At 63.1% G+C, this 57,671-nt stretch carries 43 protein-coding genes and 1 riboswitch; of the genes, 25 read left to right on the forward strand and 18 right to left on the reverse strand.

The genetic code is table 11. The features are described from left to right. Window positions 1–61 precede the first annotated feature (61 nt). Window positions 62–451 (forward strand): hypothetical protein, encoded by a 390-nt coding sequence (locus H7007_RS00875; RefSeq protein ID WP_287152598.1) that lies wholly within the window; start codon window positions 62–64, stop codon window positions 449–451. A gap of 119 nt (window positions 452–570) precedes the next feature. Here the strand turns inward: H7007_RS00875 and H7007_RS00880 are convergent, their stop codons facing one another. The 7 genes from H7007_RS00880 to H7007_RS00910 form a co-directional block, all read right to left on the reverse strand. Beyond that, window positions 571–1,377: a 2Fe-2S iron-sulfur cluster-binding protein gene (locus H7007_RS00880; RefSeq protein ID WP_287152599.1), complete on the reverse strand. Its 807-nt coding sequence runs from the start codon at window positions 1,375–1,377 to the stop codon at window positions 571–573. Next, a complete protein-coding gene (locus tag H7007_RS00885; protein WP_287152600.1) occupies window positions 1,374–4,553 on the reverse strand; it encodes an FAD-dependent oxidoreductase in 3,180 nt (1,059 codons plus the stop codon). Before H7007_RS00885 ends, H7007_RS00880 begins: the two co-directional genes overlap by 4 nt. 2 nt (window positions 4,554–4,555) lie before the next feature. Further along, a complete protein-coding gene (locus H7007_RS00890) occupies window positions 4,556–5,047 on the reverse strand; it encodes an NADH-quinone oxidoreductase subunit NuoE family protein (protein ID WP_287152601.1) in 492 nt (163 codons plus the stop codon). Window positions 5,048–5,137: 90 nt separating this feature from the next. Then, on the reverse strand, window positions 5,138–7,030 hold the full coding sequence (cooS, locus tag H7007_RS00895; protein WP_287152602.1) for an anaerobic carbon-monoxide dehydrogenase catalytic subunit: 1,893 nt from the start codon (window positions 7,028–7,030) through the stop codon (window positions 5,138–5,140). A gap of 194 nt (window positions 7,031–7,224) precedes the next feature. After that, window positions 7,225–7,833 (reverse strand): 4Fe-4S dicluster domain-containing protein, encoded by a 609-nt coding sequence (locus H7007_RS00900; RefSeq protein ID WP_287152644.1) that lies wholly within the window; start codon window positions 7,831–7,833, stop codon window positions 7,225–7,227. 757 nt (window positions 7,834–8,590) lie between these two features. Continuing rightward, a complete protein-coding gene (locus H7007_RS00905) occupies window positions 8,591–9,322 on the reverse strand; it encodes a hypothetical protein (RefSeq protein WP_287152603.1) in 732 nt (243 codons plus the stop codon). Between the two features lie 320 nt (window positions 9,323–9,642). Then, window positions 9,643–11,043, reverse strand: a complete 1,401-nt coding sequence (locus H7007_RS00910; RefSeq protein WP_287152604.1) for an alpha/beta fold hydrolase — start codon at window positions 11,041–11,043, stop codon at window positions 9,643–9,645. A 658-nt stretch (window positions 11,044–11,701) separates the two neighbouring features. Between H7007_RS00910 and H7007_RS00915 the strand changes: the two genes are divergently transcribed. The 8 genes from H7007_RS00915 to H7007_RS00950 all read left to right on the forward strand — a co-directional run bounded on the left by H7007_RS00915 (window position 11,702) and on the right by H7007_RS00950 (window position 22,382). After that, the gene (locus tag H7007_RS00915) at window positions 11,702–12,562 is read left to right on the forward strand and encodes an N-acyl homoserine lactonase family protein (RefSeq protein ID WP_287152605.1); all 861 of its coding nucleotides are present in this window, start codon (window positions 11,702–11,704) and stop codon (window positions 12,560–12,562) included. A 184-nt stretch (window positions 12,563–12,746) separates the two neighbouring features. Next, window positions 12,747–13,079, forward strand: coding sequence for a HEPN domain-containing protein (locus H7007_RS00920; protein WP_287152645.1), 333 nt, complete (start codon window positions 12,747–12,749; stop codon window positions 13,077–13,079). After that, window positions 13,037–13,468 (forward strand): nucleotidyltransferase domain-containing protein, encoded by a 432-nt coding sequence (locus tag H7007_RS00925; RefSeq protein ID WP_287152606.1) that lies wholly within the window; start codon window positions 13,037–13,039, stop codon window positions 13,466–13,468. The genes H7007_RS00920 and H7007_RS00925 overlap by 43 nt, the downstream gene beginning before the upstream one ends. A 246-nt stretch (window positions 13,469–13,714) precedes the next feature. After that, window positions 13,715–14,740, forward strand: a complete 1,026-nt coding sequence (locus H7007_RS00930) for a signal peptidase I (protein ID WP_287152607.1) — start codon at window positions 13,715–13,717, stop codon at window positions 14,738–14,740. A 169-nt stretch (window positions 14,741–14,909) separates the two neighbouring features. Continuing rightward, window positions 14,910–14,995, forward strand: a riboswitch (cyclic di-GMP riboswitch). Between the two features lie 747 nt (window positions 14,996–15,742). Further along, window positions 15,743–16,339 (forward strand): TasA family protein, encoded by a 597-nt coding sequence (locus H7007_RS00935; protein ID WP_287152608.1) that lies wholly within the window; start codon window positions 15,743–15,745, stop codon window positions 16,337–16,339. A gap of 193 nt (window positions 16,340–16,532) precedes the next feature. After that, window positions 16,533–17,210 carry a hypothetical protein gene (locus H7007_RS00940; protein ID WP_287152609.1) on the forward strand — a complete coding sequence of 226 codons (678 nt, stop codon included), beginning with the start codon at window positions 16,533–16,535 and terminating at the stop codon, window positions 17,208–17,210. 71 nt (window positions 17,211–17,281) lie between these two features. Further along, a complete protein-coding gene (locus H7007_RS00945; RefSeq protein WP_287152610.1) occupies window positions 17,282–18,316 on the forward strand; it encodes a hypothetical protein in 1,035 nt (344 codons plus the stop codon). 574 nt (window positions 18,317–18,890) lie between these two features. After that, window positions 18,891–22,382: a DUF5719 family protein gene (locus tag H7007_RS00950; RefSeq protein ID WP_287152611.1), complete on the forward strand. Its 3,492-nt coding sequence runs from the start codon at window positions 18,891–18,893 to the stop codon at window positions 22,380–22,382. On the opposite strand, the gene H7007_RS00955 is transcribed toward H7007_RS00950, so the two are convergent. Beyond that, window positions 22,364–22,582 carry a hypothetical protein gene (locus tag H7007_RS00955; protein ID WP_287152612.1) on the reverse strand — a complete coding sequence of 73 codons (219 nt, stop codon included), beginning with the start codon at window positions 22,580–22,582 and terminating at the stop codon, window positions 22,364–22,366. The genes H7007_RS00950 and H7007_RS00955 overlap by 19 nt on opposite strands. 959 nt (window positions 22,583–23,541) lie before the next feature. Between H7007_RS00955 and H7007_RS00960 the strand changes: the two genes are divergently transcribed. The 16 genes from H7007_RS00960 to H7007_RS01035 all read left to right on the forward strand — a co-directional run bounded on the left by H7007_RS00960 (window position 23,542) and on the right by H7007_RS01035 (window position 46,869). Beyond that, window positions 23,542–24,918, forward strand: coding sequence for an NAD(P)/FAD-dependent oxidoreductase (locus H7007_RS00960; RefSeq protein WP_287152613.1), 1,377 nt, complete (start codon window positions 23,542–23,544; stop codon window positions 24,916–24,918). Between the two features lie 602 nt (window positions 24,919–25,520). After that, window positions 25,521–26,852, forward strand: coding sequence for an adenylosuccinate synthase (locus tag H7007_RS00965; protein ID WP_287152614.1), 1,332 nt, complete (start codon window positions 25,521–25,523; stop codon window positions 26,850–26,852). A 633-nt stretch (window positions 26,853–27,485) separates the two neighbouring features. Further along, window positions 27,486–29,834, forward strand: coding sequence for a CocE/NonD family hydrolase (locus tag H7007_RS00970; protein WP_287152615.1), 2,349 nt, complete (start codon window positions 27,486–27,488; stop codon window positions 29,832–29,834). Window positions 29,835–30,253: 419 nt separating this feature from the next. Next, on the forward strand, window positions 30,254–31,531 hold the full coding sequence (gene purD, locus H7007_RS00975; RefSeq protein ID WP_287152616.1) for a phosphoribosylamine--glycine ligase: 1,278 nt from the start codon (window positions 30,254–30,256) through the stop codon (window positions 31,529–31,531). Between the two features lie 90 nt (window positions 31,532–31,621). Next, a complete protein-coding gene (gene purE / locus H7007_RS00980) occupies window positions 31,622–32,080 on the forward strand; it encodes a 5-(carboxyamino)imidazole ribonucleotide mutase (RefSeq protein WP_287152617.1) in 459 nt (152 codons plus the stop codon). Between the two features lie 155 nt (window positions 32,081–32,235). Next, entirely contained in the window at window positions 32,236–33,537 is a 1,302-nt protein-coding gene (gene purB / locus H7007_RS00985; RefSeq protein WP_287152618.1) for an adenylosuccinate lyase, read from the forward strand. Between the two features lie 13 nt (window positions 33,538–33,550). Then, window positions 33,551–34,510 (forward strand): phosphoribosylaminoimidazolesuccinocarboxamide synthase, encoded by a 960-nt coding sequence (purC, locus tag H7007_RS00990; RefSeq protein ID WP_287152619.1) that lies wholly within the window; start codon window positions 33,551–33,553, stop codon window positions 34,508–34,510. A gap of 129 nt (window positions 34,511–34,639) precedes the next feature. Further along, the gene (purQ, locus tag H7007_RS00995; RefSeq protein WP_287152620.1) at window positions 34,640–35,338 is read left to right on the forward strand and encodes a phosphoribosylformylglycinamidine synthase subunit PurQ; all 699 of its coding nucleotides are present in this window, start codon (window positions 34,640–34,642) and stop codon (window positions 35,336–35,338) included. A gap of 341 nt (window positions 35,339–35,679) precedes the next feature. Beyond that, window positions 35,680–37,869 (forward strand): phosphoribosylformylglycinamidine synthase subunit PurL, encoded by a 2,190-nt coding sequence (gene purL, locus H7007_RS01000; protein ID WP_287152621.1) that lies wholly within the window; start codon window positions 35,680–35,682, stop codon window positions 37,867–37,869. Window positions 37,870–38,223: 354 nt separating this feature from the next. Next, window positions 38,224–39,627 carry an amidophosphoribosyltransferase gene (gene purF / locus H7007_RS01005; protein ID WP_287152622.1) on the forward strand — a complete coding sequence of 468 codons (1,404 nt, stop codon included), beginning with the start codon at window positions 38,224–38,226 and terminating at the stop codon, window positions 39,625–39,627. A 460-nt stretch (window positions 39,628–40,087) separates the two neighbouring features. After that, window positions 40,088–41,167 carry a phosphoribosylformylglycinamidine cyclo-ligase gene (gene purM / locus H7007_RS01010; RefSeq protein ID WP_350340597.1) on the forward strand — a complete coding sequence of 360 codons (1,080 nt, stop codon included), beginning with the start codon at window positions 40,088–40,090 and terminating at the stop codon, window positions 41,165–41,167. 166 nt (window positions 41,168–41,333) lie between these two features. Continuing rightward, the gene (purN, locus tag H7007_RS01015; protein WP_287152624.1) at window positions 41,334–41,957 is read left to right on the forward strand and encodes a phosphoribosylglycinamide formyltransferase; all 624 of its coding nucleotides are present in this window, start codon (window positions 41,334–41,336) and stop codon (window positions 41,955–41,957) included. A gap of 277 nt (window positions 41,958–42,234) precedes the next feature. Further along, window positions 42,235–43,785, forward strand: coding sequence for a bifunctional phosphoribosylaminoimidazolecarboxamide formyltransferase/IMP cyclohydrolase (purH, locus tag H7007_RS01020; protein ID WP_287152625.1), 1,551 nt, complete (start codon window positions 42,235–42,237; stop codon window positions 43,783–43,785). A 146-nt stretch (window positions 43,786–43,931) separates the two neighbouring features. Further along, window positions 43,932–44,243 (forward strand): NADPH-dependent FMN reductase family protein, encoded by a 312-nt coding sequence (locus H7007_RS01025; RefSeq protein WP_287152626.1) that lies wholly within the window; start codon window positions 43,932–43,934, stop codon window positions 44,241–44,243. 223 nt (window positions 44,244–44,466) lie between these two features. Then, window positions 44,467–45,693: a lactate racemase domain-containing protein gene (locus H7007_RS01030; protein ID WP_287152627.1), complete on the forward strand. Its 1,227-nt coding sequence runs from the start codon at window positions 44,467–44,469 to the stop codon at window positions 45,691–45,693. Window positions 45,694–46,341: 648 nt separating this feature from the next. Continuing rightward, window positions 46,342–46,869: a hypothetical protein gene (locus tag H7007_RS01035; RefSeq protein WP_287152628.1), complete on the forward strand. Its 528-nt coding sequence runs from the start codon at window positions 46,342–46,344 to the stop codon at window positions 46,867–46,869. A 12-nt stretch (window positions 46,870–46,881) separates the two neighbouring features. Here H7007_RS01035 and H7007_RS01040 read toward each other — a convergent pair whose 3' ends face one another. The 10 genes from H7007_RS01040 to trpE form a co-directional block, all read right to left on the reverse strand. Beyond that, entirely contained in the window at window positions 46,882–47,325 is a 444-nt protein-coding gene (locus H7007_RS01040) for a DMT family transporter (protein ID WP_287152629.1), read from the reverse strand. Window positions 47,326–47,591: 266 nt separating this feature from the next. Next, window positions 47,592–48,677, reverse strand: coding sequence for a Gfo/Idh/MocA family protein (locus tag H7007_RS01045; protein WP_287152630.1), 1,086 nt, complete (start codon window positions 48,675–48,677; stop codon window positions 47,592–47,594). Between the two features lie 124 nt (window positions 48,678–48,801). After that, window positions 48,802–49,560, reverse strand: coding sequence for a slipin family protein (locus H7007_RS01050; RefSeq protein WP_287152631.1), 759 nt, complete (start codon window positions 49,558–49,560; stop codon window positions 48,802–48,804). 423 nt (window positions 49,561–49,983) lie between these two features. Beyond that, window positions 49,984–50,787, reverse strand: a complete 804-nt coding sequence (gene trpA, locus H7007_RS01055) for a tryptophan synthase subunit alpha (protein WP_287152632.1) — start codon at window positions 50,785–50,787, stop codon at window positions 49,984–49,986. Window positions 50,788–50,878: 91 nt separating this feature from the next. Then, window positions 50,879–52,096: a tryptophan synthase subunit beta gene (gene trpB / locus H7007_RS01060; RefSeq protein WP_287152633.1), complete on the reverse strand. Its 1,218-nt coding sequence runs from the start codon at window positions 52,094–52,096 to the stop codon at window positions 50,879–50,881. Between the two features lie 359 nt (window positions 52,097–52,455). Then, complete coding sequence (locus H7007_RS01065) at window positions 52,456–53,169, reverse strand: phosphoribosylanthranilate isomerase (protein ID WP_287152634.1); 714 nt, start codon at window positions 53,167–53,169, stop codon at window positions 52,456–52,458. A gap of 271 nt (window positions 53,170–53,440) precedes the next feature. Beyond that, entirely contained in the window at window positions 53,441–54,307 is an 867-nt protein-coding gene (gene trpC / locus H7007_RS01070; protein WP_287152635.1) for an indole-3-glycerol phosphate synthase TrpC, read from the reverse strand. Next, a complete protein-coding gene (trpD, locus tag H7007_RS01075; protein WP_287152636.1) occupies window positions 54,297–55,325 on the reverse strand; it encodes an anthranilate phosphoribosyltransferase in 1,029 nt (342 codons plus the stop codon). Before trpD ends, trpC begins: the two co-directional genes overlap by 11 nt. Then, window positions 55,322–55,942, reverse strand: a complete 621-nt coding sequence (locus H7007_RS01080) for an anthranilate synthase component II (protein WP_287152637.1) — start codon at window positions 55,940–55,942, stop codon at window positions 55,322–55,324. The genes trpD and H7007_RS01080 overlap by 4 nt, the downstream gene beginning before the upstream one ends. Before the next feature lie 71 nt (window positions 55,943–56,013). Further along, window positions 56,014–57,612: an anthranilate synthase component I gene (gene trpE, locus H7007_RS01085; RefSeq protein WP_287152638.1), complete on the reverse strand. Its 1,599-nt coding sequence runs from the start codon at window positions 57,610–57,612 to the stop codon at window positions 56,014–56,016. Between the last annotated feature and the right edge of the window lie 59 nt (window positions 57,613–57,671).

Consider the following 57,671-nt stretch of genomic DNA (forward strand, 5'->3'; position numbering starts at 1 on the left):
GATTTCGTTCAGCAAGAGAGATCACCCCTTTCTTCCTGTTAACTTAGCTTGTTTTGTCAGGATGATAGGGTGGTCTCTCGACTCTTTTCAACCCGGAAAGCGCCTACTGAAACGATACAGCACCTGTCATAACGGGCTGCGGCCGGGGGAGAAGCCGCACGAGACCCTCACCTTCCCGGAGGAGGAGCTGGCGCGCACCCCCCACCCCAAGATAGACAAGGCCATACACGAGCTGGAGCTGCCCGGGGACTTCCAGGCCCGGGTGGAGGAGCTCATCCTGGCCGCGCGCAGGGAGGACGAGGACCGCGTGCGGGTTCTTCTCTCGGAGCTGGTGCCCTCCTACAGGCCAAGCGTGCCCCGCGGAAGGTTCTTTATTGAGCGGGACGAGGTGGAGGAGGACGGGGAGGCCGGCCAGGTCTTGAAATTTGATACCCCCGGGCGCATGGCTTGAACCGCTGCGCGCACTGTGTTGCCCAGGGATGGGCGCATAGTAAACCAGTGATCTGGAAGCCGGGATCCCAGATGCGCGCGCATTACGTCTGCGCTCGCGGCCTTATTCCGCATCCACCTTTATTCCACGCTCTGCGGATTAGCGGCATAAAAGAGCGTACGCTGCGAGAAGTCCTTCCGCCTGCAGTCCGGGCACAGATCGCGGAGCGAGGCGTCGAGGTCGGGAACCCGGGCGTAGGCGTAGGCGGCAAGGGCGTCCGGGCCGAAACTCCTCCCGCAGCGTGCGCACTTCCGGAATGGTACCGCGGTGCCGCTCCAGGAATGCATGACGCGGGCCTCTTTGCCTTCCTCCCAGCGGACGGCGCCCGTGGGGCACACCTCCGCGCAAGCCCCGCAGCCGGTGCACACGGAGGAGGCCTCCAGATACGGTGTGTTCACGCGGGTCGCGTAACCCCTCCCTATGAAGTCGATGGCGCCCACCCCCAGCGCCTCCGAGCAGACCCTCACGCACAGGCCGCAGAGCACGCACCTGTTTCCCAGGGGGTCGGAGGGGTCCGGCTCCCGGACCAGACGGCCGGCCTTGACCCCGTACGTCTCCGCCAGACTCCTGACCACCTCCGCCTCCGGGGCCCTGGCCAGGTGCAGCTCCAGGACTATGCGGCGCAGGGACGCGACCTCCTCGCACTCGGTGAGCACCTCCAGGCCCTCGGAGGCGCGCAGGGTGCAGGAGGTGGTCACCCCGGCCGGGGCCGGCCCGCCCAAGACCTCAACGAGGCACAGGCGGCAGGCGGCGTAGGGCTCAAGGGCCTCGTGGTAGCAGAGGGAGGGGATGAAGAAGCCGTTCCTCCTGGCGGCCTGGAGCACCGGCTCGCCCTCTCTTGCCTGGCATTTTTTGCCATTTATGGAAATGCAGACCTCGCCTTTCACCGGGTTACCTCCTTGAGGTCGCAGCGCAGGCAGCGGCGCGCTTCCCGCACCGCCGCTTCCCTGTCCATGGCCATGGACACCTCCAGGAAGCCGCCGGTCCTCTCCTCCGGCGGCAGGGTGGGGGCTTCCTCTCGGCCCCGAGCGGCGACCTCCTCCAGTTCGCGGGAGGTCATCTCGTAAGGCGGTACCCTGGAGGAGGGAAAGGCTGCCATGCGCTTCCTCCGCATGGGCTTCCCGCTCAGGTAGAGGTCCACCGATTCCGCCGCCGCCCTTCCCGAGGCGGCGGCTTCCACCACCGTGGAGGGCCCGTGGAACACGTCGCCGGCGGCGAAGACGCCCGGCATCCCCGTCTGAAGTGTCTCCGGGTCGGCCGCGAGCCGGCTTCCTTTTATTTCCAGACCCGCGGCGCCCGCCAGGAAGGTCCCGTCCTCCCTCTGGCCCACGGCGGCGATGACGGTGTCCGCGGGGATGACGAAATCCGAGCCCTCGAGGGGCACGGGGAGGCGGCGCCCCATCTCGTCCCGGGGCCCAGGCGCCGCGCGCCTGCACAGCAGGCCGGCCACCCTGCCGTTCTCCGAGATCACCCGCACCGGGAGGGTGAGGAACTCCATCTCCACCCCCTCGCGGTAGGCCTCCTCCACCTCCGAGGGGATGGCGGGCATGTCGCGGCGTTCGCGCCGGTACACGATGCGCACGCGAGCTTCCGGGGCCAACCGGCGGGCGCAGCGGGCGGCGTCCACAGCGGTGTTGCCGCCGCCGACCACCAGGATCTCCCGTCCGAGGGCCACGGAGGCTCCGGAGTTCACCTCCCTCAAGAAGGTCAGACCGTCCAGCACGCCGGGGGCGTCGGCCCCGGGGATCCCCAGGCCCTCCCCGCGGGGCAGGCCCACGGCCAGCACCACGGCGCCGTACCCCCGGGAAAGGAGCTCCGGAAGGGTCACGTCGCTGCCCACGGTGACGCCGGTGCGGAACTCCACCCCCATCGCGCTTAGGGCCGCTATCTCCTCCTCCAGGACGTCCCTGGGAAGCCGGTAGGCGGGGATGCCCCACCTGAGCATGCCTCCGGGGGAGGGGGAGGACTCGAGGACGGTGACCCCGTATCCCATCCGGGCCAGGAAGAAGGCGGCGCTGAGCCCGGCCGGGCCGGAGCCCACCACGGCCACCTCCCCCTTCTCTCCTTTGCGCCCTTTGCGCCCGCCGGCTCCGGCGCTCGCGGGCCGCCGGGGGCGGAGGTCGGCTACCACCCGCTTCAGGGCGCAGATGGAGACCGGCTGGGAGGTCTCGCCCAGGCGGCACCTCCTCTCGCAGGGGTGATGGCAAACCCTGGAAAGCACCCTCGGGAAGGGGTTGTCCAGCGCGATGACCTCGGCGGCGGCGGCGAGGTCTCCCGCGGCGATGTGGGCCACGTAACCGGGCACGTCCTGTCCCAGGGGGCAGGCGCTCCAGCAGGGGGCATAGGTCAGGGCCTCGCATACCCCCGCGGGACACCTGCGGCGCTCCACGTGTTCCAGGTACTCCTCCCGGAAGTGGCGCAGGGTGGTGAGCACCGGGTTGGGCGCCGTGCGGCCCAATCCGCAGAGGGACGTCTTGCGGGTTCCCTCCGCCAGCTCCTCCAGCAGGCCCAGGTCCTCCGAACTCCCCTCCCCGGAGGAAATCTTTTCCAGCAGACGCTGCATGAAGAACAGCCCGTCGCGGCAGGGAGCGCACTTCCCGCAGGACTCGTCGCCGGTGAACTCCAGGAAGAACCTGGCGGTGTCCACCATGCAGGTGTTCTCGTCCATGACCACCATGCCGCCGGAGCCCATGATGGCCCCGTGCTCCTGGAGGCTCTCGTAGTCCAGCGGGGTGTCCAGGAGGCGCGCGGGCAGGCAGCCCCCGGATGGGCCGCCCACCTGCACCGCCTTCAGCCTCCGCCCCCCGGGTGGGCCCTCGCCTATGTCCTCGACGACCTCGCCGACGGGAGTGCCCATGGGCACCTCCACGAGGCCCACGTTGCTCGCCTTGCCCACCAGCGAGAAGACCTTGGTGCCCGCGTTGCCATCCTTTCCGAGGCGCGAGAACCACTCCCCGCCCTTCGCTATGATGACCGGCACGTTGCACCAGGTCTCCACGTTGTTGATGACCGTGGGAGCGCCGAGGAGCCCGCTCTCGGTGGGGTAGGGCGGGCGCGGCGCGGGACGGCCCGTCTTCCCCTCCAGGGAGGCGATGAGGGCGGTCTCCTCACCGCAGACGAAGGAACCGGCGCCGCGGGCCACGGTGACGCGGAAGGCGAATCCCGTGCCCAGGACGTCGTCGCCCAGAAGGCCGAGGCGCTCCGCCTGCTCCAGGGCGAGGCGCAGCCTCTCCACCGCCAGGGGGTATTCCGCCCGGACGTAGATTATCCCCTCGTTGGCCCCCAGGGCGTACGCGCCGATGAGCATCCCCTCCAGGAGGGAGTGGGGGTCGCTCTCTATGACGTTGCGGTTCATGTAGGCCCCGGGGTCGCCCTCGTCGGCGTTGCAGATGACGTACCTGGTGTCCGCGTCGGCGGCAAGAGCTGCCTTCCACTTTCTGGCAGTTGGGAAACCGGCCCCGCCCCTGCCGCGCAGCCCCGACCGTTCGACCTCGGCTATCACCTCCTCCGGGGTCATCTCCCCGAGGGCGCGGAGGGCGGCCCGGTACCCCCCCACGGCGATGTACTCCTCGATGTCCTCCGGGTTGATGAGCCCGCAGTTCCTCATGACCACCTTTTCCTGCCGGCGGAAGAAGGGCACCTCGTCGTAGGCGGGCACGCCGTCTGCTCCCTTTCCGTAGGAGAGGCGCTTTGTCAGGTGGTCCCAGTCCTCCACGCGGCAGAGGGCCTTCTCCGCCGGCAGGCGCCCGCGCTCAAGCGCCGCCGCGATCTCTTCCGCGTCCTCCTCGCGCACGCCGCGCAGGAGGAGCAGCGGCCCACCCGGGAGGCACACTCCCACTAAGGGCTCCACACGGCAGTAACCGATGCAGCCCACCTTGACCAGGAGGGCGTCGAGGCCTTTTTCGCTCAGGGCATTCGCCAGGGAGGCGTGGACCTCACCGCCTCCGGCCGCCAGGCCGCAGGTGGCCGTGCCCACGGTGACGCGGGGCCTTTCGGGCAGCAGCTTGCGGAGTCCGCGCTCGCCTGTCCTCTCCAGGTCCTCGAGTCCCCTTATCTTCGCCATCTTCATCTTCTCCATCCATATCTTTCCAGCAAGGCCGGGATCCTCTCGGGCGTCATCAGCCCGTAAGCCCTGCCGTCCACCCTGACGACGGGGGCCATGCTGCAGGCCCCGAAGCAGCGGGCCGCCTTCACGGAGAAGGAGAGGTCGTCGGTGGTCAGGGTGAACTTGCCGTCCGGGGTGGTCTCGCCGGGCTCCAGCCCCAGCAGATCCCGCAGGGCGGCCAGCAGGCGGTCAGCGCCCCTCACGTGGCAGGCCGTACCCCGGCACACGGTTATGACGTGCCTCCCCACCGGCTGCAGCTCGAAGAGGGAGTAGAAGGTGGCCAGGCTGTAGAGGCGGGAGAGGGGCACGCCGAGCCTCTCCGCCAGGAGCTCGAGGGTCTCCCGGCGCAGGTAGCCCTCCTCCTCCTGGACGGCCTCAAGGATTCCTAAAAGCCTCCCGTAGGGCCGGTCGTAACCGGAGATCACGGTTTCCAGCCTGTTTTCGCCTGTCATGCGCATCACCCCGGATCAGTGAAAGGCCTGCGAGCGATCGCCCGTTTCGTTTCGTGCCCGTGCCGCCTTTGGACGCGGCTCGGCGGCCGCTCAGATGTTCAGCCCCTTCCGCTTCTCCCGGATGAGGGACTCGATGAGGTCGGCGGCCTTGAGGGGATCCGGCTCCACGGCGAAGGAGGCCTGCACCAGATCCTTCAGCTTGGAGGCCAGGAGCTCCACCACGTTGGCGCTGCCGAATATCTTGGGCGGGATGCCCAGGACCACGTTCACCCCCGAGGCCACGAAGTAGGCGCCGATGGAGATGGCCTTCTGGGAGTACCACTCCGGCGCCGCCCCCACCACGGGGAGGTCCCCGATGCCCACCCCGATCTCTTTAGCCACGGCGGCCAGCAGGTTGAGGATGCGCGAGCAGTCCACGCAGGAGCCCATGTGGAGCACCGGCGGCACGCCCAGCGCCTTGCACACGGAGGCCAGGCCCTCGCCGGCCATGTCCGCCGCCTCCGGCCGGAGGAGCCCCGCCTTTCCGCAGGCGTAGGCGGCGCACCCCGTCTCCACCACCAGGATGTTCCTCTTGATGAGCTCGCTCACCAGGGTCACGTGGCCGTGGTCCATCTTTATCTTCGGGTTGTTGCAGCCCACGACCCCCGCCGCGCCCAGTATCTGCCCGGACACGATGGCGTCGATGAGGGGTTTGTAGCTCCCTCCCAGGGCTCCGCGGATGGACTCCTCGGAGAAGCCGACCGTGAAGCTCGCCGGCTCCCCGGGTATCTTCACCCGGTCCGGGTTGCGCAGGGGGAAGTTCTCCACCGCCGTCCTCACTATCTCCTTGGCGGTGTCCAGCGCGCTCTCGGGCGCGAAGCGGAGATAGACGGCTCCCGGCACCACCGCCTTTTCGCTGGTGCAGATGACCTTGGTATGGTAGCAGGAGGCCGTCTCCGCGAGGGAGGGGAAGACGCACTGGTAGTCGACCACCATGGCCTCCACCGCGCCGGTGGCGATGGCCAGCTCCTGGTCCAGGAGGCTGCCGCCGACCGGGACGCCGTGCCTCATGAGGAGCTCGTTGCCCGTGCAGCACATGCCGACCACGTTTATGCCTTTGGCTCCCTTCTGCGAGGCCAGCTCGAGGAGCTCGGGGTCCTGGGCGGCCAGCACGATCATCTCCGAGAGGATGGGGTTGTGGCCGTGGGTGATGACGTTGACCTTGTCCGCCTCCAGGACGCCCAGGTTGACCGTGGAGGTCTTGGGGGAGGGCGTGCCGAAGAGGATGTCCGAGGCGAAGGTGGCCATCATGGAGCCGCCCCATCCGTCGGCCAGCGAGGCGCGCAGCGCGTGCACCAGTACGTTGGTGTAGTCCGCTCCCACCCCCATCTGGATGCGGTGGTCGGCCCCCACTATCTCCCGGTCCACGCCCCGGGGCATGATTCCCAGTTCCTTCCATATAGCTGTCGTCTTCTCCGGGGCCCGCTCGGTGAACTGTATGCGGTTCTTCACCGTCCCGAACTCCTCGAGCATGGCCAGGGCCAGCTCCCTGGCTATCTCCTCGTCGGGCTTTCCCGCCGTGTCCAGGCCGTACTCCGCGGCGATGGACCTCAGTTTCTCGACGTCCGTCAGGCGGTAACCCTGCGCCCTCCCCTCCGCGGTCTCCAGGAGCACCTCGATGACCTCGCGGGCGTGGTCGGAGTGCGCGGCGGCCCCCACCGCCAGGTCGTCGAGGAGGTTACGGGACACGATGAGGTCGGCGTCGGCGCCGCACACGCCGCGGCGGGGCCCCTCGCCGAAGGGGTCGATGCGGCAGGGCCCCATGGCGCAGCGGTTGCAGCACAGGCCCAGCTGCCCGTAACCGCACTGCGGCTGCTGCTTTTCCAGCCTGTCCCAGGCGGTCTCCACTCCCTCCCGGAGCGCCTTCTCGACTATCTCCTGATCCGTGGGATGGGTGGCCCTCTTTTGGGCCTCCTCCTTCGCGGAGAACACGTCGTGTTGCATTTCTCGATCCTCCTCCTCGAGCTACAGACGCGCCTTCAGGCGCGATTTCCTCTCGGCCGTCGGCCCCTAAGGACCGGATTTTCCTCGGTATAACCTCCGATCACATCATGTCTCCGTGCGGCAAACGGGCCCATACCCGCCAGGGTTCCAAATCGCCGGTGTTTCCCAGATCACCCCTGCCGCTGTTCCTGCCGCTATTCGGCGGATGGGCCCAACCCCGCCAGCTCCGCCATGAGGTCCCGGAAGGCGCGGAGGTTGGCGGGCATGCCGGGCGCCTCCACCTCCGGCTCCCGACTGGTGAGCATCCTCAGGGTGAAGCTCTTCCGGTCCGAACGGATGAGCTCGTTCACCTCCCCGAAGACCAGGGCGCCGGTCTTGCAGGCCTCGGCGCAGGCCGGGACCTCGCCCCTTGCCCGCCTGTCCAGGCACCCGTCGCACTTGGCGTTGACCACCCGTTCCGGCCCCGTCTGGAGCACCGGCTTGAACTGGATGACCCCGAAGGGACAGGCCATGGCGCAGGCGGTGCACCTTATGCACCTGGCGTATTCCTGCGCCACCAGGCCTGTACGCTCGTCTCGGACTAGGGCGTTGGTGGGGCACACCTGCAGGCAGGGAGCGGGGTCGCAGTGCCGGCAGCGGTTGGGGAAAGTCAGGTAGCTCATGCCCACCTCCACCCTTATCCTGGGGACCGAGACGGGCGTCTCCCCCAGCGCCGCCGCCAGCTCCCGGGCGGCGGAGTGCTCCACGGCGCAGGCTACCTCGCAGTGCTTGCACCCTATGCACCTCTCCGGCCTTACCATCACCTCTTCCAAAGCACGACCTCCTTCGTCTCTTGAGACCCCATCCGGCGATGCTCGCGGTCGACGTCTAATCCTGTTCTCGCTGTTCCCTCTTAAGGAAAATACTTCCTTTGCCTCACGCTTCCAGGACAAGTCATCTTTTGTATCCCGACGTCTCTCACGGCGATATTGCATGCCATTCGCTTCTCCGGCCTTTCCGTCACCTCATTCGGAATACGACCTTACCGGACTTCGGAAAGCCTTGTTAAAAGCCTGTGCCCTTTTGCCTTTCTGTCCCGTCATCACCTCCTCAAATGTGCGATCTTATCGGCCCCCGGGGTCTTTGAGCGGATGCCATGTGGGAAGTAGTGGATGTTCGGTCGCCTCCACCCCACTTTTCAAGTATGCAAGTATGGAAAGGCTCGACAGCTCACGCATTCCTATGGTTCCTTTTTACCCAAACCGTAATGCACCACACGTATGCGAGTATATAGCCCAGAACTTGTTTTCCAACATGCCCTTACGCGCGTATGGACAAAAGGCCAAACGCGTTTAAGTAGAGCATCGAGGACGGTTGAGAAATGATGTTTGCCCTCCAAGCCCTCGACACGGATAAATTATTAGGGCATGGCTTGCATTGTTGTCAATAGGGTAGGCCGTATTGAGATCAGGGGTCTTTATTCCTGAGGAGGCTCCAAAAAAGCGTTATTTCCACGCGGGATGCCCGAACATGCCGCGCTTTAGAGTGACACGCGGCTCTTGATCTTCACCCGCATGCCCCTCACATCGGCAGGCCTTTACCCCCGCCGCCCCCGCCACCGCTCCTTTGGGCCTGAACCCGTCCCGACCAGAGCAGCCCGTATTTGAAGAAATAGCCGGGGTTGTTTATCTGCGCGGTCTCGGGAAGCGGTTGGAGGGGCGACCAAGCGCTGACGGGGTTGCCGCTTCTGTCGACCCATGCCCACGACCAGTCTGCAGCGCCGTTCTTGCGATAGGCGTATCTTTTTCCGTCGGGGGTGACCAGGTTGGGGCTGAAGTATATCCCCAGGGGGTAGATGTCCACGGTGTAGTACTGTCCGGGGGTCAGCCCCTGCAGGGTGATGCTCTGGGGAGATTGCAGCGTGTAGGAAGTAGTACCTGTGGGCGTGTATACGGCGGGCCAGTCCCCGAAGAAATTCCCGTTGACGTAAACGCGGTAGCCCCAGATGAGGTCGCAGACGATGTCCGGGACCCACTCCCTCCGCAGTTCCTCCTCCCAGGGGCTCGTCGTCGGGTAGGCGGGGAAGGTCACGACGGCCTCCCCGTTCCCGCCCGTCGCCTGGGCGCACTGCGGTGCCCCCTGCTGTGCCGTGGTATCCGCCTCCGCTGGCCCCTCGTTGCCGGCGACCTCGCGGCTCTCCGGCCCGGCCTCGTCTCCGGCTTTCCCGCAGCCCGCGAGCGCGGGGAGGAGAAGGAAGAAAATGGTTAGACAGGCTATCGCAGTAATTGTTATGACAGCTCTCCTCGCAGCCATGCTTTGGATTTTAGCATAGAAGCGGGCATAAGAGCGGGCTTTGCGAGGCCGCGTCCTCGGGATATGTACCCTCACGAGCGCAAGCGTTGCGTTGGATGGGGCCGCCCCCCAGCCTTTGGGCCCCGGCACCGGCGTTCCGGGAGTCGACCGGACAGCGCCGGCGGTAGGGCGGGCGAGGGCGCGGCCCCTGGCGCGTTTGCCTTCGCGCTTGAACCGTCTATGGGGAGGCCCGCCGTCTATTGGAAGGCCCGCCGTCTATGGGGAGGCCGCCGTATCAGTCCAAGCTGACTCGCTGACCCACGCGCTTTCGCTGGTCTGCCTCACTCCCGCAAGGCCCGCACGTACTCCACCCAGGTGTTCGCGTCCTGCCGGAAGTCGTTGAACATCACCGTGACGGCGTGCCCGGAGGAGGCCCAGGCGGGGACGTTCACCACCTGCGTCCTTCCCCCTCCGCCGCGCGGGAAGAGCACCAGGGATATGGTGCGGTCCGGCGGGTCGGCGGCGGGGACGAAGAGGTCCACGCCGGTGAGGAAGGGGAGGGAGTGCAGGAAGGGAATGGGCGCGGAGCGGTCGCTCGCCCCGTCGGCGTGCCAGTCGTAGACGAACATGCCTATGGTCCTTTTGGTGAGGGCGCATCCCGCGGGGGTGACCACGTTCACGCCGTCCACCAGGAGCACGTCGTTGTTCGTCCCCTGGTCGCCCCACAGCTCCTTGTTCCGGGTGATGACCAGGTTGGCGTGGCGGTCGCTCGTGTCCAGCAGGTCGCCGACGCCACCTGGAGGGGAGGTGTTCAGCCGCACCAGGTAGTCGCTCCTTATCAGGGGCTCGGTGTAGAAGTGGTGGGCACGGAAGCCCTCCCGCAGGATGACGAACTCGTAGGAGCTCCCGCCCTTGGCCTTGAAGGGGCCCCAGGCACCGTCGGCGCCCACCACGCAGGAGGCGTCCGGCTTCTTCCTCATCCTCCTGCCCGTGGCCGGGTCCACCTCCCACATCTGCACGGTGGCCCCCTCCACCCCCGCGTTCAGGGGGAAGAACACGGCGCGGCCGGCCACCCTCACCTGGCCCCGCGGCTGGGGGATGATCTCGGTGGTGGCCGGTTCCTCCCCGGTGAAGAACCGGTACATCTCGGCGAAGGACTCCGCCGAGGTGGCCACCTGCACGTGGGTCTGGCCGGGGATGGTCACGTTTATGGCCCCCACGATCTCGCGGCCGGGAGTCCCCATCCCGGCCCATATGGCCAGGGTCCTCACCCCACCTGGAGGAGCAGCCGCCGTCCTCCCGTCGATGTTCACGTAGTTGGCCACCTTGGCCGCGCGCTCGGGGTAGGCCAGGTAGCCGTGCATGACCGTCGTGCCCAGGGAGTGCCCCAGCACGTTGACCTTGGGGGCCCCAGTCTCGGCCATGACCCTCGCGATGTGCTCGTCCAGCCTGTTGTAGACGTCGGCCATGGTGTTGATGGTGAAACTGGAGTCGTACTCGAATGCCGTTATGAGCTCCGGCGGGTAGCCGTTGCTCGCGAAGCGCATGGCCTGCGACTCGAACTGGGCCGCGGATCCCGAGCCCCCGTGGACGAAGATGATGGGGTAGAGCCTGTCGGTGGGCATACATCTGCCTGCGGCGGTCGGCATGGATAAGGCCAACATGAGAGCCGCCGCCAGCAGGACCGCGGCCAAGCACTTTGTCGGGAGCAGAAGCTTTCTACCAGCGCTTTTCATGTTCATGGTCTCACCTCCGATTGTATGCGTCTTTCTTGAAGCTGCGTCTCCCCGGATCACCGGGGCTGGAGGCAGGTTTTGGCAGGTACGTCTCGTGCTTTATAGGTTTGATGGTAAGCATGGAGTTTGCGGCGAACCTTGTATGTTTCGTAGGGTTTGTACAGTGTGTTGTGTGGCCTGTAGGCATTATTGGCATATGCACTTCTTATGACCGGTGATCCGGCTTCGGCTTTGGGGATTTCCCTCTCCTGAAAGGCATCACCTCCTTTGCCCCTCTCGTGCATGCGGATGCCTCCACCCACGGTCTTGCCCTCAAAGCCCGTTCTCGTGACAGCAACGATGCTTTGTGGTTTTGAATGTTTATGCCCGTAAACGTAAATGCCCTGTTGATCCGTGCCCGTTATCGCGCCCGAGGTTGTCGGTAATAGATTCGCAGCCCCATTCCTATTTTCCCCTTTCTTCCACGCTCGAAACCATAAGGGTTCAGATCTTGGATTTTGATACCCCTAAGGATATGCGATAGGTATGATCATTACTCCTGCGCAGCGTCTCCTGTGCCGGAGCATTTCCAACGTGCTCGGTTTCTTCAGGTGGGTTATCCTGAAGATAAGGTGGGTTGCCATTGATAAATCGGATATCGGAGGGAGAGAAAGGAGGCTGCGCCATGAAGGAGTACAGGATAAAGCCCTTGCTCACCGGGTGGTTCCACATGAACTGGGGGCTGATCATGAGCCCGCTCGCCGCCGGTTACGTCGCAGACCTCCCCGTCTTCATGTTCCTCATCGAGGGGGAGGACGGGGAGAAGATCATCGTGGACGGGAGCTACGTGCACGACCACGTCCCCAAGTGGATATTCGGGCCCAAGCCGCGCACCCCCGACCTGGAGGTCCCCGAGGTGCTCAGGCGGAACGGCGTGGACCCCAAGGAGATAGAGACGGTCATCATCACCCACCTGCACCACGACCACACCGGCTACCTCCACCTCTTCGAGAACGCCTCCTTCTACGTGCAGGAGGTGGAGATGGTGGAATCCTACTTCCCCATGGGATACCAGGCGGTGGGCTGCTGCCAGGAAGACTGGATAGACCTGGTACCCCGCTTCAAGCTGGTGAACGGGGACTTCAAGCTGCGGGAGGGCATCGAGCTCATCTTCGCCCCCGGGCACACCGCCGGACACCAGGCGGTGGGAGTGAACACCTCACGGGGCAGGGCCGTGATCTTCGGGGACGCCGCCTACATGTACGCCGGCCTGGCCAAGCGCTTCCCGGCCAAGTTCGCCGAGGCGGTGGCCCTGGGGGGCGTGGCCGGCCAGAAGGTGGACCTCGAGGACCCCGAGGTGCAGGAGACCATCGCCAAGGTGTGGGGGTCCCGCTACGGGGGCTACTTCGGGCCCTCGGTGCTCAACCCCGGGGAGATAATGCGCTCCCTGGCCAAGCTGGACATGATGGCCGACGTGGTCATCCCCGGGCACGACCCCGAGCTGGTGCGCATGAAGGTCCTCCCCGACGACTACGACCTGGAGTGAGGGGCTTGCGCGCGGGACCCTTCCCAGTCGCCTGGCTGGCAGCGATATCGCGCGAGAAAACTTCTTCTTTGCACTTGATATAATGGTGGAACAGCGGGTGGGCCGGAACGAAGCAGGGACGCGGGGTGAGATGATGCGCCCTGAAGTGAGTTGGTGGCTGGAAGCGGCTGATAGAGACCGCGATATGGCGGATAGCCTCTCGAGGGAAGGCCTTTATGAAGGAGCTGCCTTTCACCTCCAGCAGTCGGCGGAAAAAGCTTTGAAGGCCCTCCTCCTCCGCCTGGGGCTGGAGTCACGCACCCATTCCTGCGTGCACATGGAGAAGATGCTGAGCACCAGGGGCATCGATACCTCGGAGATTTCGAGAGAGTGCAAGAAACTGGACGGCCACTATATCATGTCCCGCTACCCGAACGGGGTAGGAGGTCCCCCCAAGGACTTCTACGGCGCGGAGATTGTGGAGGAGCTTCGCGAATGCCAAAAGAGGATAGAGGAGTTCGTGCGCAGCCGGATATAGACCACGCGCTTCTGGAATCCTTCCTCGGCTCCCTCCGGGAGAGGCTGAGCCTTTCCTCCTTGGTTGTCTTCGGCTCCCGGGCCACAGGGGAGAACCTGGAGGAGAGCGACTACGATATACTCGTCCTCTCTCCCGATTTCGAGAAATACAACCGCTTCGAGCGCATAGAGCTCTTGCTCGATGCGTGGCCTGGACTATTGCCGCTCGAGCCGTTGGCCATGACCCCCGAGGAGTTCGCCGCTGCGGAAGGGGCGCTTGTCTGGGACGTCCTCGAGGAGGGCGTGGTTGTCCTGGACGACGGGACCTTCGAGGGGAAGCGCCGCAGGCACCTCCAGCGGGTGAAGTCCGGGGAGCTGCGCAAGGAGGGCGATTTCTGGGTTTTCACGTGATTTGGCGGCATCCAGGCGTTAGATGTCCGCTAAAGGATTTGCGGCTTCGCCGCTGAACGGGCCAAACGTCTTAGACCCTGCTTGCGCGATAGAGTGGGATTGCCGATCTTGACGGCGCTTCTCGCTGGAGATCAACTCCCTTCGCGACCCTTGCCCTCATGCCCGGCCGAAAAGTTGCGTGTTGGCGTTATGGTAGAATATACATGGATCAGGCGCATGTTTTAGCAGGGCGACAGGGAAATCGAGATGGATAGGGCGGATGACTATTTCCTCCAGCAACTGACGGCCTATTTCGCCGCGCGGGGGAGGACCCTCTCCGACAGGACCGTCCGGGTCTTGCGGAATCCCCCCGATTCGTTCGATGAGGACGATTGGGACGCCTACTGGAATCTGGTGAAACCGGCCAGGGAATTCGTGAAATGCGCCCTGAGAGAGATGCTGGAGGCGGATGAGGGCAGAAGGGCTGAATGGCTCGCCCGGTTGCCTACCACACCAAGATCGGTGCTGGAAGGCTTTGTGGCGGAGGTGCTTAGAGGCGCGGGAAGCGAGAAGGCCGTCATGCCTGATGTGGAGGGGACAACGCCTGACATGGGTCAGGAAAATTGTAGGACCGGTGAGGGCGAGATTGCTCTGAAGGGTGAGCGTGACCTGATGGTGGAGCGCAGCCCGAATGGCGCTATCGAGGTGGGATCGGGGAAAGGGGCCTCAAAGGTTGATGAGAGCCGGAAAGGCTGGGCTATAGCGAGGGCGGCGCTTCGAGTCCTGGAATGGTCGACCATCATCGTCCTTGCCATCTTCATCCTCCTGGCCGCCTTCCTCATGGTGGCCCCGCGCTTCGGGATGAGCGCCCACCCAGTCCTCTCCGGTTCCATGGAACCGGCTCTCAAAGTGGGGGGGATGATAATCTGCCGCGATGTCCACGTGAGCGATGTCAAGGTGGGGGACATAATCGGCTTCAACGCCCCCGACGGCAGAAAAGTGACCCACCGCGTAATCGATATTGTTGAGGAAGACGGCAAGCGCTGGTTCCAGACCAAGGGCGACGCCAACGAGGACCCCGACCCGGACCTGGTCTCCATCTCCTCGGAAAAGGTGGACAAGGTAGTGTTTCATATACCTTATCTAGGGTTCTTTTCCAGTTTTATGCAGAGCAAACTGGCATTTCTTGTATTCATCTGCGCGCCGGCTCTGATTCTTATGGTGCTTTTTGGGAAAGACCTGGTTAAAGCTGTAGGGGAGCTCAAGAGGGAAAAAGCGGGATTGAAGGATTGACGGATGTTCTACACTGGGGAAAACCAAAGACGTTTTGACATATACCCGTATTCCGTACATCCCTGTTCTTTCAGTTATTAAGTGAGTTTCTGATTACTCGATCAATGTGGATAAGGTTTACAAATGATGAAAAGAAGCTATAATTTATATAGATAAATCATACGAATTGGGACGATGGGGAAGCTGTGAACCGCATCGCGTTGATATGGTCACCTGCGATGCGGGGAGCGAGTGGTGAAACCGGCCCGATCAAAAAGATCGGGTTTTATTTCGTAAGGGGCGTATATCCGGAAGGCGAAAAAATGCTTGTTTCCTGTGAAGACTAAGTAGAAGCACGAATTTGAAGGCGGCTGGCGATCGGTGGTAAGCGGGATTGCATTGCTCTGACGGTTCTTTTCAGGTGTGGTCAGGGCTTAGTATGTGAGAGTTGGCGGGGAAAAGTTGTTGACGGGAAACGGGTTTATGTATATATAATCTTTTGGGTAAAAGGGGTAAAAAGGGCGAATTTTTCAGTAGACCAATAATAAATGATAAGCTGTGTCCGAATAATGTTGTCCTGTTTCAGGAATCGTTTCCCACGGGAGGTGGATGAAAAAGAGTAGGTGTGCATGGCAATAGAATGGGGGCAGCCGCCACTGCCCCCTGAGGTACACGCCGAGCCTCTGCCAGGCCTTTGTGCACCTTGTTTTCATTATAAACAGTGAGGGTCCTAAGGGGTAGAGGCCATTTCATAGGCACCTTTAAAAACATAAATACCTATTCTTTAAGCCCATTTGTTGGAGGGGTGATTGGATAGTTGAGTTTGAGGACATGGCACTCACACATACCAGAGGCAGAGTGTGTCCCCGATGGCGCCAATCCGCGAAGAAAGGAGGTGATGCGGATTCTGAAGCCACTAGATATAGCCGGGTGCCGGAGGGGCAACTTGGTGAGAAACCCCAGCGATTTACTCATGGGGGACGAACGGAAAAGTGGATATGAAACGAAGGAGGTAGAAAAGAGATGAAAAAGGTGCTCTTGGCTACGATGGCATTGGCTCTAGTGGCGACACTTGTTGGCCTTGGGGTGCATGCGCAGTTCAGCGACACCGAACTCACCTTAAACAAATTCAGAGCTGGGACTTTGGACCTCACGGTAAACGACAAGAACGGCGAGACGGTAGTTTTCGAATACAACAATCTTAAGCCCGGCAATCAACCGCACCCCATTTACACATTGAAGAACATAGGAAGTATCCCCGGATACCTAGATCTCGAGAATATCGTTGTGACAAGCAACGAGAACAACCTCACCGAACCTGAAATCGAGGCGGGTGATACTTCCGCGGACACCGGCGAGCTGGACGATGTCCTTAACCTGAGGATGTTCCTCGATTACGACCATAACGGTTGGATAAGCCCTGGAGACAAGATAATATTCAACGGGAAAGTCAAGGACCTCGCTTCCAGCTACGATCTCGACGAATTGCTTGAGGCCGGCGGAGGAACTGACTTTATCGTTGAGATCTACGACTGGTGGAACACCTCCATGGACAACCAGGCTCAGGATGATTCCCTGGAGATAAGCATCACCTTCGAGCTGCTCCAGAACGCCGACTAACATAGTCAGTTATTTGTGTAGCCTGAGCATGAAGGTATTTCCCGGGCCCGGAGACCCCGGGCCCGGGAAACCACCTAAAATCTTGAAAAGTATTTTTACGGAAAGGCGGTCAAAGGTGTGGAGGCTGCAATAAGTCAAAGGCTAGATATAACACGCGATTCAACGAGCTTGGTTGTTTAGGGAGCGCAAAAGGTTGAGAAAGGTCTTTTTTTCAGTGATTGGGATTATCTCGTCGGTCATGGCACTGGCCGTTGGGAGCCATCTTTTTCTGAGAGAATCACAAGCCTGCTCCTTTAGATATCGCCCCCTTTTTGACTTGGAACTCAGAGATCAGGATGAGAGCTGGTCGGACGGGGTTAGCGATACCTGGACGATTATGGAAATGGAGCCAGGGAAGGAATACCAATTTTCAAAGAGCTTCATTCAGATGAGAAATCTCGGGATCGTACGCTCGGACCATCTTGAAATAGGGGTCAATTATTCCCTGACTGGTTACCCGGGAGAGAATGCGCCCGTAACGGCGGAAGAGATGGCCGGGATGATTATATTGACTGCTCTGGGATATGGGAGCGATAGCTGGAGGATAGATCTTCTGACGGGGGAAATTACAGGTATGCCACCACGACCCTACGGCTACAGGCCGGGGGACTGGCGAGTGGAGGATACCGATGGGGACGGGAAGATAACCTTTCGGGACCTGAAGGATGACCCGCTGGACGACCTCCCGCCGCCCCAGTTCTGGATGGACGAGAGAAAGTGCCCGACCATGAGGATGAGCGTGAGATTTGCCGACGAGGCGGACAACCGGTTCATGGGTGTGGCGCTTAACGTTTCCTTTGTCTACACCTTGAACCAGTGCAGTAGGCAGTAATCATCGGCGAGGCGTTCGTACGACCGGAGAGTCATCGACTCGCGGAGGATTTGAAAGCGCGTGAGGAAGGCATGCGGAGATTCAAGGCCCACTTGATTCTATTACTCCTGGTGGCCGTGACTTTGTCGGCCAGATACATGGTGCCGGTCAATGCCCAGTTCAGCGACACGGAGGCGGTAAGGTGCGAGATGTCGGCCGGTACCTGGCAGGCCGGACCTGCGGTAAAGATCTGTGGGTTATGCCCGGACTGGGGTCTTGCAGGGGCCTGCCGCTGGCCGGTCTTCATATACGGCAAGGGCTTCAGGGGAAGCGTGGTCGCCCGGCTGATCAGGGGGGAGCATGAGATTCGGGCGGTGAAAGCATGGGTCTTGAGCTCCGGCATGGTCTATGCTGTTTTCGACCTCCGGGAAGCGAGCGCCGGAGCCTATGATGTGAGGCTCGATTTCCATGACGGAAGGGCTGCTGTTCTTTACGGCGGGTTCACCGTCGTGCGCTGGGAGGGCTGCGTCACGATGAATGGCGACATGAGCGGTGCCGGGAGCCCGGCCGGTAGAGCGCTCCCGGGTTGTTCCGGGGAAGGTTCCGCGGGATGGGAGAAGGGCGTGGATGCCGCAAGCCCCTTCTTCCTGAGGATAGCGCCTAAAGGGACGCTGAAGGTCGGCATCTCGAAGGCCTATGCGGTGGCGCCCGGCCTGCTCCTTGAGGGGGAGATAATGAGGGACGGGAGGGGAGGCGTCTCGGTGCGTTTCGACCTGCGTGACGTCCCCCGCGTGGCCTGTGACGTGGTCCTCCTGACCCCCGAGGACTGGCCGCTTCTCCTGGAGGGTTTCATAACCCCGGCGGACGTGGCCTTCGTGGCGCCGCTCCCGGCCCCGGTGCCGCAGGCACAACCCGCCCCGCCTTCGGATGACAAGCCGCCGGAGGCGACCGTTCCGCCTGCAGAGCCGGGCAAGGAGCCCGAGGAGGTCCGGCCCGAGGCCCCACCCGGGGAAAGCGAGGGCACGCAAGAGGGGAAACAGCCCGCACCGGGCTCTCGCGAGGAGGTAAGCTCCAACATGGAGGCACGACCCCCGGCACCGGAACCCGCAGCGGGGTCGAGCCGATAGAAAAGGCCTGCGATCTCCTCTCGGAACCAGCCTGCCATCGCTTTTGGAAAAATTAGTTAACGCTCGGCTTTTTCGTGGCGCCGTCCTTCGCTTGCCTCGCTCCCTGTAGACCGTAAAGGCCTTATGGCAAGGCGCACACCTCTTTACTCCTCGGGCCAGGCACGGAGCAAAAATTCGCCGGCCTGAGAGGCTTGGCAGGAGCAGACCTTATGGCTCTCATCATGGCATTTTACTTGCGCTTCTAAGGCCGTCGGGGAGAAGCGGAAAGACCGCGCATCCCCCTGCAACTGGCGGCAGAGGCCCTGAGCGGTTTTCCTCTTGTCCGATATCTCTGCGGAGCGTGATGTTCGCGGTTGTGAGGCTCCGCCTGGCTGCTCCGTCACATGACGGGATGACATGCTTCACTGAGGCATTTCAGATTAGAATCATGCTTAATATCCATTCCACGGCCTCTGAGGCCGCCATCCCTATGTCCGGCTGATGTCCTTTACCGTGGGAGGAAACCGGAGATTGAGCTATCCTTAGGTTAATGGATCGGTTCTCAACGAAGTCGGCCGCGAAGGAGTGAGGCGGCATGACGTCCAGTACGGGAGGACGCGCCGGTAAACGGACACTCGTAGGCGTCGTCCTGCTCGCTTTTCTGGCCCTTTCGGTCTTCCTGGCCTACGGCTCGGTCTCCACTGCGGTTCTGGCGGAAGGCGGCAGGCATACGGGAAGCGCCGATGCTGCCCAGCTTTCAGCGGACATCGCGACCGGAGGGCCACCTTACGCGCCCGGGCAGGTGCTGGTGAAGTTCCGGGCGGGGACACAGGTTGCCGTGGCACTGGAAGCGCTTTCCAGGTTAGGTGCGAGCCGTGTCCTTCGGGAGATAGGCGGAAGAGCGGACAGGGCGGAAAGGAAGGGCGAGGACCAGGATGTATACACGGGAAAGCGGGGAGCCTCGGGAGGCCCGCTGCCGGCGGGAAGCGCGATGCTCGAGTGGGGCGAGAGCAGTGCCGACACCATGCTCCGCAGTGGGGTAGAAGGCGCTGAGGGCGATGACCAAGAGCCCCGGAGCTGGGAGCCGGAGGGTCACGCGCTGACGGAAAGCGCGGCGGGACCGGTGGGGCCGGGGGAGGAAAACGGCGGCGACGGGAAGGTCCGCCTGCTGGCTCTCGAGCCGGGGCTTTCCGTCGAGGGTGCGCTTTTCCTCCTCCGCTCCCTTCCCTGGGTGGAGTACGCTGAGCCCAACTACCTGCGGCGCGCCCTCTACATCCCGGATGACCCTCGCTTCGGCCAGCAGTGGGGTTTCCACAACACGGGCCAGGTGATAGGCGGGGTGGCCGGATCTGTGGACGCGGACATCGATGCCGTGGAGGCCTGGGACCTGGAGAGGGGTCTCTCCCGCCGACCGGTGGTGGCGGTCATCGATACGGGCATCGACCTCGGGCATCCCGACCTCGATGGAAATTTATGGATCAACGAGGACGAGGTTCCCGGAAACGGCCTGGACGACGACGGAAACGGCTACGTGGACGACCGCAACGGTTACAACATGGCGGGCATCTCCCACCTCTACCAGAACAATTGGGCCTACCGCCTGGGAAGCGACCAGGACCACCTGCTCTTCGCCCAGTCCATCACCGGCACGGGAGACTATCTCTCCTCGGTGGGGATGGTTCCCAGAAGGATCGGAAATCCCGCCCTGCCTTTCACCATCTCGGTGAGGGCTTCCCTCTCCGGTCCTGACCTGGCCTCCGCAGTCGTGCAGCCCTCGGAGGTCTCGCCTTACCTCGGGACGCTCGTCGAGAAGCCTCTCTCCAGCCGGGTGCGCCTGGCTGCGGGGGTCACATATTACCTGGTCATCTCCACTTCCCAGCTCGATGCCTCCAACCACTATATCCTGTACATGAACTACCAGGACCCGGAGAACCCGGGGGAATGGCATGACCTGTACCAGGACGGTAGCGGCTGGCGTTACTTCCAGTCCAGTTCGCGTTGGGAGCGCGGCAACTTCGACTTCTGCTTCCGGACCAACCCCAATTTCGTCCCCCGGGACGACAATGGCCACGGCACCCACTGCGCGGGGATAGCCGGCGCGGAGACGGGGAACGGCACCGGGGTGGCGGGGACATGCCCCGGCGCCCGGATCATGGCCCTCAAGGCGGGAGACTCGAGCGGGATGCTCTACTCCGCGGACTGGATCGAGGCCCTGCGTTACGCCGTGGACAACGGGGCGCGGGTGGTGAGCATGAGCTTCGGGGGGACGGCCTATTCCGCGGCGGAACAGGATTCCGTTAACTACGCCTGGAGCCGTGGGGCCGTGCTCTGCGCCGCAGCGGGGAACACCGGGGACGAGACCATGGTCTATCCCGCGGGATACGAGCACGTCCTGGGCGTGGGCGCAACGGACAACCGGGACCAGGTGGCGGATTTTTCCACCTACAACGGCAGCGTGGACCTCTCCGCCCCCGGGGTCTACGTGATGTCCACCGTGCCCACCTACCCGGTGGCTTTCACCGCGTACGGGATTCCCCTCGATTACACCTACGGCTCCGGGACCTCCATGGCCACACCGATGGCCGCCGGAGTGGCCGCCCTGATGCGCGCCCGGAGCCCTTCCCTCACGCCGGAGCGAATCGTGGAGTTGCTGCAGGGAAGCGCCGAGGACCGGGGGGTCCCGGGGAGGGACGACTATTACGGGTGGGGCCGGCTGAACGCCCGGCGGGCCCTGGAAGCCGTCCTGCCGCCGCTACTTGATTCGGTGGTCCCCGCCTCCGGGAAGGTGGGAGCGGAGGTGGTGGTCAGAGGCTCAAGGTTCGGCGGCACGCAGGGCGATAGCTACGTCTCCTTCGGGACGGAGAGGGCCGTGGATTACCTCTCCTGGTCGGATGGGGAGATAAGGTGCCTTGTGCCTCCCCTGGCCCCGGGAGGAGCGCCGGTGAGAGTGAGCACCGCAACCGGGACCTCCGATCCTCTCCCCTTCACCGTGCTGCCCTTCGAGGTGATCGCCTGGGTATCCGGGGGTGGGGGGTCCATATCCCCGCCGAGCCAGGAGGTCCCTTATGGAGGAACGGCAGTCTTGGACATCACCCCTTACGCCGGTTACCGCATCACATCCCTTTCCGACAACGGGAAGGCGGCGCCGGTCACAGACCCCGCGGGGATGGTATACCGTATCGAGGGCTTGCGCGAGGACCACCGGGTGGTCGCGTCTTTCGGCGTCGTCGTGTATACCGTATCCTGTTCCGTGAGTCCGGCCGGCTCGGGCACGGTCTCCGGCGCCGGTGGGTATGCTCACGGGGAGAAAGTGACCCTTTCCGCCAGCCCGGCCCCGGGCTACCGGTTCGTGAGGTGGACGGAGGGGGGGAAACAGGTCTCCACAAGCAACCCTTATGCCTTCACCGTGACCTCCGACCGCGCTCTGGTGGCGGAGTTTCAAGAGGAGCCAGCGCCTTCGCCTGCCAGTACCTGGTACCTCGCCGAGGGCTGCACGGCTCAGGGCATGCAGACCTACATCCTGGTCCAGAACCCCGACTCCGAGCCCGCCACCCTGGACCTCACCTTCATGACCGACAAGGGCCCGCTTCCGGGGCCCCAGGACTTCCTCCTCCCCGGGAACTCTCGTGCCACCTTCCTCGCCAACGCCTTCGTCCCGGGAAGGACGGACGTCTCCACCAAGGTCACCTCGGACAGGGCGGTCATCTGCGAGCGGGCCATGTACGGCCCCGGCATGTCCTGGGCCCACGACTCCATCGGGGTGACCGCCCCCGCCTCCACCTGGTACCTCGCCGAGGGCTGCACGGCTCAGGGCATGCAGACCTACATCCTGGTCCAGAACCCCGACTCCGAGCCCGCCACCCTGGACCTCACCTTCATGACCGACAAGGGCCCGCTTCCGGGGCCCCAGGACTTCCTCCTCCCCGGGAACTCTCGTGCCACCTTCCTCGCCAACGCCTTCGTCCCGGGAAGGACGGACGTCTCCACCAAGGTCACCTCGGACAGGGCGGTCATCTGCGAGCGGGCCATGTACGGCCCCGGCATGTCCTGGGCCCACGACTCCGTGGGTTACTCTTGGGTGTGGTAGGTGCTGCCGCAGCGGGGGCAGACCAGGAAGGTGCCCAGGTCCTTAGTGGACACCTTGAGTATCGAATAAAGCATCCTTTTGCGGCGCATACGCACCACGGAGAAGGTGACTGGGCGGTCGCAGGTGGGGCAGAAGCTCTCCTTCTCCCCGACCTTTTCCTCTTCCAGGCGGTCGTGCATCCAGAAAGGTATGATGATCATCGTGTCGGCGACCTCTCTTTCCTCCGTGCCACAGGACTACCTCTTGCGCCTTTGATACTCTTTCGCTTTTGATTCTATATAAGATGGCCGTGGGTTTGCGCATGGCGACAGGACTTCGGGACAAGATTGCCGTGGGTTAGCGCATGATATAGGGCCTCGAGACAACATTGCCGTGGGTTGGCGCATGGCGATAGGACCTCGAGAAAAGATTGCCGTAGGTTAGCCTTGGCGGTAGGGCTTCAAATCTCCCATGCCCCGGCGATTGAACGGAACGCCGGAAGCTCGCCTCCTCCTATCTCCGGGTAACGCAACCAGGTCAGGAATATGATTCTTCCAATCTCCGGGTAACGCAACCGGGTCAGGAATATAATCATAGAGGCCGTAAATATGGGTTCGGGCAACTGGAGAAAGGATTTGAACGACGGCTTACGGGCACGATCGCAGAGCTCGCGAAACAGCGGGTCGACGGTTTGGACAAAGGGCCATGCCGTCGGCTTAATGGCGTGGGGGCCGAGGACGAAGTAAAGGGAGGAGGCCATTCCGGCCTCTCGGGCCGGCGATATGGTAGGCCGGCGATATGGTAGGCCGGTGATAGACCTCCTGCAAGGGTGAAGAAGACGAGGCACGTGAAAACCGGGTTGGCCACGGACTGGCATCATCACCGGGGGGATACGGGATCGTAGAAGGCTAGATGTGGGAAGGCCTGGATAGCCTTGCCTGACGATGGTGATCGACGGGCGGAGCGTGCTGCGGCATCGGAAAGCGTTGGCGGCTGGGGAAGAGGCCCTTTCGAGGAAGGCGGTGAGAATCGTGCCCGGTTCAGCAGTCTCCACCGGCGGCGGGAGCCGGAAAAAGAGGCGATGTCCGGGAAATGATGATACCAGAATGGGCTGCTATGACACCGGCCTGGGTTACCGGGCGGGGTGCAAGCATCATATGGCTGGAGGGTTTCGAGCGGCATGAATGAGGATTACGACGTCATCATCGTGGGTGCGGGCCCCGCGGGCATATTCGCCGCCCTGGAGCTGGTGAAGCGCGACGGCATGCGCGTGCTCATGCTGGAGAAAGGGCCGGACATAGAGGAGAGGGAGTGCCCGGCGCGCGTGGGGAGATGCCGCAAGTGCCGTACCTGCGCCATCACCAGTGGGTGGGGAGGAGCGGGTGCCTTCAGTGACGGGAAGCTCTCCCTCTCCCCTGAGGTGGGGGGCTGGCTGCAGGAATACGTGGGTACCCGTATGTTGAACGACCTCATCCGCCATGTCGACCGCCTCTACCTGGAGTTCGGAGCCCCCCGCGATCTATACGGCGCCGACCCGGATAAGGTGGAGGAGTGGCGGCGCAGGGCAGTCCTGCACAACCTGGTGCTCACTCCCTGCCCGTTCCGGCATATGGGGACGGAATACTGTCGCCGCTTGCTGGTGGACATACGCTCCTACCTCCAGGACAAGGTGGACATCGAGACGAGGACGGCCGTGGACTCCATCCTCGCCGAGGATGGAGAGGTGAAAGGGGTGCGTATAGCCTCCGGGGAGGAAGTGCTCGCCTCCAACGTGATCGTGGCTCCGGGGAGGGAGGGAGCCGACTGGCTGGCGCGGGAGATGAGCAGGCTGGGTGTGGGCTCGCAGAACAACCAGGTGGACATCGGACTCCGGGTGGAAGTCCCCGCACCTGTGCTGGAGCCGCTTACCGGTGACCTTTACGAGCCCAAGATACATTACTTCTCCCGCCGTTTCGAGGACCGAGTGCGCGTGTTCTGCATGAATCCCTACGGCGAGGTATGTGTGGAGCGCTACGGGGACGTCCTCACGGTGAACGGCCATTCCTACGCCGAGCGGCGCACGGAGAACACGAATTTCGCCCTCCTGGTGAGCACTACATTCACCGAGCCCTTCCGTGAGCCCATCGCCTATGGCAAGTACATCGCACGCCTGGCCAACCTTCTCGGGGAGGGCATCCTGGTGCAGCGCCTGGGGGACCTTCTCTCCGGACGCCGCTCCACCGCGAGGCGCATCGCCCGTTCCACGGTACGCCCCACTCTCCCCGACGCCACTCCGGGGGACCTGAGCTTCGCCCTTCCTTTCCGCTATATCTCCGATATCCTGGAGATGCTCGAGGCCCTGGACAGGCTCTGCCCGGGCCTCAATTCCCGCGACACCCTTCTTTACGGCGTGGAGGTGAAGTTCTATTCCTCTCGCCTCCATCTCGGAAAGGACCTCCAGACGGGAGTGCGGGGCCTTTACGCCGTGGGGGACGGTGCGGGCATCACCCGCGGGCTGGTGCAGGCCTCGGCCTCCGGCGTGGTGGCCGCGCGCTCCATCCTCGCCGCATGGAGATGAGGGACGCCTGGAACGGGGATGGTGGGGCGGCGGTAAACCTGGGCGGGGAAGGAAGGCGAGAATGCACTGCCATAAACTGCCATACAACCATAAGCTGCCATATGATGACCACAGCACCGGATCACCGGAAGGGTGAAAGGCTTGATGGCCCACCTCGTTCACCAAACCCCCTCTCTCTCGTCATGGTAGTGCGGGTTTTGGTTTCCCGAAAGGAGAAAGTATCGTCACGTCTTCGGGGAAAGAGAGATGTGCTCGCAGGTATGGCGAGTGGCGCCCGCATGCCTTCTAAGCTTTGGGAAGCGCGAAGAGTCCGCTTTACCGTTCGGCTGGCCTAGTAAAAGATGGAGGAACAGGACGACCTGTACCTTTAAAACGGGTTAGGCGCTCATAGGTCACAGGTGTTATAATCTTTCACCGTGCGGATAACGGATTTCCAGCCGCGGCCGGGTTTGCGAAGCCGGAAGCGCATCGCCGGCCGAGGCCTCTCCGTTGTCCCGCGGCCGTTGGTCTTCCTGTGGAGCGCGGCTTCTTAAAGGGGAAGAACGGCAAAGAGGCGTCGGTGGGTCGCCTGCATATGGGCAAAGAGTGAGCGAGGAAGGGACATGCCCGGTATAGTCGTGGTAGGAACCCAGTGGGGGGACGAGGGCAAGGGGAAGGTCATCGACCTACTCTCCGACGACATGCACATGGTGGTGCGCTTCCACGGGGGCAACAACGCGGGCCACACCATAGTCTACGACGGCGAGACCCTCAAGCTGCACCTCATCCCCTCGGGCATCCTCTACCCGCACATCGTCCCCGTCATCGGAAACGGGGTCATCGTCAACCCGGCCGTGCTCCTTGAGGAGATGGAGAGCCTCGCCGGCATGGGGGTGGACACGGAACGCCTGCGCATCTCCTACAACGCCCACGTCATCCTCCCCTACCATGAGGTCCTGGACGGGCTTCTCGAGGAGAGCCGCGGCTCAGCCAGCCTGGGGACCACACGGCGGGGTATCGGCCCCACCTATGCGGACAAGGCGGCACGGGTGGGCCTGCGCATGCAGGACATGCTCGACCCCGAGGGTTTCGGGGATAAGGTGCGCCGGGCTGTGGAGGAGAGGAACCGCCTCCTCACCCTCATCTACGGGGCCGAACCGCTCGACGCCGCCGAGATAGCATCTCGCTACACCGATCACGCGCGCCGCCTGAAGCATCTCCTGGCGGACACCCCCCTCCTTATCAAGGAGGCCCTCCGGGAGGGGAAGAACGTCCTCTTCGAGGGAGCCCAAGGGCTGATGCTGGACCTGGACCACGGGACCTATCCCTATGTGACCTCCTCCAACACCGTGGCCGGTGCGGTTTGCGCCGGGGCGGGCATAGGCCCACGCGACATCGAGGAGATCATCGGGGTGACCAAGGCCTACGTCACCCGGGTTGGTTCCGGGCCTTTCCCCACGGAGCAGGACAACGAGATCGGCGAGGCCATGCAGGAGGTGGGCCGGGAGTTCGGTACCACCACGGGGAGGAAACGGCGCTGCGGCTGGTTCGACCTGGTCATCCTGCGCTACGCGGCTCGCCTCAACACCCTGACCAGCCTGGCGCTCACCAAACTGGACGTCCTCTCCCAGTTCGAGACCCTCAAGGTCTGCGTGGCCTACCGCAGGGGCGGTGAGCTCATCCGGGACTTCCCTCCCCTCTACGAGGTCTTCCGCGAGTGCGAGCCGGTCTACGAGGAACTTCCGGGCTGGGGGACGGACATCTCAGGCGCCACCCGCCTGGAAGAGCTGCCGGTGGAGGCGCGCGATTACATTCAGTTCATCCGGGAGAGGTCGGGCGTCCCCATCAAGCTGGTGTCCGTGGGACCGGAGCGCCAGCAGTCCATCTTCCTCGACGGGGGCGGGGAACCCCTCCGCCAGGGCCGCTTTCTCTTCTACGACGACCTCCCCCTCTGAGGGGCATTTCGCCGAGGCGACGGTCTCCGCAATCGGCCCGTTCCCATGGTCTTTGGTCCCAGACCCGAATAGCGGCTTTTGTCGCTCCGTTCCCGGGAGTAGGCTAACCAATTTGCTTCATTGAAAGGTGAGCAGCCTTGAGCGTGACGCCCTCCGCTTTTAAGTCCAGCATGCCTTTTAACCTTGAGCCGCCGCGAAACGAGAGCTTGGGAAAGAAAGGCGGAGACTTGGTTCTTCATCTCTTTGTGGACGTTGAGCCGTATTTGAACCTGTTGAACATGTGGGCTGGGGGTGGTGTACGATGCGCCGTTGTTTCGCCTTCTCCCGTGAGTCATAGATCCAAGAGGTCTGGGGGAACAGCCCGAGGGGTCACCACGCAGGAGCCTCCGGACGGGTGGCCGTTAAGCACGCAGGAGGGGTTGAAAAACGAATATCAAAATATAAAATAAAATATCATAATGCGACATCTTTACGGCTAGTCGGCATGAGAGCCTGCATGGGGGTGGATAATACCACGAGTTTTTGACTTTATGCCACTCGTGATAAGAGTGGGGTTTGGCTTTGAAGCGAAGCTCAACACGCTATGGGCAAGGGTATATCGGAGGTCTACCGAACTTCAAGGGGGTGTGGGTCTTGAAGGGAAGAAACTTGCTGGCCGCACTGCTTACTCTATCTCTTGCGGCCTCCTGTCTCCTCTTTCCGGCGGTCGTTCGGGAAGGGGGGAGAGCCTTCGCCGAGGGAGTGTCCTACGTTGACGACGGGCGTTACGACTACGGCCTGAGCCAGCCCGACCCTTCCGTACGAGTGCTGGTGGAGGAGGACGTGCCGATACCGGTGAGGGACGGGACGAGGCTGCGTTGCGACATCTACAGGCCGGACAGGCCGGGGCGCTACCCGGTGATCATGGCCTTTGCCCCTTATCCCCGGCGCGTGGGGGCCGGAGTGATGCCGGGAGTAGACGACAACGGCGGGGTGGGGACCAGATACTGGTATTTCGAACAGGCCAACCCGGAGTACTGGGTGCCCCGGGGGTACGTCTACATATCGGTGAGCACCCGGGGATATGGGGGTTCGGAAGGGATCACCAACGCACTGAGCTACTTCGAGGCGCGTGACTACTACGACGCGGTGGAATGGGCGGCCGTGCAGCCCTGGAGCACCGGCAGGATAGGCCTCTACGGCATCTCCTACTATGCCATGTCCCAATACTGGGTGGCAGGTCTCAGGCCCCCTCACCTCTCGGCCATCGTCCCGTGGGAAGGACTCTTAGACCCTTATCGCGACATTGGCTATAGAGGCGGGATACCGTGTTTGTTCGGGGTCTTTTTCGCCCTCGGTCTGCAACTCATCGCCAACAACATCTTCCTTGCGCTTCCATATTTTCCGCTTTATTTCATGAATCCCCTGATGAACGAGTTATGGGAGAAGGGCCTTGGAATCCTGTTCCCGGACGGCAAGGACACCCCGAAGATCATCGAGGAGGTCGGCAAGCTCGAGGTACCCATGCTCTCAGTAGGGTGCCTCAACGATCCCGACCTCCACCTAAGGGGGAACGTGGTCGCCTTCCAGCTCGCCGGTAGTCCGGGAAAAAGGCTCCTCCTGTACAGCGGGACGCACTGGGGGTCGGCATATCAGCCCTGGGCGAACCGCACCGTGCTCCGCTTCTTCGACCATTACCTGAAAGGCATGGACACCGGACTGGAAAGGGAACCCAGGGTAGACGTGGCCCTGCGTACCGGCCCGGACACCTTCACCCATGTCTATGGGAATTCCTGGCCCTTGGAGGACACCGCCTGGACGAAGCTGTACATGGACACCGAGAAGATGTCCCTCGTGGGCGCCAACCCCGTCCGGGATGCCTCCGTTCAAGCCGTATTCGAAAGCGACGAGTACGGAAGCGGGGAGCGGGTGACCTTCATGACTGACCCCTTGCCCGAGGATGTCCAGGTGGCGGGCCCGGTGTCGGCGCATTTCTGGGTCTCCACCACGGGCAACGACGTCGACCTCTCGGTGGAGCTGCGGGCCATCGACGAGAGCGGCAGGGAGATAAGGTTCCCTTACTACGTGCCCGGCTCACCGGACGAGCCCGTCTCCCGCGGGTGGCTGAGGGCCTCACTGCGGACTCTCGATCCGGAGAGGACCCGGCCTTACCAGCCCTGGTACACCTTCCGTGAGAACCAGTGGCTCACGCCCGGAGTCCCGGTTCCCGTGGACGTGGAGATCTGGCCCACGGCCATGCTCTTCAAGGCGGGCTGGCGGATAGCCCTGACCGTATACTGCGGGATCCACAATCGGGCGGGGGAGGCCATCTTCTCGCTGGAGCTCCCCTTCCTTAATAGATGGCTCCTCAGGGTTCCCGCCTACCAGACCCTCTCCACGGATCCCGGCGACACCTGGATCCACGCGGGCGGGGAACGCGAATCCTGGCTCCTCCTCCCGGTGATACCGCAGGACCCCTCACGGAGGCACCGGGTGAGCATAACCGCCGGCGGTTTTAGCCCCGCCTCGGTGTCCCTCAGGGTGGGCGAGGTGTGCGAGTGGACGAACGAGGACAGCGATTATCACTCGGTCACCGAGGCGAGCGGGCTGGGCCTCTGGGACTCGCAACTGATAAACGGGACGCGCTCGCACAATCCCGAGACCTGGTGGTTTAAGGCGTGTTGGGCGGGCACCTTCACCTACCGGGACATGGTGTCGGGCCTGGAAGGGAAGCTCGAGGTCGCTCCCGTTGCCGTGGTGGGCGAGAACGGGGAGGTCTCGATTGAGCTTGCCTGCGAGCCGCCTCCTGAGGGAACCGCCTTCGACGTGCAGGTGAAAAGCGAAGGCGGGGATTGGGTGAACGTTGCGGAGGGGGTGCGCGAAGCGCGGATCGATCTTCATCTCGGAACGGGGAGGCACTGGGTCCGCTGCCGCCTCCGGAGGTCAGGAGCCTGGGGTGTCGGGAGCGGATGGTCACCCGCCGTCGCGGTGGATGTCGAATGAACCGTGGCGCCGGAAAGGGACGGTAAGCCTTTGGAAAGAAGCTCGCTTCCCGCAAAGCGAGCATGCCGTGTTGAGGGTGCGCCATTGAAGTACTGACCCGCCGCAGGTGAATCCTTGGGCGGGTCATGTCATGTGATGCTGCATTTCATGCATCTGTTTTGCCGCCCTCTCTTCGGAAGCGCGTTTCGGAAGGAGTTTGTCGGCTCCCCGGCGCAGCCACTTGTCGGTTAGGAGCATGCATCCGCTATCGAAGCGGGTTAGCGGTCGGGCGGTTCTTTAAAGGGCTGCGTCTCTTTGCCCCTCAAACGCGCAGCAAACCCGTTTTCGGAACATACTCCTCGCTCCCGCCGAGGACATGGTTGTCACTCCCGCCAATAAAATAGAGTCACGTAGGGCCGCGGAGACGGAGGAGGTAGCGCATGAAGGTATTGGTGGTGGGGAGCGGAGGTCGGGAGCACGCCCTGGCTTGGAAGATCGCCCAGTCCCCGCTGGTCGACAAGCTGTTCTGCGCTCCCGGCAACGCGGGGATGGCGGAGCTGGGCACCTGCGTGGGCATCAAGGCGGAGGATATAGAATCCCTGGCCGCTTTCGCCGAGAGGGAGAGGATCGATCTCACCGTGGTGGGCCCGGAGGCGCCGCTGGTGGCGGGCATCGCCGACGCCTTCGAGGAGCGGGGCCTCTCCGTCTTCGGTCCCACGCGCGAAGCGGCCCTGATGGAGGGGAGCAAGCATTTCGCTAAACAGGTCATGCTGGAGGCGGGAGTGCCCACCGGTTCCGCCGAGGTCTTCACCGATTACGACGCGGCGGCGGAATGCGTGCGCAGGGGAAGCCCGCCCTACGTGGTGAAGGCGGACGGCCTCGCGGCGGGAAAAGGGGTGGTGGTGGCGCAGGACGACCGGGCGGCCTACGAGGCCCTCAAGGCCTGCTTCCTCGACAAGCGCTTCGGGGAAGCGGGGAATAAGGTGCTCATCGAGGAGTTCCTGGAGGGACAGGAGGTCTCGGTGCTCACCCTGGTCGACGGGGAGCACATCCTCCCTCTGGCTCCCGCCCAGGACTACAAGCGAGTGGGCGACGATGACACCGGCCCCAACACCGGCGGCATGGGTTCCTACTCCCCGGTTCCGGTGATGTCCGCGGAGGATTACCGACGGGTGGTGGAGGAGATACTGCGCCCCACGGCGAAAGCCCTTGCTGGAAGGGGGATCCACTACCGTGGAATCCTGTATGCCGGCCTCATCCTCACCCAGGAGGGGCCCAAGGTACTGGAGTTCAACGTGCGTTTCGGCGACCCGGAGACCCAAGCCGTGCTCCCGAGGCTGGAGAGCGACCTGGTGCCCGCCATGCTGGCCGTCCTGGAGGGGCGCCTCCCGGAGGTGGAACTGAGATGGAGGGATGAGGCCTGCGTGACCGTGGTGGTGGCCTCGGGGGGGTATCCGGGCGATTACAAGACGGGTTACCCCATAACCGGCCTGGGCGAAGCAAGTTCCCTGGAGGGTGTGGTGGTCTTCCACGCCGGGACGCGGCGCGGGGAGGGCGGGGAGGTGCTCACCGCCGGGGGACGTGTGCTCAACGTGAGCGCACTTGGAAGGGATTTCCAGGAAGCCAGGGAGAGGGCCTACCGGGCGGTGGAGAGGATAAACTTCACGGACATGTATTACCGGAAGGACATCGCCATGCGGGCGGTGCGGGGCGCTTGATTGAAGGAGAAGAGCGGGAGATACCAACCCATCATCCCATCCGGTTTGGCGAGTTATGGGATATGGCCAGAGCGGGAGGTTCGGCTTGAGATGGCACCGGTAGTCGCTTTGCTCATGGGATCGGAATCGGACCGCGAGCGGGTCCGTCCCGCGGCGGAGACCCTGGAGAAGATGGGGGTGGAGGTGCTCTGGGAGGTGATATCCGCCCACCGACAGCCGGACAGGCTGCGGGATTTCGTCCGGGAGGAGGCGCCCTCCCGGGGTGTCGAGGCCTTCATCGCCGCAGCGGGGATGGCCGCCCACCTCCCGGGCGTCGTGGCTTCTCTCACCACCCTGCCTGTGATCGGCCTCCCCCTCTCCTCGGAGGGGCTGGGTGGCCTGGACGCCCTGCTCTCCGTGGTGCAGATGCCGCGGGGAGTGCCGGTGGCCGCAGTGGGCATCGACAACGCGGTGAACGCCGCTCTCCTGGCCTGTTCCATCCTGGCCCTGAAGCACGGGGAGGTGGCCGATGCCTGGCGCGCCTACCGTGTTGAACTCGCCGGGGGATGAGCCCTGACCTCGATTCGGTAAGCGGGAAACGCGGCATGGCGAGACGCCGGAAAAGCGGTTACATTCTACCCCGGGCGCGGGGTAATATAGTCGGGGAAAGGCCGAAGAAAACCGGATAGAGAAAGAAAAACCGGGAAGCGAGGAAGGCGTCAGGGATGATCGAGCGCTATACCCTCCCCGAGATGGCCTCCGTCTGGAGCGAGGAGAACAAGCTCCGCAAGTGGCTGGAGATAGAGATTCTGGCTGTGGAGGCGCGGGTGGAACGAGGCGAGGTACCCCGCGAAGCCCTGGAGGAGATAAAGGCCCGGGCGGCCTTCGATGTCCGCAGGGTGAAGGAGATAGAGGAGTCCGTCCACCACGACGTCATCGCCTTCCTGACCAACGTGGCCGAGAACGTCGGGGAGGCCTCCCGCTTCATCCATTACGGCATGACCTCTTCCGACATCCTGGACACCGGCCTGGCCCTTCAGATGCGGGAGGCCATGGACCTCATCCTCGAGGAGGCCGTGGCCCTGACCTCCACCCTGAAGACGAAAGCCCTCGAATGCCGGGATGTGGTCATGGTGGGGCGTACGCACGGCGTGCATGCCGAGCCCATGGTCTTCGGGCAGAAGCTGGCCCTATGGGCCTTCGAGATGGCCAGGAACGTGCAGCGCCTGCGCCGCGCCCGTGAGGTCATAGGCTACGGCAAGGTCTCCGGCGCAGTGGGTACCTACGCCCACCTGGATCCCTGGGTGGAGGAATACGTCTGCGAAAGGCTGGGGCTGCGCCCGGCCGAGGTCTCCACCCAGGTGTTGCAGAGGGACAGACATGCCGAATACCTTACGGCCCTGGCCATGACCGGTGCCAGCCTGGAGAAATTCGCCCTCGAGGTGCGGGGGCTACAGCGCACCGAGGTCCGGGAGGCGGAGGAGCCCTTCCGCCGGGGACAGAAGGGCTCCAGCGCCATGCCCCACAAGCGCAACCCCATCCTCTGCGAGCGCATCTGCGGTCTGGCCAGGGTGCTGAGGTCCAATGCCATGGCGGCCATGGAGAACATAGCCCTGTGGCACGAGCGGGACATCTCCCATTCCTCGGTGGAGCGGGTCATCATCCCCGATTCCACCACCCTGCTCCACTACATGCTGGTGAAGTTTCACGGCGTGGTGCGCGACCTCACTCTCTATCCGGAGAACATGCTCCGTAACCTGGAGCTCACCCGCGGGCTGGTCTTCTCGGAGAGCGTCCTCCTGGCCCTGGTGAGGAAAGGCCTGACCCGGGAGGAAGCCTACGGCCTTGTGCAGCGCAATGCCATGCAGTGCTGGTCAACAGGAAAGGATTTCCAGTCCTTGCTCCTGGAGGACCCGGAGGTAACCAGGCACCTCGACCGGGAGGAGCTCAAGGCCTGCTTTGACCTCCCCTCCCACCTGCGCAACATGGGGCGCATCTTCGAGCGCCTGGAGGATTTGGTAATTTAAGGAAATGGAGAGGATGAGCATGGAAAAGAGGGAACTCATCTACGAGGGCAAGGCCAAGAGGGTCTACGCCACCGATCAACCCGGCCAGGTCATCCAGGAGTTCAAGGACGAGGCCACAGCCTTCGACGGTAAGAAGCGCGGGGTGATCGCCGGGAAGGGAAAGGTCAACGCCCAGATGTCGGACATCATCTTCCGCTACCTGGAGAAGCACGGAATCCATACCCACCACGTCAAGCTCATATCCGAGAACGAGCTCCTGACCTGGTGGCTGGAGATGATTCCCGTGGAGATAATCGTTCGCAACTATGCGGCGGGAAGCCTGGCCAAGCGGTTGGGTTACCCGGAGCGCACGGAGATGAAGTCCCCTATCGTGGAGTACTATTACAAGAACGACGAGTTGGGGGACCCCATGCTGGCCCGCGAACATATCCGCGAGTTGGGACTGGCCAGCGACGAACAGCTGGACGAGATGACCTCCATCGCCCTGCGGGTGAACGAGATACTGCGCCCTTTCTTCGAAGCGCGAGGTATCATCCTCGCCGATTTCAAATTGGAGTTCGGTCTGCGGGAGGGGCGCATCCTGCTGGGGGATGAGTTCAGCCCCGACGTGTGCCGGTTGTGGGACGCGGAGACGGGGGAGATCATGGACAAGGACCGCTTCCGCCGGGATTTGGGGAAGGTGGAGGAGACCTACGCCGAGGTGCTGAGGAGGGTTAGCGAGGAGCAGGCAGGTGTCGCCGCATCGGTCTACGTGTCCCCCAAGAAGGGGGTGCTGGACCCCGCCGGTCAGGCCACACTGGGCGCCCTTAAGTCCCTGGGCTACGAGGAGGTGCGGGAGGTGCGCATCGGAAAATACATCACCCTCCGCCTGGAGGGGGTGGAGGCGGACAAAGCGGAAGAGCGCGTCCGCGAGATGTGTGAACGCCTGCTGGCCAACCCCATAATCGAGGACTACCGCGTGGAGATAGATTAAGAGCGCTTTTCTCCCCAGGGGAACGTGTCTTTGGGGACTGGCCTGGGAAAAGTCGAAAAGGCGCAGCGGGGTTATACGGCGTACATGAGAATGTCGGACATGGAAAAAGATTCCTGAGGAGCGGGTTCCATGAGATTCGGAGTGGTGGTCTTTCCGGGTTCCAACTGCGAGGCCGACTGCTATTACGTCATCGACAAGGTTCTCCGCGAGGACGTCGATTACGTGTGGCACAAGGAAAAGGATGTCTCTTCCTACGACTGCCTGGTGCTCCCGGGCGGTTTCTCCTACGGAGACTATCTCCGCTGCGGGGCCATAGCCCGTTTCAGCCCGGTCATGGAGGCGGTGACCGAGTTCGCCCGTGAAGGAGGGCTGGTCATAGGTATCTGCAACGGGTTCCAGATCCTGCTGGAAGCGGGGCTTCTCCCCGGTGCCATGCTGCGCAACACCAGCCTGCATTTCATCTGCCGTTTCGTGAACCTGAGGGTGGAGAACGCCTCCACGCCCTGGACCAACCGGGCAGAACCGGGTCAGGTCCTGCGCATCCCCATCGCCCATAACGAGGGGAATTACGTGGTGGATCCGGCCACTCACCGGCGGCTGGTCGAGGAAGGGCGGGTGATACTCCGTTACTGCGACAGCGAGGGAGAGGCCACCCCGGAGTCCAACCCCAACGGGTCCCTGGACAACATCGCCGGGATATGCAACGAGGGCTTCAACGTCTTCGGACTCATGCCCCACCCGGAACGGGCTTCGGAAGAGATGTTGGGGAGCACGGACGGGCTGGTGATATGGGAGTCCGTAATCGAACACTACCGTGAAAGGGGTTGAAAGGACAAGGTGGGAGTATATGCTGGACTTTGCGCATTTTTCGTTCCTGGATCCGGTTGAGGCCTCGATATACGGCAGGCAAAAGGAGATGTCCGGAAGATAATGACTGAACACGCGGAATGTTGTCGAAGCGGGCGAGGGGAAGAAAATGACGGAGCGGGCGAGAGGAAGGAAAAGGCGCCTTTCACTGTTTGGACATAACGTCGACATCCGGAAAGAATAACGAGGGGGAGAAAGCGGGAGCATGGACTGATGGCCCGTGTCGGGTCTACGACTTGAAGGACGCGGCGGGATAGGCGAAGCGAAGACGGACGATGCGGGACGGCAATGGAGATGAGGCCATGGCGGAACTTTATGAGGAATTGGGGCTGACGGCGGACGAGTACCGGGACATAGTGCGCCTTCTGGGGCGGGAGCCCAACAAGGTGGAGCTGGGCATGTACTCCCTCATGTGGAGCGAGCACTGTTCCTACAAGAGCTCCAAGATGGTGCTTTCCCAACTTCCGACCCGGGCATCGTATGTCCTGCAGGGGCCGGGGGAGAACGCGGGGGTCATCGACATCGGCGGGGGCCTGGCAGTGGCCTTCAAGATGGAGTCCCACAACCACCCCAGTGCGGTGGAGCCCTACCAGGGGGCGGCCACCGGCATAGGAGGCATCGTGCGGGACATCTTCACCATGGGGGCCCGGCCCATCGCCTGCCTTGATCCCCTGCGCTTCGGGGACCCCGCCAAACCGCGGACGCGCTACCTCCTGGGCGGTGTGGTGGCTGGCATCGCCGGGTACGGCAACTGCCTGGGTATCCCCACCGTGGGCGGGGACATCTACTTCGACCCCTGCTATGACGAGAACCCGTTGGTAAACGTGATGTGCATCGGAATCATGCCCAAAGAGAGACTCATCCGGGGCGTGGCCTCCGGAGTGGGCAACGCGGTGGTGCTCATCGGGAACCGCACCGGCAGGGACGGCATCGGGGGCGCTTCCATCCTCGCCTCGCAGGAGTTCGACGAGACCAGCCAGGAGAAACGGCCCAGTGTGCAGGTGGGGGACCCCTTCACCGAGAAACTGCTCATAGAGGCCTGCCTGGAACTCCTGGAGCGGGGCCTCCTGGTGGGGCTCCAGGACCTGGGAGCCGCGGGGCTCTCCTGTGCCTGCTCGGAGACGGCCGCCCGGGGAGGCGTGGGGATGAGGGTTTGGCTGGAGAGAGTGCCCTTGCGCGAGGACATGGAGCCCTTCGAGATAATGATCTCCGAGTCCCAGGAGCGGATGCTGGCCGTGGTAGAGCCCTCAAAACTCGACCAGGTGATGGAGGTCTGCGCCAAGTGGGACCTCAACGCCGTGGTAATAGGGGAGGTCATCGAGGGTGACCGGCTGGAGGTCTTCTGGCATGGGGAGAAAGTGGCCGACGTGCCCGCCACATCCCTGGCCAGCGGGCCGGTTTACGACCGCCCCTCTGAGAGGCCCGCTTACCTGGACGAGGTCCGCAAGCTGGACCTCTCCTCCCTGGAACATCCCTCGGATTACGGGGCTGTCATCCTCCGGCTGGCCGGGAGCCCCAACCTCTGCGACCGGAGGTGGGTCTACGAGCAGTACGATCATATGGTCCAACTCAACACCGTCGTCTATCCCGGTTCCGACGCCGCCGTACTGCGGGTCAAAGGGACGAGCAAGGCCCTGGCCGTATCCTGCGACGGGAACTCACGGTATGTCTACCTGGATCCTTACCTGGGCACTCAGATCGCCGTGGCCGAGGCGGCACGCAACGTGGTGGCCTCAGGAGGCGTGCCCATGGCCCTGACCAACTGCCTGAACTTCGGGAGCCCGGAAAGACCTGACATTTTCTGGCAATTCAGGGAATCGGTGCGCGGTCTGGCCGACGCGGCGCGTTTCCTGGAGCTGCCCGTAGTGAGCGGCAACGTGAGCTTCTACAACGAGTCCTTCGGGAAGGCCATCTATCCCACGCCCATAGTGGGCATGGTGGGGCTCATCGGCAACCTGGCCCACCGGCGCACCATGGGTTTCCCCGGCGAGGGGCTGCTGGTGGTCCTCCTGGGCATGACGGATGAGGAACTGGGCGGTTCCGAATATCTTCGGCTGGTCCACGGGCTGGTGGCCGGGTGCCCTCCCCGCCTGGACCTGGACCTCGAAAAGAGGGTACAGACCACCTGTATCGAGGCCATTCGTCGCGGCATGGTACGCTCCGCCCACGACTGCTCGGAGGGTGGTGTGGCCCTGGCCCTCCTCGAGTGCTGTTGCGCCGGCGGAGTGGGGGCCGACCTGCGCGTGGAGACGGATTTGCCTCCCCACGCCTGGCTGTTCAGCGAGAGCCAGTCACGCTTCGTGGTCACCGTGGGTGAGGAGGACCTGGATTCCCTGCGTTCCCTGGTGGAAGGACGGCAGGTTCCCTTCCAGGTACTGGGAAGGACGAAAGGCGATCGCCTGTTGATCAACGACTGGGTGGACCTCCCTTTGGCCGACATGTCCAGGGCAAGGGGGGAGGCCCTGGAGAGGCTGTTGAGCGGTGAGGAGTGACCCGAAAAGGGCCCCAGTGGTTATAAAGCAAGGAGAGGGTGTGCTGGGAAAGCCGGAGCGGAAGCGGCGCAGGCGGAGGCGGTGGGGATCTAAGGGGGCTTTTCTGTGTAAGGACCCGAGGTGGCGGACGCGCGGGAGAGATCATCGGATGCCCTTATAGAAGGCGGTCGAGAGCGCGAAAAAACGGCCTTCATCCAGGTTCCCATGTACGCCGGAAGGTCGAGCCTGCCTGGTCGATACCCGCTTGAGGGAAGTTTTCCCATCCGGCAGGAATCAATGGCCGCGTGCGATAAATGTATTAAACTTGTTGTGTGGGGAGTGCACGCCCCATAGGAAAGAGGTGACGTTGCGGACATGAGCCTCGAGATCCACGACCACTGCGGCGTTTTCGGGATCTTAACCCGCGAGGACGACGTGGCCAAGTTGACCTACTACGCCCTTTATGCCCTCCAGCACCGGGGCCAGGAGAGCGCAGGCATCGCCGTGTCCGACGGTCGGGAGACGATGATGCTCAAGGACATGGGCATGGTGTCCCAGGTCTTCAGCGAGAGGGACCTCCTCAATCTGCGTGGCTACATGGCGATTGGTCACGTCCGTTATTCCACCACCGGTTCCTCCTTCTGGGAGAACTCTCAGCCTATCCATGTCAACGGGCCGCGAGGTTCCGTGTACGTGGCCCATAACGGAAACCTGGTGAACACCGACGAATTGCGTGAGGAGCTCCGGGAGCAGGGGGTGCGCTTCCATACCACCTCCGACACCGAGGTCATAGCCCTGCTCCTGGCCCGGCATCCGGCGGAGGATATAGAGGAGGCCGTCAGGGAGGTCATGCCCCGCCTGAGCGGGGCCTACAGCCTGGCCATACTCACGGAGACCAAGCTCATCGGCCTACGGGACCCCCACGGCATCCGCCCCCTGTGCGTGGGGCGATACCGGGACGGCTTCGCCGTTTCCAGCGAGTCCTGCGGGCTGGACATCATCGGGGCCGAGTATATAAGGGAGATAGAGCCGGGGGAGATGGCGGTCATCGACCATACCGGCCTCCGCTTCGAGCGCTTTTCCGAGGTGCGGCGGCCCTCCCTGTGCATCTTCGAGTTCATCTATTTCGCGCGCCCAGACTCGGTGATGTACGACACCTACCTCTACCATGCGCGGAAGCACATGGGGATGAGCCTGGCCGACGAGGCGCCGGTGGATGCCGACGTGGTCATGCCCATCCCGGATACCGGGGTGCCGGCGGCCATCGGATTCTCCCAGGCCTCGGGCATCCCCTTTGGGGAGGGGCTCATCAAGAACCGCTACGTGGGACGGACCTTCATCCAGCCGACCCAAGCCATCCGCCAGCTGGGGGTGCGCCTCAAGCTCAACCCCCTGGTGAGGGATATCCGTGGTAAGCGGCTGGTGGTGGTGGACGATTCCATCGTCCGTGGAAACACCACCAAGGAGATCGTCAAGATGCTGCGGGACGCGGGTGCCCGGGAGGTGCACATGCGCATAAGCTCCCCGCCGGACAAGAACCCCTGCTTCTACGGCATCGACACCGCCACGCGCCAGGAACTCATAGCCTCCTCGCGCAGCGTGGACGAGATACGCCGCTTCATCGGGGCGGACACCCTGCATTACCTGAGCATGGAAAACCTCGTGCGGGCCACGGGGAGGCCCAAGGAAGAGTTCTGCACCGCCTGCTTCGACGGGGAGTACCCCATCCCCGTCCCCGACGAGATGCGCATGGCCAAGTGCCGCCTGGAGGCGGTATGAGAAACGCTCATCCTGGCCGGGCTCCTAACAGCGATCGTGATGGTGTTGGAGCTCGTTGCGGAAAGGGGAAGCGCGACAAGGGGGTGGAGAGCCACAGGGGACGGAGATTATATATCAGGTCTTGAGATGGCCTTATCTTGTGGAAACGGAAGAGGATGCTCTTGGGGAATGGACGAGGATGCCACTGCGAGACATATGAACTTGCGTGAAGGCCGTGGTCGCCGGCTTCAGTTCTACGATACCGTTGAGCGGCGAAAAACGTCGGCGAACACGCGGCGGGAGCAGGACGGCGGTGCGGGGGCGAAGGTGTAGGGAATGGAGAGAGGCAAAGGATTAAGGTCGTTCGCGGTATCGGACGGGAAAAGAGGTAATCGCCTGGTGTGCCGTATCATATAGGCGCGATCTTGGACGTGGGTACGCTCTTGTTTGATGGAGTTGGATGAAAATGGCAGAAGAAGATATGACCGGCGAGGAGAGAAAGGCGGAGGAATCGAGGGAGGCCTCCTGCTCCCCCCTGACTTACCGGGAGGCGGGGGTGGACATCGAGGCCGGGAAGAGGGCTGTGGAGCTCATTGCCGACGAGGTGTCCTCCACCTTGCGGCCGGAGGTCCTCTCCGACCTCGGTGGATTCGGGGCCCTGTTCGGAGCCCGCTTCGAGGGGCTGGAGGAGCCGGTCCTGGTCTCCTCGGTGGACGGGGTGGGGACAAAGGTAAAGGTGGCCCAGATGATGGACCGCCATGACACCATCGGGATGGACCTGGTGGCCATGTGCGTGGACGACATAGTCACCTGCGGGGCGGAACCCCTCTTCATGCTCGATTACCTGGCCATGGGGAAGGTGATCCCGGAGAAGGTGAGGCAGATAGTCTCCGGCATCGCCCGTGGGTGCCGCCGGGCGGGGTGCGCGTTGATCGGCGGGGAGACCGCGGAGCATCCGGGTATCCTGGAGGAGGACGAATACGACCTGGCCGGCTTCGTGGTCGGGGTGGTTGACAGGAAGCGCATCATCGACGGTTCACGCATCGTCCCTGGAGACGTCATCATCGGCTTGCGCAGCTCCGGGCTCCACGCCAACGGTTATTCCTTGGCACGCAAGATATTCTTCGAACTAAACGACTTCGACCCGGGTGACCGCCTGCGTGGGCTCTCCTCCACCCTGGGGGAGGAGTTGCTGACCCCCACCGAGATATACGCCCCGGGCATCCTCAGGGTGTTGCGCGAGGTGGAGGTCAAGGGCATTGCCCACATCACCGGGGGAGGCCTCATCGAGAACGTGCCCCGTATCCTTCCTCGCAACGTGGATGCGGTCATCGACGTGGCCTCCTGGCACCCGCACAGCATCTTCAACATCATCCGCAGGATGGGTGACCTGGAGGAGGTTGAGATGTACCGCACCTTCAACATGGGAATAGGCATGGTGCTGGTGGTGGACCTGAACGATTACCGCCAGGCCGTCCACCTGCTGGGCCTCTCACAATACCGTGCCTTCCGCATAGGGGAGATTCGCGAAGGCACAGGAGGCATCTGTCTCACCTGCTGAGTCGCAGGGACGGCGTTCCGAGGGCCGCGCGGGCCGGGCCGAAGACCATGGATGAGAGGCCGGCCCGCGCCCGGAAACCGGCAGGGCGCTCCTCGGTGGCTTTGATCATGCTTGACGGACGCTTGAAGGATGCGGTGGGGTATCGAATACCGGGAGGTCTGAAGAGATGGAGGTCTGCCGTCTTGGGGTGCTCATCTCCGGAAGCGGGACCAACCTGGAAAACATTGCTATAAACATCGAGGAGGGACGCATTCCCGCCCGCATCACCGTGGTCATCAGCGACCGCGAGGACGCCTACGGGCTGGTGCGGGCCAGGAATCACGGGCTGCACGCCGTCTTCGTGGACCCCCAGTCCTTTCCCGACCGTGTTTCCTACGACCGGGAGCTCATCCGCATCCTGCGTGAGAATAGCGTGGATCTTGTGGTCCTGGCCGGCTACATGCGGCTGGTGAGCCCTGAGTTCGTGGAGGCCTTCCGCAACCGCATCCTGAACATCCACCCGGCCCTCCTCCCCTCGTTCCCCGGCACCTCCGGGGTGGCCGATGCTCTGGCCTACGGGGTAAAGGTGACCGGGGTGACCGTCCATTTCGTTGACGAGGGCCTGGACACCGGCCCCATTATCCTCCAGGAGGCGATTCCCGTGCTTCCGGGGGACGACGTGGAAAGCCTGCACCAGAGGATACACGAGGTGGAATACCGCCTTTACCCGGAGGCCATCCGTCTATTCTGCCAGGGGCGCCTGAAGGTGGAAGGCAGGCGTGTGGTGATTCTGGACGAACGGGAGGATTGAACGGATTGAACCGCTTGAAGGCCTTGGTGGTTGAGGATCGAAATGCTAATGAAAACCGGCGGGTCGGCTTGGCCGCGCTGCTGAAACTTTCCGGCGGAGCAAGACCCGCTCCTTGTGGGATGGAGAGCAGTGCGGCGTTTTCCGATAGAGCATCGGGGTGGTGGAGGTCTATGGGCCCTTTGGGGCTTGGATAAACTGGTTTTTCCGGAGTATCTATGGTGTGCTCGTGGGTACTTTATGTAGGCCGAAGGACCCATTGGGGCTTGGGTAAGGAGGGATGAGCGTGGAACCCGTGCGCAGGGCACTGATAAGCGTCTCTAATAAAGCCGGCATCGTGGGGCTGGCCAGGGAGCTGAGGGATATGGGGGTGGAGATCATATCCACGGGAGGAACGGAGGCCAGGCTGCGAGAGGAAGGTATAGAGGTCGTCCCCATCTCAGAGGTCACCGGTTTCCCGGAGATGCTCGGGGGGAGGGTGAAGACCCTACACCCCAATATCCACGCCGCGCTCTTGGCCCGCCGCGACGACCCCGGGCACCTGCGGGAGATGGAGGAGATGGGCATCAAACCCATAGACCTGGTGGTGGTCAACCTCTATCCCTTCGCGGAGACCATCGCCCGGCCGGAGACCACCCTCGAAGAGGCGGTGGAACAGATAGACATCGGGGGAGTCACCCTCATCCGGGCGGCGGCGAAGAACTTCGCCAATGTGGCCGTGGTCACCAACCCCAAGCGGTACTCATCCCTCCTTCTGGAGATGCGCCGCAACGGAGGAGCCATCTCCCTGGAGACCCGCCGTGCTCTGGCCGCGGAGGCCTTCCGCCATACCGCGGATTACGATTCCGCCATCTACGCCTACCTCTCCCGGGCTTTTGATGAGTTCCCGGCCACCCTGAACATGGCCTTCAAGAAGAAGGCCGACCTCCGGTACGGGGAGAACCCTCACCAGAGGGCTGCCCTCTACCAGGAGATCGGGGCCCCTTCGACCTCCCTGGTCTTCGCCGAACAGCTGCACGGGAAGGAACTGTCGTTCAACAACGTGCTGGACCTTGACTCTGCCTGGGCCCTGGTGAAGGAGTTCGAGCTCCCGGCGGCGGTGATCGTCAAGCACAACAACCCCTGCGGGGTGGCGCTGGCGGAGAAGCTGTCCGAAGCTTACCGCAGGGCTTATCAGTGCGACCCGGTGAGCGCCTTCGGAAGCGTCATCGCCTTCAACCGTCCCGTGGACGAGGAGACGGCGGCGCAGGTCAACGAGACCTTCGTGGAAGCGGTCATCGCACCTGCCTTCCCCGAGGCCTCACTTGCCGTCCTGCGGGGAAAGGAGGACATCAGGCTCCTCCAGCTTCCCCTGGAGAGGAATGCTCACCTATTGCTCAAGGACGTCAAAAGGGTGGAGGGGGGGCTCCTGGTCCAGGATTACGATCGGGACGAAGATGTCCGGGAGGAGATGCTCCTGGTGGGAGACCGCGTACCCACCGAGGAGCAGTGGGAGGATCTTATCTTCGCCTGGAAGGTGGCCAAACACGTGCGCTCCAACGCCATCGTCCTGGCCCGGGACCGCGCTACGGTGGGAATCGGCACGGGACAAATGAGCAGGGTTGACGCTACGCGCGTGGCGCTCATGAAGGCGGGTGACCGGGCACGCGGCTCGGTTCTGGCCTCGGATGCCTTCTTTCCCTTTCCGGACTCGGTCATCCTGGCCGCGGAGGCGGGGGTGGAAGCCTTCATCCAGCCGGGAGGCTCGCTTCGCGACCAGGAGGTCTTCGAGGAAGTGAAGAGGAGAGGGCTGGTGATGGTGCTCACCGGCAGGCGTCACTTCCGGCATTGAGCGAGGGAACGAAAGGGCTCGTACCCCCGGTAACCGACTCCGAGGCCCATTCCCCCATGCGACCTTTCGGATGCCGCGTCGCCCGGGCATGATATCTTTCCTTTCCGGCGTTCCTCAGTGAGCTCAGGTGCTATATGATTGTGTCTATGAACAGGTTCTATCTGGCAGTGCGAATAGTGGTCCTGGCGGCACTCATCTTCCTCCTGGCCGCTGTTTTCTGGGGGATAGCCAACCGGGACAAGACGGTGGCCCACGGCAACGAACAGATAGCCGAGGAATACCGTCGCACCAAACCCGCCGCTTACACTTCCTACCTGCTCATCGGCTTCGTGGTGGGCGGGATATTCGTGGTGCTGGGGTCCATCATCCATGATTACCACCGCATGCAAAGGGAGAAGCTGAAGTTCGTGGACCAACTTCCCGGGGCCTCCGGTAAGCACCCCGGCTCCTGGAGTTGACAGGTCTTCGCCGCCGGTTCCCTCCTTATGGGAGTTCTGCGGGGGTCGCCGAAGCGGCATGAGTAAAGCACTGAAGGTCGGCATCCAATGGCCGGGGCCACAAGGCACTCTATTATAGTGCCGGGCGCTGGGGGAAGGTAGGGGGAGAGAAGGGTTTCCGCGCAGAAAGCAAAGGCCACGCTGGGGATGACGGCGGCTACGGCCGGCGACAAAGGAGGACGGGATGCTCGAGGTAAGCCTTCCCAACCTGTTGTGGTACGGTAACCAGCCCTTTAAGGTTTACTTTCCCGACCGCTGGGAGGTGGAAGTCCTGGAGCCACCCGGCTTCGGCAAACCCCCCCTGGACGACGCCGGTATGGAAAGCGCCTTTCGCGACCCCATCGGGTGTCCTCCACTGGAGGAACTGGCCGCGGACGCCAAAGAGGTGGCCATCGTCTTCGACGACATCACCCGTCCCACTCCCGTAAGCCGCGTCCTCCCCTGGGTCCTGCGCCCTCTCGAGAAAGCGGGGATACCCGACTCCAATATACGCTTCATCCCCGCCCTGGGCATGCACGGGGCCATGAACAACATAGACTTCCGCAAGAAGCTGGGGCCGGATGTGGTGGAAAGATTTCCCATCTACAACCACAACCCCTACGAGAACTGCGTTTATCTGGGGGAGAGCCCCGGCGGAGTCCCGGTGTACATAAACCGCGAGTTCCTGTACTGCGACCTCCGAATAGGGATAGGGTGCATCACGCCCCACCCGCACGTGGGCTTCGGGGGCGGAGGGAAGATAATCCTGCCGGGCATCAGCGGCGTGCAGACCATCAAGGCCTGGCACGGTGAAGTTTCTCGGCGGGGACCAGAGACCATGGGCCTGGGCCGTACGGAGGGCAACGTGATGTACGAGGAGATAAAGCACGTGGTGCGCATGTCCGGCCTGCAGGTCAAAGTGGACGCCCTCATCAACGCCCGCGGAGAGATCACCGACCTCTTCGTGGGGGATCCCGTGGAGGAGTACGCGGCGGGGATCGAGGCGGCCAGGGAGCATTACGGGACCCCTGCCTCCCCCGGCAAGGACATCGTGGTGGCCAACGCCTACGCCAAGTACAACGAGATGGCCATCTGCATGCTCATGTCCATGATGACCGTGAACCTCCAGCGCGGGACCGTGGTGCTGGTGGTCAACGCGCCGGAGGGCCAGGTCTGTCACTACCTCATCCGCAGTTTCGGGAAGGAATACGGCGGGGAGTTCTACATGCGGATGGGCCCACCCCCGCCGGGCCTAAAGATAATAATCTGCACTGCCTATCCCGACCGGACCATGTGCGACCTCTTCGCTCCCATCGAGGCGGTCACCATGACCCGCGACTGGGAGGAGACCCTCGATATACTGGAGCGGGAATACCCGGAACAGGCTTCGGTAGCGGTCATCCCCGACGGGACCATGCAGTTCTTCAGGTGAGAGACGGGCGAGATCGCCTCTCTGCGCCCCTTCTTGTCTGCGCCCGCTGCCCGTCTAGCTTCGGAGAGTTCCTGGTGAGCCGGCCGAAAGACGGATGTAAGGGAGAGCCGTGGGGGCGACGCCTGGTGACCTGCGTATCCGCTTGGGGCGCGAAAGGGCCTTTCTTGGCCCGGTGATAACCGGCAGGCGGAGAGCGAGAGGCCATTAAGCTGATCTGCGGCGGGGAAGGAGTTTCAGGTTGCAAGGGGTTAAGATCGAGAGCGCGCGTTATGTGCGGGATAGCGGCCTCTCCTTTCGCGAGGCTGAATATAGCCTGTGAATCTACTGCGTCGGGAGAGCCCACCTCCGTAGAAGGCCTTCGGCTCTTTGAAGTCCTTCACCCCGTGATGCCACCCGGAGATGCGAACAGGCATACCGTCACCGAGAGAAAGCCTCCGGCTCTTTATTCCTTCAACGCGGATTCGCAACCGGATTTGCCGGCTATGCTGAAGTAAATACGGGCGTCTCCCGAAAATATTGCAAGCTCGTTCATTTGTGCCGGCAGAACGTCTGAACGTGTGATTTCCCAAGCTGGACAGGGGCACTCTTCCCGACCGCCTTTGGTCCTGGATAACCGGGGCGCTGGCCATAAACGTGGTTCCTGTGGTCATGGAAACGGTCAACGCCTTCGCCGGCAAGGAGGTCATATCTCAGGATCTCATCTTCATCCTGTTCATCCTGGTCTTCATTCCCGTGCTGGTGGTGATAGGGATTCTTTACGTGGAGTTCAGAAAGCAGGGTTTCGCTTTCACGCGCGAGGCGGTCACCGTCCTCCTGCCATCCCTTCTTTTCTTCATCGGGGTGACGCTTGCGGTTCTCGTGGTGCCCATGGCGGGAAGCGACGTATCTCTGGGGGTGAGGATATCGGACATCTTCGCCCTGGTGGTCCAGGCGGCTGCCTTGTGCCTGGTGGCCTTCATGGCCATAACCATAGGAAGAGGCGTGGCCGGACGGCCCTTCCTCCTCATCTCTCTGGCCCTGGTGTGTATCATGATGCAGACCATCCTCACGGCGCACATACGCCTGGTGGGGTTGATGAGCTCCACCGAACCGGCGGATTTTCTCCTTCACGTGGCTTACTATCTCCTCATACGAGCGGCGGATTTCCAGTACCGGATGAGCGCCGCAATTCTCTAAAAGGTGGCCGCCCTACGACATCACCGCAAGGCAAGCTCCTCCGATCATCACGGCTACGCCGAGGAGCTTGAGAGGGTTGACGGATGAGTGCGGTGAGCTCCAGAGGGCGAAATGGCTTATCAGCAATCCGGCCGTGACCTGACCCGTGAGCTGCAGCACGTTGGTGGCGCCGGCGCCTATACGCGGGATGATGACGGCGATGGCCAGAACCAGCGCTGCCCCCATGGCCCCGGCGAGGAAGAGGAAAGGGTTGACGTCCGTGATGCGGGTGATGGCGGAGCGGCCGGGGCTGGCCAGCCAGATGATCACCGCCACCAGTGCACCGATTACCCAGAAGACCGCGTTGGCGGCACGGGCGTTCTCTATCTTCTGGCCCACGTCAGCGTTCATGGCCAGGTGAACCGCTATGATCAGGCCCACCACGAAAGCCAAGAGGTAATAGAGGATCTTGTTCATTACCCCCCCTTTTCTTCCTACCTCCAGTACAAGAAATGCCGTTGCCTGTGCTCATCAGGCCTCGGGAGCAGGAATCCCACCTTCTCGTTTAGGGACGAGCATCTCATAGTGAACCGAGCAACCCAGCCTCTTTCCGCGGGCGCCGCTTGCTCCCTGGCCATTTCCCCTTACCGGCGGCGACACTTCCATCTTTGGAATCTCGGATAAGTTTCCCTGTCCTCAGAGAAGCCGAGACTCACCCTCCCCTTACCGCTGGCGGTAATCTTTCATCCCAGCTCCTCCAGATATACCTCCCGCCCCTCACGTGCCGAGGTTATGGCGGCAAGGGCGAACCGCAGCACCTCCCTTCCCTCGCGTGGCGTAAGACGCGGGGTTTTTCCCTCGCGCAGACAGTCCAGCATGTGCCGGGTGCAGTCGCGGAAGCTGGCCCCCCAGTCCGCTTCCAGGGAGGAATACGCGGTCAGCTCCCCGTCGCGGTAAAGGAGCAGGGGCGGGATGGCAAGCATATTCCCGTGACCGCGGGTTATCCATATGACACCCCGCGTCCCGGTCACCTCCACCCGGTCGTCGGCCGCGTAATAGTCCGACCTGATGTACAGGTCGTAGGCCCAGGTGAAGTCAATGCTTCCGAAGATCTTGCGGTCGCGGTATTTCCAGATACAGATGCTGGGCGCGTCCACGCACCGTCCTTCCCCGAGGGGGAGCTCTTCCATCCAGGCGTACACCTTCTCCACCTCACCGAGGAGGTAAAGGGCCATGGAAAACTTATGGTACCCGTCGTCGAAGACGAAGGGACCTCCGCCGCAGGTCCGTTTGTCGACCCGCCAGGCCCACGATTCGAGGGGGACCTCCCACCCCCCGGCGGCGGCCCCGGACAAGGTTCGCATGCGGATGTTGAGCGGTTCTCCTATGGCTCCGCCCTCAATGAGCTCCCTGGCCTTCATCACCGGCGGATAGAAGACGAAGTTCTCGTACACCCGGAGCACGACGCCCGACTCCTCCGCCGCGGAGGCGATCTCGTCCACCTCCGCGAGACTCAGCGCGGGTGGTTTCTGGAGGGAGACATGTTTGCCTGCCCGGGCCGCCGCGATGGCCATCTCCCGGTGCAAGTGATGGGGAGTGAGGATCTCCACCAGGTCGATATCCGGGTCCTCCAAGAGCCGGCGGTAGTCCGGATATCCTTTTGGAATGGAATATGTTGCCAGACGCTGGCGCAGCTTGTCCTCCGAGATGTCCGCGGCGGCGAGGACGACCGCGTCCTCCCGCCCCTCGTAGCCCAGCATGTGTAGGTCGAATATCCTTCCGCACCCGATGATCCCCACGCCCGTGGGCTTGCCCTTCACGGCCTTCACCTCCCTCCCGTTGGGAAGCTCGTGCCTCGCGCCATACGTGCTGCTTCCGCTGCTTACGGTCATTTATGCGCCGTCAGGGTATTGGCCTCGTGAAACTTGTCCTGAAGGCGGAAAGCCTTCTCCGTCAACTCTTAACATATTTTTCCAGGGCCTTGAAGATCTCAATGGGCAGGAGGAAGACGATGGTGTTGCTCTGGTCCGAGGAGAGGTCGGTCAGCGTGGAGAGGGTGCGCAGGAACAGGCCACCGTGAGAGCGGGCGATGATCTCGGCGGCCTGAGCGATGTTCTCAGCGGCGATACGGTCGCCCTCCGCCTTGATGATCACCGCATCCTTCTCCCTCTCCGCCTCGGCAGCGCGGGCCAGGGCTCGCTGCAGGTTCCCCGGGAGCTCTATGTCTTTGAGCTCCACGGCGGTTACTTTTATGCCCCAGGGGTCGGTCTCCTTGTCCACAATGCTCTGGATGCGCATGGCCACACGCTCCCTTTCCTGCAGGAGCTCGTTGAGGCTCACCTCGCCCACCGTGTTCCTCATGGTGGTTTGAGCAAGTTGTGAGATAGCGTTGAAGTAATCGCTTACCTCTATGACCGCTTTGGCCGCGTCGAAGACGCGGAAGTAGAGGACGGCGTTTATCGTCGTGGACACGTTGTCCTTGGTTATGGCCACCTGGGAGGGGACATCCATCACCGTGACCCGCATATCCACCTTGACCATGCGCTGGAAAATGGGGAGGGCCAGCCGCCAGCCAGGGTTGCATACCTTGCTGAACTTTCCGAAAGTGAACTTGACCCCCCTCTCGTACTCGTTGATGACCCGGATCCCCGAGAGGATATATAAGGTCAGGAAGGCGACGACGGGCACGATTGCAGAAACAGAGGCGTTCATTGCCATACCTCCTTGGGTTGTTTGACAGGCAACACTCAGCAAAACTTTCTCCTCATGGCCATGAATACCCTTTTAGAGCGAAGTATGGCTAAGTGGCGAGGCCCGCGTGTTCTCCTTCTGGAGCCCGGCAAAGTTTGGGGAGCCCTCAAGATAGGTTCGCTGTCCCGTGCGGTCGAGAACCTGTATCCAGGCGAACTCTACCCGTTCCCTCATCCCTTTGATGCCGGAAGAGATTCTGGCGGACGTTCAAGTGCCTGGGCAGCGGGTGCATATCCGGGATGAACCTCAGCGGCTTACGCGCTGCCTTTCGAACCCTGGCGGTCGGGCCACCTGCCTTCTCTCAACCCATCTCCCGTTCCGCATCACGGTTCGCCATCCTCTATTTCAGTGTACGGTTAGCGGGACCGCCGTTCCACTTAAAGATCAGTCCGATTCCAGCGCGCCGCGCAGGCCCGCGGCCAGGGCGGACACGGCGAGAGCCGGGTCCCTCCCTGCGTCGACGGCCTCCAGGGCCGCTTTTACCAGCGCGCTGCCCACGATGACACCGTCAGCCAGCCTGCCCACTTCCCGGCACTGTTCCGGGTTGGATACCCCAAGCCCTGCAGCGATGGGCTTAGTGCAGAAGCGGCGCGCTCTCTCCAGGAACGGTCCCAGATCCCGCGACAGGCTCTCCCGTGGGCCCGTGATCCCCTTGACGGCGAAGCAGTAAAGGAATCCCCGGGTCAGCTCGCCGAGCATGCGCAGGCGCTCGTCGGAGGTGGTCATGGAGGCGAAGAGGATCACCGCGAGGCCTTGCCCCTCGGCCGTCTCCCTCCAGTCGCCCATCTCCTCCGGGGGAAGGTCCGGGATGAGTATCCCGTCCGCTCCGGCCTCCGCGGCGGCGGAGGCGAAACGACCGTGTCCCAGGCGGTGCACGGGGTTGTAGTAGGTCATGATGAGGAGGGGCTTTTGCGTGGCCTTCCTGAGGTCCTTGACCAGACCGAAGACGTCGCTGGGCCGGAAACCCGCCTGAAGGGCCCGGAAGGACGATTCCTGGATCACCGGCCCGTCCAGTACCGGGTCGGAAAAGGGGATGCCCACTTCCAGGGCGTCACAGTGTTCCAGCAGAGCGAGGCATATGCGCAGCGATGTCTCCCGTTCCGGGAAACCGGCGGTATGGAACCCGATGAGGGCGGCGCGGCCTCCGGTGTCTTCGAACATGCCTTCAAGTCTCTTTATCCCGTCCAACGAACCCTCCTTGAAAGAGTGGAATCTCCCGTATCGCCTTTGTGTCATGAACGGCGCATTCGCCGGTTACAAGGCGCCCTTCCCCCACTCCTCATCCCTCGCCTCCGCGTTTACGGACCGCCATGAGGGTACCCACGTCCTTATCCCCGCGCCCGGAGAGGCAGACCACGATGGAGGCATCCGGGCCCAGTTCCCGCGCCAGAACAGCGGCGTGGGCCACGGCATGGGCGCTCTCCAGGGCGGGGAGGATGCCCTCCGTGCGGCAGAGCAGGCCCACCGCTTCCAGGGCTTCCGCGTCGCTCACCCGCACGTACTCCACCCGCCCGCTGTCCTTGAGGAAGGCGTGTTCCGGGCCCACCCCCGGATAATCCAGGCCCGCGGAGATGGAATGAGTTTCCAGGACCTGCCCTTCACCGTCCTGCAGGAGGTAGGAACGCGCCCCGTGAAGGACTCCTATCGAGCCCAGCCCAAGGGTGCTCCCGTGCTCTCCCGGGCCGTCACCGGTGCCGCCGGCCTCGACGCCCACCATGCGCACTTCGGTGTCCAGAAAGGGGTGGAAGAGGCCAATGGAGTTGCTCCCGCCTCCCACGCATGCCACCAGGCAATCGGGCAGGCGACCGGTCTTTTCCATGTGCTGCCGGCGGGTCTCGTACCCGATGACCGACTGCAGGTCGCGCACCAGGGAGGGAAAGGGGTGCGGCCCCACAACCGATCCCAGGCAGTAATGTGTGTACTCCGCGGTGGCCACCCAGTCCCGAAGGGCTTCGTTGACCGCGTCCTTGAGCGTGCGCGACCCGCTGCGCACGGGAATCACCCGGGCCCCGAGCAGTTCCATGCGGAAAACGTTGAGGGCCTGCCGTTCCATGTCCACCTCGCCCATGTACACGTCGCATTCCAGTCCCAGAAGCGCCGCGGCGGTGGCCGTCGCAACTCCGTGCTGGCCTGCTCCCGTCTCGGCGATGACCCGGCGTTTGCCCATGCGCCTGGCCAGCAGGCACTGCCCCAGGGTGTTGTTTATCTTATGGGACCCGGTATGGCAAAGGTCCTCGCGCTTGAGGAAGATGTTCGCCCCTCCCAGTTCCCGGCTCAACCGCTCCGCGAAGTAAAGGGGTGTGGGCCTGCCGGCGTAATCGCGAAGGTATCCGCTAAGTTGTTCGCGAAAGGAAGGATCTTCTTTCGCTTCGGCATACGTGCGTTCCAGTTCTTCTAGTGGGGCGAGAAGGGTCTCGGGGACGAAACGGCCGCCGAAGACCCCGAAATGCCCATCGGCCACGGATGGTTCACGGATGGGAATTCCTTCCACTCTCATGCTGTGCCTCCTGTCGCTGTCGCACTTACATCGCGCGGGTTCCTTACCTCGCCCGGAACCCGATCCATCTTTCAAAACCTGAGAAAGCATCCCGGGTGACTCTCGAGGAACCGGAGCTTCCGCCGAGCGGATTGAGCCGCTCTCGGAAGCCCCTGCCCTTCGGCACCTCGGTGCGGATTCGCCACGGCCGTCCGCAGGTCGGTGTCCAGCCCGCTCTCATCCATAAAATCGTCCCCTTTTGCCCTTGAGGAGGGATGGCGATCCTTTCTCCGGCCTCGACATCCCGCGCGCGAGGCCTTTCCGGAGCCCGATTTCCGAGTCTCTTCGTTTAGTCCCTTTCTTGAAAAAAGGTCCCGTCGTCACTTCCTAAAGATCCTCCTGCGAAGGCCGGCCGGATTTCCCAATTCGGCGGTAAAGGCCTTTCGGGCTTCCTGCGCGAAGGCCCGCAGAAGATGTGCCTCTTTTATGCCCGGAGAACTTTCCACTCCGCTGGAAACGTCCACCCCGAAGGGACGCACACGGGCAATGGCTTGGGCCACGTTGCCGGGGTCCAGGCCTCCGGCCAGGATGACCCGTGCCTTCCTGGACGCATCCGCCGCCAGGTCCCAGTCCCCGGTGCGGCCCGTCCCGCCGGGAAGCTCTGGATCCCAGGTGTCCACGAGAACGGCGAAGGTGTCTCGGTATTCGTGGAGGGGCTCCAGGTCCTCGGGCGTGCGTGGGCGGAGGGAGGGGATGGCCCTTCCTCCGAAACGGGTGGCCAGATGGACGGAGCGTCCGTGGAGCTGTACCAGGTCCAGGGAGCAGAAAGCGGCGATCTCACGTACCTCGTCCTCCTCCTGGTCCAGGAAGACCCCCACCCGCATCACGGACTGAGGCAGCCGGGAACTCACGAAGCGGGCAAGATCGGGGTCTATTTGCCTCGGGCTGGAGGCGAAGACGAAACCCACGGCGGTGAAACCGGCGGCGCATGCGGTGAGTCCGTCCTCCAGCCTGGTTATCCCACAGGCTTTGATGAACGGACCGCTCAGCGCGGACGTGCCGCCGCACACGTCCTTGAGAGGCAAACCGGCCATGACCATCACCTGCCTCCCGTGGGACTCACCGGTCCCCGCAACGCTCTCATCCTCCCCACCGTTTCCGCCGAGGGATCTTCGATCCTTTTCCGCTTTCCGCCCTTGGTTCCCGGCAAGGGCGTCAGGGTCCGCCTCCCGGCGAGCGTCCCCCAGCCTCGGCCGTTTTCCCGCGGGGTTGTTCTCCCGGTGATTACACGCCCGCGCTTCACGGCGTCAGACAAGGGGTATGAAAACGCGGATGCCCTCATCGACATGTCCTGCCCTCTCCTTTCTAGATGTCCCTTTCCCGTGGGCCTTCCGGCACATGTCGCGGCGAATGCCCTTCCCGGCCGCACGCCTCGCGGCCGGCGGCTTCCACGCCCCCCCTCAGGGCTTGAAGGGCACTTTCGGGGTCGTCGCTGCTCGAGAGGGCCTCGCCCACCAGGACCGCGTGCACTCCCATTTCCCGCAGACCCTCCAGGTCCTCGCGGCGACGGTAGCCGCTCTCCGCCACCAGGGTAACGGAGGGAGGGACCAGGGGAGCCAGGCGCAGCGCGGTGCCCGTGTCCACCTGGAGGGTGGACAAGTCCCGATTGTTGATGCCGATCGTCTCCGCGCCGGCCAGCAAGGCCTTCTCGAGCTCCCGCTCGTTGTGCACCTCCACCAGGCATTCCAACCCCAGCTCGCCGGCTCCCGCCAGAAGTCGTTCGAGCTCCTCCCTCTGCAGGGCGGAAGCGATGAGCAGGACCGCTGCCGCTCCCGCAGCCCTCGCTTCCAGGAGCTGGTAGTGATCGAGGATGAAATCCTTGCGCAGCACCGGGAGGTCGACGGCGGAGGAAGCCTCGGCAAGGTCCATCAGGCTGCCACCGAAGAAATGGGGTTCGGTGAGCACGGAAACGGCGCAAGCCCCACCCCTGCGGTAAGCCCGCACGGTCTCCGCAACTCGCAGGTCGGGCCGGATGTCCCCCCGGGAGGGGGAGCGTCGTTTGATCTCCGCGATCACCCCTACTTCCTTCTCTGCAGCTTGCCGCAGGGCCTCGGAGAGGGAGGGTGTGGGCGGGAGGCTGGAGCACAGCTCCGCGAGGTGAGCCGCCGGGAAGACCTCCGCCATATCCCTGATGCGCCTTCTTGTCAGTTCCAGAGCCCGTTCAAGAAACACGGCTCGCCTCCCTGGAAAAATCAACCATCTCCTCCAGTTTGCGCAGGGCCCGCCCTGAATCAACGGACTCCTGCGCCAGGCTAATGCCTTCCTGGAGATCGGCTGCCATTCCCGCCGCATAGAGAGCGGCGGCGGCGTTGAGGACGGATATGTCGCGACGGGGTCCGGGTTTCCCGGAGAGCACCTCATCCCGGATGATGCACGCGTTGTCCTCCGCGCTCCCTCCCCGCAGCGTCATAGGGTCGGCGGGGGCAAGGCCGAGCTCGTCAGGTTTTATGCGGGTCTCGCGCACCCCTCCATCCTCAACCACCCATACCAGGGTAGGAGAAACGGTGGAGACCTCGTCCAGCCCGTCCTCTCCGTGCACAACGAGCGCTCGGCGCACCCTCATGTCCGCCAGGGCATGGGCGATGAGGGGAGCCTTGTCCCTCCTGCCCACTCCCAGGAGCTGGAATTGCGCTCCGGCGGGGTTGGTGAGAGGGCCCAGAAGGTTGAAGGCGGTGGGGATGCCCATCTCCCTGCGGGCTCGCATCACGTGACGCATGGCGGGATGAAAGCGCGGGGCGAAGAGGAACCCGATGCCCACTTCCTCGATACAGGCGCGCACCCGTTCCGGTTCCATCTCGATGTCCACCCCCAGGGCCTCCAACACGTCTGCGCTCCCACATGAGGAGCTCACGCCCCGGTTGCCGTGCTTGGCCACATAGACACCGGCACCGGCGGCGATGAAGGCCGCGGCGGTGGAGATGTTGAAAGTCCCACTGCCGTCACCCCCCGTGCCGCAGGTGTCCACGAGAGGGGAAACGGAGGGACGGATGTTGACCGCCGCCTCGCGCATGGCCTGGGCGAAGCCGGCGATCTCCTCCGATGTCTCTCCGCGCATCTTCAGCGCGGTGAGCAGGCATGCCACCTGGGCGTCGCCGGCCTCCCCGCGCATGATGGCGGACATCACCTCTCGGGCTGTCTCCCGGTCAAGGGTTTTCCCTTCCGTCACCCGGGCCAGGATTTCGCCTATCATCTCCCCACCTCCATTCCCAGAAAATTCCTCAAAAGGTCCGCTCCCGCCTCGGTCAAGAAGGACTCGGGATGGAACTGAACACCTTCCACGGGGAGGAAGCGGTGCCTTATGCCCATCACCAGGCCGTCCTCGCTGCGCGCGCTCACCTCGAGCTCCGGAGAGAGGCCGGGGTCCACCATCAGCGAATGGTAGCGGGTGGCGGTAAAGGGATTGGGAAGTCCGCGGTAGATGGTTCGTCCGTCATGGAATATGCTGGAAGTCTTGCCGTGCACCGGACGCGGGGCGCGGATTACCGGAGCGCCGTAGAGGTAGGCGATGGCCTGGTGTCCCAGGCAGACTCCGAGGACAGGCACCCTGCCGGCCAGCTTTCGGACAGCGGGTATGGTGACCCCGGTGTCCTCCGGTCCTCCCGGGCCGGGTGAGATGACCAGGTGGGTAGGCCTCAGTTCCTCCACCCCCGAAGGCGTCAGTTCGTCATTGCGCACGGCGATGACCTCGGCTCCCAGAACCTGCAAGGCCTGGGCCAGGTTGAAGGTGAAGGAGTCATAGTTGTCTATGAGCACTACCCGGGCGGTTCGGTCACCGCGTTCCGAAAGGGAATCTTCTCCCTCGGGCATCGCCGCTTGCAGGAACGCCTCTCGCGGCGGTTTTGCCGCACCTTCGCCGCCCCTGGTCCCGCGCGCGTGGCTCAAAGTATCATCACCCCCTCCCGGGCCTCGGCGGTGCGGACGGCTCGCAGCAGCGCCCGCGCCTTGTTCACCGTCTCCTCGTATTCCCTGGACGGCTGGGAATCGGCGACCACACCGGCTCCCGCCTGTACGTAGGCCCGGTCACCGTTGATGACGACGGTGCGGATGGCGATGCAGGTATCCATGTCCCCGTGATAGGAGATGTAGCCTACGGCGCCGGCGTAAGGGCCGCGCCTCTCTCCCTCCAGCTCGTCGATTATCTGGCAGGCCCTTATCTTAGGAGCCCCGGAGACGGTCCCCGCAGGAAAGGAGGAGCGCAGGAGCTCACGATTGCCCAGGTCGGAGCGCAGTGTTCCGGCGACCTCGCTGACCAGATGCATGACATGGGAGAAGCGCTCCACTTCCATGACCCTTCTCAGGGTTACGCTCCCCGGTTCACTCACCCTTCCCAGGTCGTTGCGGGCAAGGTCCACCAGCATGACATGCTCGGCGCGCTCTTTCTCGTCGGAGAGCAGCTCCCGTTCCTGGGCCAGGTCCTCTTCGAAGGTCTGGCCCCGCGGGCGAGTGCCGGCGATGGGCCGGATGACCGCCTCTCTTCCGCGTCTTCTCACCAAGGGTTCCGGAGAGGAGCCCACCAGGAAGAGGTCTCCGCACCGCAGGAAGAACATGTATGGGGAGGGATTCTGACCCCGCAAGGCGCGGTATACGGAGAAGGGCGAACAGCGCAGGGGAGTGGAGAAGCGCTGAGAGACGACCACCTGGAAAGCCTCTCCGGAGAAGATGTAATCCTTGGCCCTGTGCACCATGTCCTCGTATTCCTCACGGGTACAGTTGGATTCGACTTCCCGGAAGTCCACTTCCTCGGAGAGGTAATAGACCTCCCCACCGGACGGCGGTACGGTTTTCGTCGCCAGGTCGCGGGCCATGGATTCCAGCACTGCCGTCGCCTCCCGGTAGAGGCGCCGTTTCTCCCCGCTGTCCGCTCTTCCCGGAACGGGGACGTTGGCCAGCAGTATGATGCGGCCACGCAGGTGGTCGAAGGCGGCTGCCGTGCGGGTGAGCATGAATGCCATGTCCGGGATTGGTAGTCCCTCCTTCGGACGCAGTCTCACACTCTCCATGAAGGGCAAGAGGTCGTAGCCGAAAAAACCAACGGCGCCGCCGGAGAAGGGGAGCCCTTCCGGGGGAGGCGATGCCTGGAAGGAGTCCATGAGATCGAAGAGGAAGTCCACGGGGTCCTCCCGCCCGGGCGAGGCCTCTTCGTAGAAGGGGCGGTGCTCTTCACCGCCGGAAAGGGGACGAAAGAGCTCCGGCCGCAGCATCTGCAGCTCACGCCCACCCAGAGGGACCCGCACGCGGTTCTCCTCGTGACTTATGACGCAAAGGGGGCGGCAGCCCAGAAAGGAATAACGGCCCCAGCGTTCCCCGCCTTCCGCGCTCTCCAGCAGGAAGCGATAATCCCCGTCGGACAGCTTCATGAAGGCGGTGACGGGGGTCTCGGTGTCCGCTTCCACCACTCGAGAGACGGTGATGAGGTCATAACGCCGCGAGAGCTCCAGGAATTCCCTCTCGCCCGGGTAATATAGCCCGTTCTTCATCGCTCCAACCTCCGCGCATCGAACTTGCCTTCCTGCCCACGAAGGCCTTTTTTCTCTGG

Source organism: Candidatus Solincola tengchongensis, from assembly GCF_015711935.1.
GTDB classification, from domain to species: Bacteria; Actinomycetota; Geothermincolia; order Geothermincolales; family RBG-13-55-18; genus Solincola_A; species Solincola_A tengchongensis.

Bases quoted from the DNA above. Each gene is read 5' to 3' on its own strand.
- purD (WP_287152616.1), top strand. From the start codon at position 30,254: ATGAAGGTATTGGTGGTGGGGAGCGGAGGTCGGGAGCACGCCCTGGCT.
- purN (WP_287152624.1), top strand. From the start codon at position 41,334: ATGGAGGTCTGCCGTCTTGGGGTGCTCATCTCCGGAAGCGGGACCAAC.
- H7007_RS01065 (WP_287152634.1), bottom strand. From the start codon at position 53,169: ATGGCCGGTTTGCCTCTCAAGGACGTGTGCGGCGGCACGTCCGCGCTG.
- trpD (WP_287152636.1), bottom strand. From the start codon at position 55,325: ATGATAGGCGAAATCCTGGCCCGGGTGACGGAAGGGAAAACCCTTGAC.
- H7007_RS00935 (WP_287152608.1), top strand. From the start codon at position 15,743: ATGAAAAAGGTGCTCTTGGCTACGATGGCATTGGCTCTAGTGGCGACA.
- H7007_RS00920 (WP_287152645.1), top strand. From the start codon at position 12,747: ATGGCGGATAGCCTCTCGAGGGAAGGCCTTTATGAAGGAGCTGCCTTT.
- cooS (WP_287152602.1), bottom strand. From the start codon at position 7,030: ATGCAACACGACGTGTTCTCCGCGAAGGAGGAGGCCCAAAAGAGGGCC.
- H7007_RS00925 (WP_287152606.1), top strand. From the start codon at position 13,037: ATGCCAAAAGAGGATAGAGGAGTTCGTGCGCAGCCGGATATAGACCAC.
- H7007_RS00885 (WP_287152600.1), bottom strand. From the start codon at position 4,553: ATGGCGAAGATAAGGGGACTCGAGGACCTGGAGAGGACAGGCGAGCGC.
- H7007_RS01035 (WP_287152628.1), top strand. From the start codon at position 46,342: ATGGAAACGGTCAACGCCTTCGCCGGCAAGGAGGTCATATCTCAGGAT.
- H7007_RS00965 (WP_287152614.1), top strand. From the start codon at position 25,521: ATGCCCGGTATAGTCGTGGTAGGAACCCAGTGGGGGGACGAGGGCAAG.
- H7007_RS00910 (WP_287152604.1), bottom strand. From the start codon at position 11,043: ATGAACATGAAAAGCGCTGGTAGAAAGCTTCTGCTCCCGACAAAGTGC.
- H7007_RS01025 (WP_287152626.1), top strand. From the start codon at position 43,932: ATGAACAGGTTCTATCTGGCAGTGCGAATAGTGGTCCTGGCGGCACTC.
- H7007_RS00905 (WP_287152603.1), bottom strand. From the start codon at position 9,322: ATGGCTGCGAGGAGAGCTGTCATAACAATTACTGCGATAGCCTGTCTA.
- purE (WP_287152617.1), top strand. From the start codon at position 31,622: ATGGCACCGGTAGTCGCTTTGCTCATGGGATCGGAATCGGACCGCGAG.
- H7007_RS00930 (WP_287152607.1), top strand. From the start codon at position 13,715: ATGGATAGGGCGGATGACTATTTCCTCCAGCAACTGACGGCCTATTTC.
- H7007_RS00945 (WP_287152610.1), top strand. From the start codon at position 17,282: ATGCGGAGATTCAAGGCCCACTTGATTCTATTACTCCTGGTGGCCGTG.
- H7007_RS00960 (WP_287152613.1), top strand. From the start codon at position 23,542: ATGAATGAGGATTACGACGTCATCATCGTGGGTGCGGGCCCCGCGGGC.
- H7007_RS00915 (WP_287152605.1), top strand. From the start codon at position 11,702: ATGAAGGAGTACAGGATAAAGCCCTTGCTCACCGGGTGGTTCCACATG.
- H7007_RS01080 (WP_287152637.1), bottom strand. From the start codon at position 55,942: ATGCCCGAGGGAGAAGATTCCCTTTCGGAACGCGGTGACCGAACCGCC.
- H7007_RS00955 (WP_287152612.1), bottom strand. From the start codon at position 22,582: ATGATCATCATACCTTTCTGGATGCACGACCGCCTGGAAGAGGAAAAG.
- purM (WP_350340597.1), top strand. From the start codon at position 40,088: ATGACCGGCGAGGAGAGAAAGGCGGAGGAATCGAGGGAGGCCTCCTGC.
- trpE (WP_287152638.1), bottom strand. From the start codon at position 57,612: ATGAAGAACGGGCTATATTACCCGGGCGAGAGGGAATTCCTGGAGCTC.
- purB (WP_287152618.1), top strand. From the start codon at position 32,236: ATGATCGAGCGCTATACCCTCCCCGAGATGGCCTCCGTCTGGAGCGAG.
- H7007_RS01050 (WP_287152631.1), bottom strand. From the start codon at position 49,560: ATGAACGCCTCTGTTTCTGCAATCGTGCCCGTCGTCGCCTTCCTGACC.
- purC (WP_287152619.1), top strand. From the start codon at position 33,551: ATGAGCATGGAAAAGAGGGAACTCATCTACGAGGGCAAGGCCAAGAGG.
- H7007_RS01040 (WP_287152629.1), bottom strand. From the start codon at position 47,325: ATGAACAAGATCCTCTATTACCTCTTGGCTTTCGTGGTGGGCCTGATC.
- H7007_RS00875 (WP_287152598.1), top strand. From the start codon at position 62: ATGATAGGGTGGTCTCTCGACTCTTTTCAACCCGGAAAGCGCCTACTG.
- purL (WP_287152621.1), top strand. From the start codon at position 35,680: ATGGCGGAACTTTATGAGGAATTGGGGCTGACGGCGGACGAGTACCGG.
- trpB (WP_287152633.1), bottom strand. From the start codon at position 52,096: ATGAGAGTGGAAGGAATTCCCATCCGTGAACCATCCGTGGCCGATGGG.
- H7007_RS00950 (WP_287152611.1), top strand. From the start codon at position 18,891: ATGACGTCCAGTACGGGAGGACGCGCCGGTAAACGGACACTCGTAGGC.
- purQ (WP_287152620.1), top strand. From the start codon at position 34,640: ATGAGATTCGGAGTGGTGGTCTTTCCGGGTTCCAACTGCGAGGCCGAC.
- H7007_RS01030 (WP_287152627.1), top strand. From the start codon at position 44,467: ATGCTCGAGGTAAGCCTTCCCAACCTGTTGTGGTACGGTAACCAGCCC.
- H7007_RS00890 (WP_287152601.1), bottom strand. From the start codon at position 5,047: ATGACAGGCGAAAACAGGCTGGAAACCGTGATCTCCGGTTACGACCGG.
- purF (WP_287152622.1), top strand. From the start codon at position 38,224: ATGAGCCTCGAGATCCACGACCACTGCGGCGTTTTCGGGATCTTAACC.
- purH (WP_287152625.1), top strand. From the start codon at position 42,235: ATGAGCGTGGAACCCGTGCGCAGGGCACTGATAAGCGTCTCTAATAAA.